This is a genomic window from Cyanobium sp. BA5m-21 (genome assembly GCF_024346235.1).
Taxonomy (GTDB): Bacteria; Cyanobacteriota; Cyanobacteriia; order PCC-6307; family Cyanobiaceae; genus Cyanobium_A; species Cyanobium_A usitatum.
In genome coordinates this window covers 1-53,582 of the sequence record NZ_JAGQCO010000013.1, presented here as the reverse complement: position 1 = coordinate 53,582, position 53,582 = coordinate 1, and the positions used below count along the sequence as shown (strand labels likewise).

At 64.1% G+C, this 53,582-nt stretch carries 59 protein-coding genes; 18 read left to right on the top strand and 41 right to left on the bottom strand.

Features of this window, described 5'->3' with window-relative positions:
- Window positions 1–377: 377 nt before the first annotated feature.
- The 5 genes from argS to nadC are packed head-to-tail and all read right to left on the bottom strand — an operon-like array spanning window position 378 to window position 5,735.
- Entirely contained in the window at window positions 378–2,153 is a 1,776-nt protein-coding gene (argS, locus tag KBY72_RS06055) for an arginine--tRNA ligase (RefSeq protein ID WP_254993253.1), read from the bottom strand.
- Window positions 2,154–2,193: 40 nt separating this feature from the next.
- Window positions 2,194–3,348 carry a cyclophane-forming radical SAM/SPASM peptide maturase GrrM/OscB gene (gene grrM, locus KBY72_RS06050; RefSeq protein WP_254993252.1) on the bottom strand — a complete coding sequence of 385 codons (1,155 nt, stop codon included), beginning with the start codon at window positions 3,346–3,348 and terminating at the stop codon, window positions 2,194–2,196.
- A gap of 20 nt (window positions 3,349–3,368) precedes the next feature.
- Window positions 3,369–3,782, bottom strand: a complete 414-nt coding sequence (gene grrA / locus KBY72_RS06045; protein WP_254960795.1) for a GrrA/OscA1 family cyclophane-containing rSAM-modified RiPP — start codon at window positions 3,780–3,782, stop codon at window positions 3,369–3,371.
- 31 nt (window positions 3,783–3,813) lie between these two features.
- On the bottom strand, window positions 3,814–4,818 hold the full coding sequence (gene grrP, locus KBY72_RS06040) for an extracellular substrate binding-like orphan protein GrrP (protein WP_254993251.1): 1,005 nt from the start codon (window positions 4,816–4,818) through the stop codon (window positions 3,814–3,816).
- A 59-nt stretch (window positions 4,819–4,877) separates the two neighbouring features.
- On the bottom strand, window positions 4,878–5,735 hold the full coding sequence (gene nadC / locus KBY72_RS06035; RefSeq protein WP_254960793.1) for a carboxylating nicotinate-nucleotide diphosphorylase: 858 nt from the start codon (window positions 5,733–5,735) through the stop codon (window positions 4,878–4,880).
- 117 nt (window positions 5,736–5,852) lie between these two features.
- Between nadC and KBY72_RS06030 the strand changes: the two genes are divergently transcribed.
- From KBY72_RS06030 to KBY72_RS06020, 3 genes are read left to right on the top strand one after another with little or no spacing between them, the layout of a single operon-like run.
- Complete coding sequence (locus KBY72_RS06030; protein ID WP_254960792.1) at window positions 5,853–6,098, top strand: hypothetical protein; 246 nt, start codon at window positions 5,853–5,855, stop codon at window positions 6,096–6,098.
- A 15-nt stretch (window positions 6,099–6,113) separates the two neighbouring features.
- Window positions 6,114–6,467 (top strand): hypothetical protein, encoded by a 354-nt coding sequence (locus KBY72_RS06025; RefSeq protein ID WP_254960791.1) that lies wholly within the window; start codon window positions 6,114–6,116, stop codon window positions 6,465–6,467.
- 26 nt (window positions 6,468–6,493) lie between these two features.
- Window positions 6,494–8,065, top strand: a complete 1,572-nt coding sequence (locus tag KBY72_RS06020) for an NCS2 family permease (protein ID WP_254993250.1) — start codon at window positions 6,494–6,496, stop codon at window positions 8,063–8,065.
- Here KBY72_RS06020 and KBY72_RS06015 read toward each other — a convergent pair.
- Genes KBY72_RS06015 through KBY72_RS06005 form a run of 3 tightly spaced genes read right to left on the bottom strand, consistent with a single transcriptional unit; the run spans window position 8,056 to window position 10,505 of the window.
- Complete coding sequence (locus KBY72_RS06015) at window positions 8,056–8,832, bottom strand: hypothetical protein (RefSeq protein ID WP_254993248.1); 777 nt, start codon at window positions 8,830–8,832, stop codon at window positions 8,056–8,058. The two genes, KBY72_RS06020 and KBY72_RS06015, sit on opposite strands and share 10 nt — an antisense overlap.
- Before the next feature lie 54 nt (window positions 8,833–8,886).
- Window positions 8,887–10,272, bottom strand: coding sequence for a tRNA uridine-5-carboxymethylaminomethyl(34) synthesis GTPase MnmE (mnmE, locus tag KBY72_RS06010; RefSeq protein WP_254960788.1), 1,386 nt, complete (start codon window positions 10,270–10,272; stop codon window positions 8,887–8,889).
- Between the two features lie 44 nt (window positions 10,273–10,316).
- Entirely contained in the window at window positions 10,317–10,505 is a 189-nt protein-coding gene (locus tag KBY72_RS06005) for a hypothetical protein (protein WP_254931775.1), read from the bottom strand.
- Window positions 10,506–10,656: 151 nt separating this feature from the next.
- Between KBY72_RS06005 and KBY72_RS06000 the strand changes: the two genes are divergently transcribed.
- Complete coding sequence (locus tag KBY72_RS06000) at window positions 10,657–10,806, top strand: hypothetical protein (RefSeq protein ID WP_254931776.1); 150 nt, start codon at window positions 10,657–10,659, stop codon at window positions 10,804–10,806.
- Here the strand turns inward: KBY72_RS06000 and KBY72_RS05995 are convergent.
- Window positions 10,803–13,133, bottom strand: a complete 2,331-nt coding sequence (locus tag KBY72_RS05995) for a RelA/SpoT family protein (protein ID WP_254993245.1) — start codon at window positions 13,131–13,133, stop codon at window positions 10,803–10,805. The two genes, KBY72_RS06000 and KBY72_RS05995, sit on opposite strands and share 4 nt — an antisense overlap.
- A 52-nt stretch (window positions 13,134–13,185) precedes the next feature.
- Between KBY72_RS05995 and KBY72_RS05990 the strand changes: the two genes are divergently transcribed.
- Complete coding sequence (locus KBY72_RS05990; protein WP_254993244.1) at window positions 13,186–14,787, top strand: ABC transporter ATP-binding protein; 1,602 nt, start codon at window positions 13,186–13,188, stop codon at window positions 14,785–14,787.
- Between the two features lie 6 nt (window positions 14,788–14,793).
- Here KBY72_RS05990 and KBY72_RS05985 read toward each other — a convergent pair whose 3' ends face one another.
- The 3 genes from KBY72_RS05985 to KBY72_RS05975 are packed head-to-tail and all read right to left on the bottom strand — an operon-like array spanning window position 14,794 to window position 17,020.
- Window positions 14,794–15,738 carry an RluA family pseudouridine synthase gene (locus KBY72_RS05985; RefSeq protein WP_254960784.1) on the bottom strand — a complete coding sequence of 315 codons (945 nt, stop codon included), beginning with the start codon at window positions 15,736–15,738 and terminating at the stop codon, window positions 14,794–14,796.
- On the bottom strand, window positions 15,735–16,646 hold the full coding sequence (ylqF, locus tag KBY72_RS05980; RefSeq protein ID WP_254960783.1) for a ribosome biogenesis GTPase YlqF: 912 nt from the start codon (window positions 16,644–16,646) through the stop codon (window positions 15,735–15,737). The genes KBY72_RS05985 and ylqF overlap by 4 nt, the downstream gene beginning before the upstream one ends.
- Window positions 16,646–17,020, bottom strand: coding sequence for a universal stress protein (locus KBY72_RS05975; protein ID WP_254960781.1), 375 nt, complete (start codon window positions 17,018–17,020; stop codon window positions 16,646–16,648). The genes ylqF and KBY72_RS05975 overlap by 1 nt, the downstream gene beginning before the upstream one ends.
- 158 nt (window positions 17,021–17,178) lie before the next feature.
- Here KBY72_RS05975 and KBY72_RS05970 point away from each other — a divergent pair, with 158 nt between their 5' ends.
- The gene (locus KBY72_RS05970) at window positions 17,179–18,384 is read left to right on the top strand and encodes a phosphoglycerate kinase (RefSeq protein ID WP_254960780.1); all 1,206 of its coding nucleotides are present in this window, start codon (window positions 17,179–17,181) and stop codon (window positions 18,382–18,384) included.
- Between the two features lie 40 nt (window positions 18,385–18,424).
- Here KBY72_RS05970 and KBY72_RS05965 read toward each other — a convergent pair whose 3' ends face one another.
- From KBY72_RS05965 to KBY72_RS05945, 5 genes are all read right to left on the bottom strand, one after another.
- On the bottom strand, window positions 18,425–18,937 hold the full coding sequence (locus tag KBY72_RS05965; protein WP_254993237.1) for a hypothetical protein: 513 nt from the start codon (window positions 18,935–18,937) through the stop codon (window positions 18,425–18,427).
- Window positions 18,938–19,050: 113 nt separating this feature from the next.
- Window positions 19,051–19,446, bottom strand: a complete 396-nt coding sequence (locus KBY72_RS05960) for a glycine zipper 2TM domain-containing protein (protein WP_254960778.1) — start codon at window positions 19,444–19,446, stop codon at window positions 19,051–19,053.
- Window positions 19,447–19,526: 80 nt separating this feature from the next.
- Window positions 19,527–19,913 (bottom strand): hypothetical protein, encoded by a 387-nt coding sequence (locus KBY72_RS05955; protein ID WP_254960777.1) that lies wholly within the window; start codon window positions 19,911–19,913, stop codon window positions 19,527–19,529.
- 135 nt (window positions 19,914–20,048) lie between these two features.
- Complete coding sequence (locus KBY72_RS05950) at window positions 20,049–21,377, bottom strand: ATP-binding protein (RefSeq protein ID WP_254960776.1); 1,329 nt, start codon at window positions 21,375–21,377, stop codon at window positions 20,049–20,051.
- Window positions 21,355–22,080, bottom strand: coding sequence for a response regulator (locus KBY72_RS05945; protein WP_254942233.1), 726 nt, complete (start codon window positions 22,078–22,080; stop codon window positions 21,355–21,357). The genes KBY72_RS05950 and KBY72_RS05945 overlap by 23 nt, the downstream gene beginning before the upstream one ends.
- Window positions 22,081–22,180: 100 nt before the next feature.
- Here KBY72_RS05945 and KBY72_RS05940 point away from each other — a divergent pair, with 100 nt between their 5' ends.
- On the top strand, window positions 22,181–22,474 hold the full coding sequence (locus KBY72_RS05940; RefSeq protein ID WP_254960775.1) for an EF-hand domain-containing protein: 294 nt from the start codon (window positions 22,181–22,183) through the stop codon (window positions 22,472–22,474).
- Here the strand turns inward: KBY72_RS05940 and KBY72_RS05935 are convergent.
- Window positions 22,471–23,241: a hypothetical protein gene (locus tag KBY72_RS05935; RefSeq protein ID WP_254932094.1), complete on the bottom strand. Its 771-nt coding sequence runs from the start codon at window positions 23,239–23,241 to the stop codon at window positions 22,471–22,473. The genes KBY72_RS05940 and KBY72_RS05935 overlap by 4 nt on opposite strands.
- Window positions 23,242–23,291: 50 nt before the next feature.
- On the opposite strand from KBY72_RS05935, the gene KBY72_RS05930 reads away from it, so the two are divergent.
- Window positions 23,292–24,368, top strand: a complete 1,077-nt coding sequence (locus KBY72_RS05930) for a UDP-N-acetylglucosamine--N-acetylmuramyl-(pentapeptide) pyrophosphoryl-undecaprenol N-acetylglucosamine transferase (protein ID WP_254932093.1) — start codon at window positions 23,292–23,294, stop codon at window positions 24,366–24,368.
- Here KBY72_RS05930 and KBY72_RS05925 read toward each other — a convergent pair.
- The 3 genes from KBY72_RS05925 to KBY72_RS05915 are packed head-to-tail and all read right to left on the bottom strand — an operon-like array spanning window position 24,349 to window position 26,152.
- Window positions 24,349–24,768, bottom strand: coding sequence for a type II toxin-antitoxin system VapC family toxin (locus KBY72_RS05925; RefSeq protein ID WP_254932092.1), 420 nt, complete (start codon window positions 24,766–24,768; stop codon window positions 24,349–24,351). The two genes, KBY72_RS05930 and KBY72_RS05925, sit on opposite strands and share 20 nt — an antisense overlap.
- On the bottom strand, window positions 24,765–25,028 hold the full coding sequence (locus KBY72_RS05920; protein ID WP_106632889.1) for a FitA-like ribbon-helix-helix domain-containing protein: 264 nt from the start codon (window positions 25,026–25,028) through the stop codon (window positions 24,765–24,767). Before KBY72_RS05920 ends, KBY72_RS05925 begins: the two co-directional genes overlap by 4 nt.
- 26 nt (window positions 25,029–25,054) lie before the next feature.
- Window positions 25,055–26,152, bottom strand: coding sequence for a pyridoxal phosphate-dependent aminotransferase (locus KBY72_RS05915; protein WP_254932091.1), 1,098 nt, complete (start codon window positions 26,150–26,152; stop codon window positions 25,055–25,057).
- A 59-nt stretch (window positions 26,153–26,211) separates the two neighbouring features.
- Here KBY72_RS05915 and KBY72_RS05910 point away from each other — a divergent pair, with 59 nt between their 5' ends.
- The 4 genes from KBY72_RS05910 to KBY72_RS05895 are packed head-to-tail and all read left to right on the top strand — an operon-like array spanning window position 26,212 to window position 30,674.
- Entirely contained in the window at window positions 26,212–27,096 is an 885-nt protein-coding gene (locus tag KBY72_RS05910; protein ID WP_254932090.1) for an AAA family ATPase, read from the top strand.
- A complete protein-coding gene (locus KBY72_RS05905; protein WP_254932089.1) occupies window positions 27,083–28,021 on the top strand; it encodes a hypothetical protein in 939 nt (312 codons plus the stop codon). Before KBY72_RS05910 ends, KBY72_RS05905 begins: the two co-directional genes overlap by 14 nt.
- A complete protein-coding gene (locus KBY72_RS05900; RefSeq protein ID WP_254993235.1) occupies window positions 28,018–29,820 on the top strand; it encodes a DUF3488 and DUF4129 domain-containing transglutaminase family protein in 1,803 nt (600 codons plus the stop codon). Before KBY72_RS05905 ends, KBY72_RS05900 begins: the two co-directional genes overlap by 4 nt.
- Before the next feature lie 59 nt (window positions 29,821–29,879).
- Window positions 29,880–30,674 carry a pentapeptide repeat-containing protein gene (locus KBY72_RS05895; protein ID WP_254960800.1) on the top strand — a complete coding sequence of 265 codons (795 nt, stop codon included), beginning with the start codon at window positions 29,880–29,882 and terminating at the stop codon, window positions 30,672–30,674.
- A gap of 236 nt (window positions 30,675–30,910) precedes the next feature.
- Here the strand turns inward: KBY72_RS05895 and KBY72_RS05890 are convergent, their stop codons facing one another.
- The 7 genes from KBY72_RS05890 to KBY72_RS05860 form a co-directional block, all read right to left on the bottom strand.
- Entirely contained in the window at window positions 30,911–31,432 is a 522-nt protein-coding gene (locus tag KBY72_RS05890; protein WP_254960772.1) for a hypothetical protein, read from the bottom strand.
- 47 nt (window positions 31,433–31,479) lie between these two features.
- Window positions 31,480–33,663 carry a general secretion pathway protein GspD gene (locus KBY72_RS05885; protein WP_254993234.1) on the bottom strand — a complete coding sequence of 728 codons (2,184 nt, stop codon included), beginning with the start codon at window positions 33,661–33,663 and terminating at the stop codon, window positions 31,480–31,482.
- Between the two features lie 82 nt (window positions 33,664–33,745).
- Window positions 33,746–34,477, bottom strand: coding sequence for a hypothetical protein (locus tag KBY72_RS05880; RefSeq protein WP_254993232.1), 732 nt, complete (start codon window positions 34,475–34,477; stop codon window positions 33,746–33,748).
- Complete coding sequence (locus KBY72_RS05875; protein WP_254993230.1) at window positions 34,477–35,178, bottom strand: PilN domain-containing protein; 702 nt, start codon at window positions 35,176–35,178, stop codon at window positions 34,477–34,479. Before KBY72_RS05875 ends, KBY72_RS05880 begins: the two co-directional genes overlap by 1 nt.
- Window positions 35,179–35,189: 11 nt before the next feature.
- Window positions 35,190–36,005, bottom strand: a complete 816-nt coding sequence (locus KBY72_RS05870) for a hypothetical protein (RefSeq protein WP_254960768.1) — start codon at window positions 36,003–36,005, stop codon at window positions 35,190–35,192.
- A 103-nt stretch (window positions 36,006–36,108) separates the two neighbouring features.
- Window positions 36,109–37,308, bottom strand: a complete 1,200-nt coding sequence (locus tag KBY72_RS05865; RefSeq protein WP_254960767.1) for a quinone-dependent dihydroorotate dehydrogenase — start codon at window positions 37,306–37,308, stop codon at window positions 36,109–36,111.
- Between the two features lie 10 nt (window positions 37,309–37,318).
- Complete coding sequence (locus tag KBY72_RS05860) at window positions 37,319–38,116, bottom strand: ribonuclease H (protein ID WP_254960766.1); 798 nt, start codon at window positions 38,114–38,116, stop codon at window positions 37,319–37,321.
- A 57-nt stretch (window positions 38,117–38,173) separates the two neighbouring features.
- Between KBY72_RS05860 and KBY72_RS05855 the strand changes: the two genes are divergently transcribed.
- Window positions 38,174–38,914: a DUF3747 domain-containing protein gene (locus tag KBY72_RS05855; RefSeq protein ID WP_254960764.1), complete on the top strand. Its 741-nt coding sequence runs from the start codon at window positions 38,174–38,176 to the stop codon at window positions 38,912–38,914.
- 282 nt (window positions 38,915–39,196) lie between these two features.
- Here the strand turns inward: KBY72_RS05855 and rplL are convergent, their stop codons facing one another.
- Together rplL and rplJ are read right to left on the bottom strand one after the other, a co-directional pair.
- Window positions 39,197–39,580, bottom strand: a complete 384-nt coding sequence (rplL, locus tag KBY72_RS05850; protein ID WP_254960763.1) for a 50S ribosomal protein L7/L12 — start codon at window positions 39,578–39,580, stop codon at window positions 39,197–39,199.
- Window positions 39,581–39,630: 50 nt separating this feature from the next.
- Window positions 39,631–40,155, bottom strand: coding sequence for a 50S ribosomal protein L10 (gene rplJ / locus KBY72_RS05845; protein ID WP_106632875.1), 525 nt, complete (start codon window positions 40,153–40,155; stop codon window positions 39,631–39,633).
- 254 nt (window positions 40,156–40,409) lie between these two features.
- On the opposite strand from rplJ, the gene KBY72_RS05840 reads away from it, so the two are divergent.
- A complete protein-coding gene (locus tag KBY72_RS05840; protein WP_254960761.1) occupies window positions 40,410–41,882 on the top strand; it encodes an ABC transporter permease subunit in 1,473 nt (490 codons plus the stop codon).
- Here KBY72_RS05840 and rplA read toward each other — a convergent pair.
- The 6 genes from rplA to gloA form a co-directional block, all read right to left on the bottom strand.
- Complete coding sequence (gene rplA, locus KBY72_RS05835) at window positions 41,866–42,573, bottom strand: 50S ribosomal protein L1 (protein WP_254960759.1); 708 nt, start codon at window positions 42,571–42,573, stop codon at window positions 41,866–41,868. The two genes, KBY72_RS05840 and rplA, sit on opposite strands and share 17 nt — an antisense overlap.
- A gap of 92 nt (window positions 42,574–42,665) precedes the next feature.
- Window positions 42,666–43,091: a 50S ribosomal protein L11 gene (gene rplK / locus KBY72_RS05830; protein ID WP_106632872.1), complete on the bottom strand. Its 426-nt coding sequence runs from the start codon at window positions 43,089–43,091 to the stop codon at window positions 42,666–42,668.
- Window positions 43,092–43,195: 104 nt separating this feature from the next.
- Window positions 43,196–43,762, bottom strand: a complete 567-nt coding sequence (gene nusG, locus KBY72_RS05825) for a transcription termination/antitermination protein NusG (protein ID WP_396093237.1) — start codon at window positions 43,760–43,762, stop codon at window positions 43,196–43,198.
- A gap of 221 nt (window positions 43,763–43,983) precedes the next feature.
- Entirely contained in the window at window positions 43,984–44,244 is a 261-nt protein-coding gene (secE, locus tag KBY72_RS05820) for a preprotein translocase subunit SecE (RefSeq protein ID WP_161956167.1), read from the bottom strand.
- 47 nt (window positions 44,245–44,291) lie between these two features.
- Window positions 44,292–47,033 (bottom strand): ATP-dependent Clp protease ATP-binding subunit, encoded by a 2,742-nt coding sequence (locus tag KBY72_RS05815; RefSeq protein ID WP_254993228.1) that lies wholly within the window; start codon window positions 47,031–47,033, stop codon window positions 44,292–44,294.
- An 11-nt stretch (window positions 47,034–47,044) separates the two neighbouring features.
- The gene (gloA, locus tag KBY72_RS05810; protein ID WP_254941896.1) at window positions 47,045–47,437 is read right to left on the bottom strand and encodes a lactoylglutathione lyase; all 393 of its coding nucleotides are present in this window, start codon (window positions 47,435–47,437) and stop codon (window positions 47,045–47,047) included.
- A 141-nt stretch (window positions 47,438–47,578) separates the two neighbouring features.
- Between gloA and eno the strand changes: the two genes are divergently transcribed.
- The 3 genes from eno (at window position 47,579) to KBY72_RS05795 (ending at window position 50,414) form a co-directional block, all read left to right on the top strand.
- Entirely contained in the window at window positions 47,579–48,874 is a 1,296-nt protein-coding gene (eno, locus tag KBY72_RS05805; protein ID WP_254932368.1) for a phosphopyruvate hydratase, read from the top strand.
- 90 nt (window positions 48,875–48,964) lie between these two features.
- A complete protein-coding gene (locus KBY72_RS05800; RefSeq protein ID WP_254960754.1) occupies window positions 48,965–49,699 on the top strand; it encodes a hypothetical protein in 735 nt (244 codons plus the stop codon).
- Window positions 49,700–49,739: 40 nt separating this feature from the next.
- Window positions 49,740–50,414 (top strand): GGDEF domain-containing protein, encoded by a 675-nt coding sequence (locus tag KBY72_RS05795; RefSeq protein ID WP_254960753.1) that lies wholly within the window; start codon window positions 49,740–49,742, stop codon window positions 50,412–50,414.
- Here the strand turns inward: KBY72_RS05795 and KBY72_RS05790 are convergent.
- Genes KBY72_RS05790 through KBY72_RS05780 form a run of 3 tightly spaced genes read right to left on the bottom strand, consistent with a single transcriptional unit; the run spans window position 50,371 to window position 52,777 of the window.
- Entirely contained in the window at window positions 50,371–52,035 is a 1,665-nt protein-coding gene (locus KBY72_RS05790) for an ABC1 kinase family protein (RefSeq protein WP_254960799.1), read from the bottom strand. The genes KBY72_RS05795 and KBY72_RS05790 overlap by 44 nt on opposite strands.
- Window positions 52,035–52,331: a hypothetical protein gene (locus KBY72_RS05785; protein ID WP_254960752.1), complete on the bottom strand. Its 297-nt coding sequence runs from the start codon at window positions 52,329–52,331 to the stop codon at window positions 52,035–52,037. The genes KBY72_RS05790 and KBY72_RS05785 overlap by 1 nt, the downstream gene beginning before the upstream one ends.
- Window positions 52,328–52,777: a hypothetical protein gene (locus KBY72_RS05780; protein ID WP_254960750.1), complete on the bottom strand. Its 450-nt coding sequence runs from the start codon at window positions 52,775–52,777 to the stop codon at window positions 52,328–52,330. Before KBY72_RS05780 ends, KBY72_RS05785 begins: the two co-directional genes overlap by 4 nt.
- Before the next feature lie 56 nt (window positions 52,778–52,833).
- On the opposite strand from KBY72_RS05780, the gene KBY72_RS05775 reads away from it, so the two are divergent.
- The gene (locus tag KBY72_RS05775) at window positions 52,834–53,007 is read left to right on the top strand and encodes a hypothetical protein (RefSeq protein ID WP_254960749.1); all 174 of its coding nucleotides are present in this window, start codon (window positions 52,834–52,836) and stop codon (window positions 53,005–53,007) included.
- A gap of 88 nt (window positions 53,008–53,095) precedes the next feature.
- Here the strand turns inward: KBY72_RS05775 and KBY72_RS05770 are convergent, their stop codons facing one another.
- Window positions 53,096–53,272, bottom strand: coding sequence for a hypothetical protein (locus KBY72_RS05770; protein ID WP_254941892.1), 177 nt, complete (start codon window positions 53,270–53,272; stop codon window positions 53,096–53,098).
- 108 nt (window positions 53,273–53,380) lie between these two features.
- Window positions 53,381–53,582, bottom strand: a 202-nt coding sequence (locus KBY72_RS05765; RefSeq protein ID WP_254993227.1) for a bifunctional ornithine acetyltransferase/N-acetylglutamate synthase, incomplete at its 5' end; no start/stop codon positions are given.

The window sequence follows — 53,582 nt, the reverse complement described above, 5'->3', positions numbered from 1 at the left end:
CACCTCCGCCGTCTGACTGAGCAACGAGCTCAGGCACTCCTGCACATACTTAAATCTTGGCGGAATGGTTGTCAAAGAAATGATGAGTTTCGTCATTACAAATTAGCGGCGATACCACATGCAAAAGGGTTCAAAACCAAAGAATGCTGATCTTTTATGCAACAGAAAAATCCTTCGACTATCCACTTGGCCAAGCCTCATTCCTCATAGAAGCCCAGAGAAAGTCTACAGCTCAACCTAATTCCTCTAGGGGTCAGGCCGACTGAGCAGAGGCGAATTATGATAAGCAGATGAGAAACGAAACCTCCTGAATGGCATCCAATCAGGCTTAGCAAGAATAATCCGGAATTTAGGCTTATTGATCTCTCGGCAGCGTCTCACATCCGCTCCAAGGTGGGGATACCCAGCAGGCCAAGTCCCAGGGCGAGGGTGTCGGTGGTGAGGCGGCAGAGCGCGAGGCGGGAAGAGCGGGCCGGCTCCTCGGCCTTGAGCACCGGCACCTGGTCGTAGAAGCGGTTGAACACCTGGCTGAGCTCAAACAGGTAGTTGCAAAGCCGATTCGGCAACAACTCCTGCTCCACTTCAGCAATCACCCCATCAAACTTGAGCAGCTCCCGCACCAGCGCCCACTCCTGCGCTTCGCTGAAGGTGAGTGAAGCAACGGCGCCAGCCCCCAGATCGCCGCCCTTGCGGGCGATGCCGGCGATACGCACCACCGCATAGAGCAGATAGGGCGCCGTGTTGCCAGTAAGTGCCAACATCCGATCAAAACTGAACTGATAGTTGGTGATCCGATTGGTGCTGAGGTCGGCGTACTTCACCGCCGCCAAGCCCACGGAGGGCGCCACCTGCTGGATGAAGGCCTCGTCTTCGCTGCGCTGCTCATCGGCAAGGCGCTGACGCAGATCAGCCTCTGTGCGCTCCACCGCCTCATCGAGCAGGTCCTTGAGGCGAACCGTGTCGCCGGAGCGGGTCTTGAGCTTTTTGCCATCGTCGCCCTGCACCAAACCGAAGGGCACGTGCTCGACGCCGCAGTGGGAGGGAATCCAGCCCGCCCGCTGGGCCACCTGGAATACGCCAGCAAAATGGCTGGCCTGGCCCGCATCGGTCACATAGATCACTCGGCTGGCTCCATCGCCGGCCGGTCTAGGGGCGAAGCGATAGCGAATCGCCGCCAGGTCGGTGGTGGCGTAGTTGAAGCCGCCATCGCTCTTCTGCACGATCAGCGGCAGGGGCTGGCCGTCCTTGCCACTCACCCCCTCAAGAAACACACAACCTGCGCCGGCATCAACCACCAGCAGCCCGGCAGCCCTGAGGTCGTCAACCACAGCCTGCAGGTAGGGGTTGTAGAAGGATTCGCCGCGCTCGGTGAGACGGATGCCGAGCTGGTCGTAGATCTTCTGAAATTCGCGGCGGCTCTGGTCGCACAGCAATCCCCAGGCCTTAAGCGACACCGGATCGCCCCCTTGCAACTTCACCACCTCCTCCCGGGAGGTGTTTTGGAAGCTTTCGTCGTCGTCGAAGCGGGCCTTGGCCTGGCGATAGAAGGACACCAGATCACCCAGATCCACCGCATCGGCCATGGTGAGAGCCTCTGGCGCCACCTGCTTCAAGTGGGTGATCAGCATCCCAAATTGGGTGCCCCAATCGCCCACATGGTTGAGCCGCAGCACCAGGTGGCCGCGAAACTCCAGCACCCGCGCCAAAGCATCACCAATGATCGTGGAGCGCAGGTGCCCCACATGCATCTCCTTGGCGATGTTGGGGCTGGAGAAGTCCACAATCACCGGGGCTTGCAGCTCCACCTTTGGCACCCCCAGGCGCGGATCGCCAAGGCGGGCCTGCAGCTCCGCCGCCAGCCGCTCGGGCCGCAGGGTGAGGTTGATGAAGCCGGGCCCTGCAATCTGGGGCTCGAGGCAGAGCTCGGCAAAGGCGGGATCGGCCGTAAGTTGCGCCACGATCGCCGTGGCAATAGCCCGGGGCGGCTGGCCCAGAGGTTTGGCCAGGGGCAGGGCCCCATTGGCCTGGAAGTCACCGAATTCCGGCTTAGACGCTGGCGCTAGCTGGGGATCGAGGGGCTGGCCCGCCTCGGGGAAGGCCCGCTGCATCGCTGCCAGGAGCTGGCCCTGCAGGGCGTGGAGAACGGTCAGCATGGCAACGGTGGGCCGCAGTGGCGGCAGGCACTTGCTGTGATCATCCCTCTCCAGCCAGCTGCAGGTCTGCCTCCATTCCCTGCAGCACTACATCGGCCACCAGCTTGATGCGATAGCGGCAGGCCTGGGTTTCGGTGCAGTCGAAACTGCGGTGCTCCCAGTATTTGTTACTGCCCGCACCACCCCCGCACAGCCCGAAGTACTCACACTCCTGGCGGCAGCGTTCCACACCGGAGCGAATTTCCTGCAGCACCCGCTGCAATTTGTCAGTGGCGGCGATGGCTTCCAGGCTGTCGTGCAACACATGACCAAAAGCAAAATCGCCGTATTCGGCGGTGGGCACCGAAAGCAACTCCGGATCAAAGGTCGACACATTGCCGCGGGCGTCCACATTGACGATCGCGAAGGGAGCATTCATGTCGGTTTGGGCCATGCGGGCATTGCTGCAGGCCAAGCTGACGATCCCGTCAAATTCCCGCAGGCGCAGGCTCCCTGGCTGCTCCATGCAGCGCTGCCAAAACCGCTCTAAAAACACCCGATAGCGCTGCTCCGCGCGGGGGGCCTTGAGACTGGAGGCGGCGTTTTCACCTTCGGTTTCCTCCATGTTGAAGCCCACGTCGGTGATGCCGTGCTCGAGGAAGAAATCAAACAGACCATCGGCATGGTCGAGGGCATCGGCGGTGAGCACACAGATCACCTGAAAAGCAATCTGGCGCCGCACCAGCCAGTCGATCCCCCGCATCACCGCCCCATGGGTGGGCAAGCCGGTGCGAGTAACCCGGTGGGCGTCATGCAGGAAGGAAGGGCCATCCATGCTCACCCCCACGTGAATGTCATTGCGCTCGAAGCAGTAGCACCAAGCCCCATTGATCACGGTGGCATTGGTCTGCAGCGACTGGACGATCGTGCTGGCGGGCAGGCCGCGCCGCTCCAGCAGCTGGCGCAAGCACGCACTGGCTTGGTCGTAGAAGGCGATTGGCGCCATTAACGGTTCGCCCGCATGCCAGAGCAGGGTGAATTGCCCCTCGAAATAGGGGCTATCGAGCACCCGCTCCACCGCCACCTCCAGCAGCTCAAGTGAGAGCTGGGTGCGATCACCCCGATCGGGCAGATAGCAGTAGTCGCAATCGAGGTTGCAATAGGGGGTGGGTTGTACCACCAGCAGCCGCACGGGGCCGTAAGACTGACTTTCCACTTCAGCAGCCCGGGGAGCGATCAGCGCCAGTAGGGACCACCATTTAGGAAGCCCCCATTGCGGAAGCCACCATTACGGAAGCCGCCGTTATAGAAGCCCCCATTGCGGAAGCCGCCGTTGTTGAAACCGCCGTTATAGAAGCCGCCGTTGCGAAAGCCGCCGTTGCCCCAGCCCATGCCCCCGCCGTTGACGAACACATAGGACACGGCGTCATCGGGCAAGCCAGAGGCTTCGGCGCCATCGCGCTCCTGCACTGCCGCCGCAATTCGGCTCAGCCGCTCCTCAATGCTGAGGGAGGTTGGTTTAGCTGCGGTTTGGTCCTGGGCTGAAGGCTCATGCTGGGCGCTGGCCAAGGCCAGGGCCGCCGCCCCATCGAGGGGCAGGGAGGCCAGCAGCAACAGGCCGAAGAGATGGGAGCGGTTCAAGAACGCCATAACAACTGCGAAAAGGGTTTCAGCGAGGGGATCAGCGACCGGTCGAAGCAGCCTGACCTTCAAGAACGGGGCGAATCGTCTCAACCCCCAACAGCACAGCCTCAAAGCTGGCGCGGATCGCAGACTCAGGCAATCCCAGCGCACTCGCCGGACCGAGCCAGCGGTTCACGGCGGTCACCGTGTCTGGCTGGCCATCGAGGTAGCCCTGGAGCAGCCGGGCAATCGCCAGATTGACGACGTTGCGGAAGGCCGAGTCGTTTTCGGCGAGCACACAGCTCACCGCATAGGCCTCGTAAGGGAAAGGCGGGCTGAGCTGTAAGCCTGGCAGCCCCTGCTGGCGCACCAGCCCCGCCAGCACGATCGTGTCGCCAATTACGCCTTCCACGGTGCCGGCCTGCATCGCGGCAACGGCAGCCTTGAGGCTGTCGAAGGCAACGGGCGTGGCCTTGGGCTGCATGCCCCGCAGTTCGGTTTCACCCAGCGACTGGCGCACCACCCCAATCCGCCGTCCCGCCAGAGCGGCCGGACTGCCATCAAAACGCCCGTTGGGCGCCAGCAATCTCACGCCGGAAAGGCCGATCGGCAGGGAGAAATCCACCTGCATGTCCACCGCCCAGCTGAACGGCAAGCCACAGGCGAGATCCGCCTTGCCGCTGGTGATGCTGTTCACCAGGCTGGCCGGGTCGCTGATCGGCGCAAAGCGGACACTTACAGGACGGCCCACGGCCTGGCTGAGCTCAGCGGCAATGCGTTCAGCCACCAAGATGCCGTAGCCGGAGGGCTGGCCTTGGGGGCTCAGCATCATTAGGGGTGGAACGTCGGCGAAACCACTCAGCACCAGCTGGCCGCTGCGAGCTGCCCGCTGCACCGCCCCCTCGAGCTGGGGCTTGGCCGGGGGTTTGGTTTGGGATTGGGCCTGGACCGCCGCCGGCATTACGGCCAGCAGCCCGAGAGCTGCCACGCCAGCAGCCAGCCGGCGACCAAGGCCAGCTAAGCGAGAGCTGCGCTTGGAAAAGCTGCGCTTTGGTGCTGCCACCCAACCTCGACGTGAACTAACAGAAGTATGCAGAGGCTCGGCTCCACTGCCAACTCAGCTCAATAATCAAACCGCATGCTGAGATCAAGCCAGGCGCTGCGGGTGATCGGCGCGCTGGTGGAGATCAGGTCGATGCCGCTGCTGGCGTAGTCGCCTAGCTGCTCAGGCTGCACGCCTGAGGCTTCCAGCACAAGCTGCCGGCCGCCAGCCAGGCTGCGCAACTCGGGCACCAGCTGCCGCAACTGGGCCGGCAGGAATTCATCCAGCAGTACCCCATCGGCGCCCGCTTGCACCGCCGCTGCCGCCTCAGCCGCCGTTTCCGCCTCCACAATCACCCGGGCCGGCCAAGGAGCATGGGCCCGCACCGCCGCAATCGCCGCCTCCACCCCACCCGCCCAAGCCAGGTGGTTCTCCTTGAGCATCGCGGCGTCATCGAGGCCCTGGCGGTGGTTGCTGCCGCCCCCGCAGCGCACGGCGTACTTTTCAAGTCGGCGCAGACCCGGCGTGGTTTTGCGGGTGTCGGCAAGGCGCACGCCCGTGCCCTCGAGCTCGGCCACCAGGGCGGCGGTGGCGGTGGCAATGCCGGAAAGACGCATCGCCAAGTTGAGGGCCGTGCGCTCGCCGGCCACCAGGGCAGCGGCCCCACCCTCCAGCTCCAGCAGGCGCTGGCCTGCCACCACCGGCTCACCATCAGCCACCAGCAACTGCAGCCGCAGCGCCGGATCCAGCAAGCGGAACAGCGGCTCCACCAGCACCCCGCCGCAAAACACCCCTGGCGCCTTGGCCAGCCAGTGAGCCCGGCCATGACGACCAGCCAGGGCCGCAGCCGTGAGATCGCCGCGGCCAATATCTTCTGCCAGGCAGGCGCGCAGCTGCGGCTCCAGCTCGGGGGTAAAAGGCAGATGGGCAGCAGGCATTACCCCTCCGGGGCATGACGATCTAATGATGCGAGGTCATAGGCCAGCCGGATACGCCAACGGTTGCCAAATCCGCGCCCACGTATTTTCTAAAGCCAGATCCAACGTGCTCCCCCCTTGATCCGCCCCAACCTGCGCAACCTTGCCCCCCTTACTGCCGTTGCGCTGCTGAGCCTGGCGGGATCCGGCACCACCGCCGCCATGGCCCAAACCAAGGCCGCCCTGACACAACCCACCCCTACCGTCCAAATCCTGGACAACAACATCTCCCTAGCCCAGGTGCTCAAGGCCCAGGAAGGCTGGTGCACGGCCCTGCTACAGATCAGCGCCGACTACGCCAAAGGAGGGATCACCAAGGCATAGGCAACCGCCACAAAGGTGATTGATCAAGCCTATGCCTACCAATACGGACCGGTGGCGTTCAAGCCAACCCTTGCCTCAGGCGAACAAACCTTTCGCACTGATCGAGAAGGTGCCCTCGCCTACTTTGTGGGCCACAATCCCAAATTCCCCCAAGACAAGGGTTTCGCCATCAAGCCCTGGCGCTCTTGCAAGATTGTGAACCAGGTGATTCAGCTGAATGGGGCGTCGGCCACCACCATGGGCAATGTGATCTTCACCGACGCCACTGGCGGCGTCACCAGCGTTGACAAGACCTGGACGTTTGCCAAAGAAAACGATGGCAGCGTGCGCATCGTTCTGCACCATTCATCGCTGAAATACGGCGGCTGAGCCTCACCGCATCTGCAACGATCGCCATGACCAAACCCCGCTGGTGGACCGCCGGTGACCTCGATGGCTTCCTCGGCCTCGGGCTCGACAACCTGATCCAGATCCTGTTGATCGTGGCCCTTTGCCGCGGCGTACTCGGCTATCCCGACAGCCTGATCTTCGGCGCGATCCTGCCTGCCACTGGCATCAGCCTGGTGGTGGGCAACCTGGCTTACGCCCGCCAGGCCTTTCAGCTCGACCAGCGCGAGGGGCGCGACGACCGCACCGCCCTCCCCTACGGGATCAACACGGTGAGCCTGTTCGCCTATGTGTTTCTGGTGATGCTGCCGGTGAAGCTGACGGCCTTGAGCCAGGGCCTGGATCCAGCCGCAGCGGTAACCCTCTCGTGGCGAGCTGGGCTGATCGCCTGCCTGGGTTCGGGGTTGATCGAATGCTCCGGTGCCTTCATCGGCAACAGCCTGCAGCGCTGGCTGCCTCGCGCAGCCCTGCTCTCCACCCTGGCTGGCATTGCCCTGGGCTACATCGCCCTGGGCTTCCTGCTGCGCACCTACGCCCAACCGGTGGTGGGGCTGGCAGTGCTGGCAGTGATCCTGGTGGGCTACTACGCGCCGGTGCGCTGGCCGGTGCCCGCCGGCCTGGTGGCCGTGCTGCTGGGCATAGCCCTGGCCTGGGCCAATGGTTTGATCGACCTCGATCCAGTGCGCTGGCAGAGCAGCACGGCCCTGATTGGGCTCCACATACCCAAGCTGCAGCTGGCAGACCTGTGGCAGGCGCGCGGCCAGCTAGTGCCCTGGTTGGGGGTGATCGTGCCGATGGGACTTTTCAATGTGATCGGCTCGCTGCAAAACCTGGAGAGCGCCGAGGCCGCCGGCGATCGCTATCCGGTGCCCAGCTCGATGCTGATCAATGGCATTGGCACCCTGGCCGCTGCCACCTTGGGCTCCTGCTTTCCCACCACCATCTACATCGGCCACCCGGGCTGGAAGGCCATGGGCGCCCGCATTGGCTACTCCTGGCTCAATGGCGTGGTGATGGGCGCCGCCTGCCTGCTGGGCCTGTTTGGCGTGGTCGGCCAACTGGTGCCGATTGAAGCCGGTATGGCGATCGTGCTTTACATCGGCCTGGTGATCGCTGCCCAGGCCTTCCAGGCCACGCCGCCTCGCCATGCTCCGGCCGTGGCCTTGGGGCTGTTGCCCGGGCTGGCCGGCTGGGGCGCCCTGATGCTGAAAGCGGGGCTGCGGGCCGGTGGCAGCGGCACGGCCGCCAGCCCCTTTGGACCAGCAATGCTGGCGCCCCTGGCCCAGGCCGATGTGTGGGCCGCCGGGGCCTTCGCCCTTGAGCAAGGCCAGATCATCACGGCGATGCTGCTGGCGGGCATGCTCGTTTACGTGATCGAGGCCCGCCTGCTGGCGGCGGCGGCCTGCGCAGCCATCGCAGCCGTGCTGTCCTGGTTTGGTGTGATCCACGCCTGGCAATTCACCAGCTCCGACACCGTGCTGCAGCTGGGCTGGGGCGTGGGCCAGAGCTGGGCCCTCGGCTATGGGTTGATGGCCCTGGTGTTCCTCGCCGCCCGTTGGGGCCTCCGGCCTCAGCGCTGATGCTGCAGCAAACCGAGGGTGAGATTGTCTGGGTCGGTCTGCAGGTAGACGTAGCCACCACCATTGGCGAGCAGCACCACTTTGTAGTTGTAGGAGGCGCCCGCAGAGTCTCTCTGGGTCATCGAACCCAGGCAGCTGGCAGCCAGCTTGAGATTGCCGCTGTAGGTGCCCCGGTCCTGGCGGCCGGCGTAGCTGGACACCGCCAGACCTTGCACTGCCCCTGCCTGCCACCACTCCCGCTGCACCACCGCATTGGGCTGCCAGCTGCCAGCCAGCCAGCTCTGGCCCTGCTGCTGGCTGGTGACCAGGCCATCGAGCTGCTCGGGCCGGCAAGCGCCCGGAGCCTGGGCCACATAGCGCAACGACAACACCTCACTGGGTGCCACCACCAGGGAAGTGCGCGGCCGGCCTAGGCGATCCAGGGCTACCGCATCAGCCATGGCACCGGCCGAACCCTGGCGCTCAACTAATGCCCAGCAGTTGGCATCGGCTTTCACCTGACCGCTGTAGCGATCTTCCGTAAAACGGCGCCCCGCCCGCAGGTAGCGAACCCCTTCGATGCGGCCATCAGCAAACCAGCGCTCCTGCATCAGCAGGGCCGTGGGTTCGCCCCGCTGCTGACCGCTCCCGAGCACCACAAAGGTGCCAGCCGCTGGTGCTTTGCACTGGGCCAGGGCCGCCGCAGCCGACTTTTCAGCAGCTCCTGCCCCTGGCACCAGGCCAGCGCCAATAGCCACGACAGCGAGCAGGGCGCGGGGGTTGGCCAACAACGCACACCATCAAGTGGTTGCAGTTTGGCAAGAGGCAGTTTGGCAAGAGCCCTACTTACCAATACAGAAACGCGAAAACACCCGATCCAGCACCGCCTCGCTCACCGCCTCGCCGGTGATCTCGCCGAGGGCACGCACGGCGGCGCGCAGGTCAATCGTCCAGAAGTCCCAGGGCAGCTGCTGCGCCGCAGCTTCAAGGGCAGCCCCCAGGCTCAGGGCTGCCGCCGCGGCCAGATCCCGTTGGCGGGCATTGAGTGCCACCTGCACCCCTTCAAGGCAGCCAGCTCCACAGCGGCGCAGCAGCTCGGCCACCAGCTCGTCGCGGCCGGCGCCAGTGAGGGCACTGAAGCGCACATCTGCCGGCTCCCCATCCCCCGGGGGCACCAGACCCACCGGCAGGCCAGCCCCATCGGCCTTGTTGCCCGCCACCAGCAGCACGACGCCCTCGGGCACCAGCTCCCGCAGGGCCTGATCCTCCAGGCTCCAGCCCGCCTCCAGATCAAATAGCAACAGCACCGCATCAGCGGCGGCCAGGGCCTGGCGGGAGCGCTCGATGCCCAGCTGCTCAACCCGGTCGCTGGTGGGGCGAATGCCGGCGGTGTCGAGCAGGGTGAGCGGCACGCCGTCGAGCACCAGCTCGCTTTCCAGCAGGTCGCGGGTGGTGCCCGGTAGGTCGGTCACGATCGCCCGCTCTCGCTGGCTGAGCAGGTTGAGCAGGCTGGATTTGCCCACGTTGGGCCGTCCCACGATCGCCACCCGCAGGCCCCGGCGCAGCAGCTCCCCCTGGCGCGCCTCAGCCACCAGCTGCTCCAGCTCAAGCCGCACCGCCTCCAGTTCCGCCGTCACCGCCGCGCCATCGAGGGGGGGCAGGTCCTCCTCGAAGTCCACCCGCGCCTCCAGCTCCGCCAGCTGATCCAGCAGCCGCTCGCGCAGGGCGCCGATGCGCAGCTGCAGGCCGCCATCGAGGCCAGCCATGGCCAGCTGGGCCGCCCGGCGGCTGCGGGCCGTGATCATTTCGCTGATCGCTTCGGCGCGGGTGAGGTCGAGCCGGCCGTTTAAAAAGGCCCGCTGGCTGAATTCCCCTGGCAGGGCCCGCCGCGCCCCAGCCGCCAGCACCAGCTCCAGCACCCGCTGCACCGCCATCAGGCCGCCATGGCAGTGCAGTTCCACCACGTCTTCCCGGGTGAAGCTGCGGGGGGCCCGCATCAACAACAGCAGGGCTTCGTCGAGCCGCTCGCCACTAGCAGGATCCACCACATGGCCGTAAAGCACCCGGTGGCTGTCCCAGCTCTGCTGTCCTGGGGCCACAAACAATTGATGGCCGATCGGCTCGGCCTCGGGGCCAGAAATCCGCACGATCGCCACACTGCCCTCGCCTGGAGCCACGGCGGTGGCCACGGCGGCGATGGTGTCAGCAAATCCGGCGGGGTCTGGCATGACCCCATTTCAGCGCCAAAGCGCCCGCAGATCGAGCACCCGGCTCAGGGATTGGCCAGGCCGGGAAACACCATCAAATCGATATGGCCGCCAACGGGATGGCGCCATTCGCGGAATTCCTCGGCCAAGGCGTGCTGCTCGCGGGGCAGGGCTTGAGCCTGCAGGTCCTGGAGCCGCTGGTGCACCAGGTCCAAGGTGTCGTCTATCAGCTGGGCCGCCTGCTCGGAGGTCATGGTGGGGAAGCCGGGGAATGGGCAGGTTGTAACTGGGCCTTCAACGGCACGCTGTAGCGGACATCACGACCGCGCCAGCCGCACCTCCAGCTCACCGCTAGCAGGCAAACGCCCCATCAGTGAGAGAATCAGCTTCTATTCAGGGGCACTCGTGACGAACGGCAAGGGATCTCCGCGCTCAGCACTGTCGACCCTGCTGCTTGGCTTCGGCGCCGTCGGCGGCTTGGCCCTGCTGGTGTGGCTGACGCTGGTGATGCTCGACCTCAAGCACCTCAACACCTCGGGCTTCACCCTGCCCTAGCCGATGCCCGTGCGGGCGATGTCGAGCACATCGGCCATGGAGCGGATCTGATTAATGGTGCTGGCTAGCTGGCTGGAACTCTCAAGCTCCACCCGCAGATCGATGCGGGCTGGCTTGCCGGGATTGGTGCGCACCCGGGCATCGCAGACGTTGATGCGGTGATCGGAAAGGCGAGTGAGGATGTCTTTAAGCACCCCAACGCGATCGAGCACCTCGATGCGAAGTTGCACCGGGTAGCGGCGCGGGCGCGTCTCGGAGGCGGAATTCCAGCGCACCGGCAGCCGCCTTTCGGCCGGCACCTGGGCCACGTTGGAGCAGTCCTGGCGGTGGATGGTGATGCCGTGGTTACCGAGAGCCACCGCCCCAAGAATCTGCTCGCCAGGCAGGGGACTGCAGCAGCCCCCGAGCCTGTAATCGAGGCCCTCAAGGCCGAGGATTGAGCTGGTGCCACCCCCACCCACCGGCGCTTGATGCGCCACCTGGGCAGCGTGGGCCGCCACCTTGGCCGCGACCTGCTCATTGCTGACCACGGGGGTGGAGGCTTCGCTGGCCAGGCGCATTTCCTCACGCAGCCTGTTGAGCACCTGATGCAGGGTGACCCCACCAAAGCCGAGGGAGGCCAGCAGGTCTTCGGTGCAGGTGAGATTGCAACGGCGGGCCACCTTGGCCATCGCCTCACCATTGAGCAGGGCATCGAAGCCATCGCGGCCGAGCTCGCGCTCGAGCATCTCGGTGCCGCGCTGGAGGTTGTCTTCGCGGTGGCTGGTTTTGTACCAGTGGCGAATGCGATTACGGGCCGTGGGGGTAGCCACGAAATTGAGCCAGTCGAGGCTTGGGTGGGCCGTCTTGGCGGTAACCACCTGCACGAAGTCACCATTCCGCAGAGGTGTGGCGAGCGGGCATAGCCGATCATTAATGCGCACGCCCTGGCAATGATTGCCGATTTCCGAGTGGATGCGATAGGCGAAATCTACGGCCGTAGAACCCTTACGCAAACCCACCACATCGCCATTGGGAGTAAATACAAACACCTCCTCATCAAAGAGATCTTCTTTGATCGAGCGCAGGAAGTCGTTGCTGTCGGTGCCACCGTCATCCTTCTGCCAATCAACCAGCTGCCGCAGCCAGTTGAACCGCTCGGCATCTGCTCCAGAGGCGGCCGGCGAACCGCCCTCCTTGTATTTCCAATGGGCAGCAATGCCGTATTCGGCCACCTGGTGCATGTCGGTGGTGCGAATCTGCACTTCAATCGGCCGGTGCCGGCCGATCACCGCCGTATGCAGGGATTGGTAGCCATTGGGCTTAGGCAAGCCGATGTAATCCTTGAAGCGCCCCGGGATCGGCCGGAAGGTGTCGTGCACCACCGCAAGAGCCCGATAACAACTCTCGAAGTTGGGGCAAAGAATCCGCAGAGCCGCCACGTCGTAGATCTCGTGGAACGCCTTCTGCTGGCGCTGCATCTTGCTCCAGATGCCATAGAGGTGCTTGGGCCGGCCGCTTACTTCGCAATTGGCCAAGCCCACGGCGGCTAGCCGGTCTCGCAGCAATTGCACCGTGACCGCCAGGCGCTCCTCGCGCTCGCTGCGCTTGGTGGCCACCTGCTGCTGCACATCCCGGTAGGCCTCGGGCTCGAGGATCTTGAAGGCCAGATCTTCCAGCTCCCACTTCAGCCGGCCAATGCCGAGGCGATTGGCCAGGGGGGCATAGATCTCCCGGGTTTCCCGGGCGATGCGCAACTGCTTTTCGGGCTTGAGCGCCGCGATGGTGCGCATGTTGTGCAACCGATCGGCCAGCTTCACCAGCACCACCCGGATGTCGCTGGCCATGGCCAGGAACATGCGGCGCAGGTTTTCAGCCTGGGCTTCGGTGTGGTTGGTGAAGTGAATGCCGCCGAGCTTGGTAACCCCCTCCACTAGGGCCCGCACCTCGGCGCCGAAGTGCTGTTCGATCTCCTCAGCGGTGACCTCGGTGTCCTCCACCACGTCGTGCAGGAAGCCCGCAGCGATCACGCCGGCGCTGGCACCGATATCGCGTAGCAGGTCGGCAACGGCAACCGGATGAATGATGTAAGGCTCGCCACTGGCCCGAAACTGGCCCTCGTGCAGCTGGTAGGCGAAGTCGAAAGCGGAGGCCAGCAGAGCCTCGGCATCGCTGGAACAGTTCACCTCCTGCCCCGGCGGCACATGCTCGATGCAGCGCTGCAACCACTCCGGCAGGGGCACGCCGTAGTCGGCAGGAATGCGGATTGGCTTGCGCACCAGAGCTGGAGCGGCCGCCACTCGAGTGGCTATGGCCGATGCATCCAGATTTGGGGCCGCCCTGAGCATTTAAGCCTGCGGGTTCCCCTCATCGTAGGCAAGTGGGGCCAAGCTGGTGGCCATGACCAGCCCCGTGCTCGCAATTGAGAACCTGGTGGTGAGCTATCCCGACGCGGAGCGCCCCACCCTCGACGGCCTGAACCTGACCCTGGCGGCCGGCGATCGCCTGGCCCTGGTGGGTCCTTCCGGCTGCGGCAAGAGCACCGTGGCCCGGGCAGTGCTGCAACTACTGCCCCCGGGCAGCCAGTGCAGTGGCTCCCTGCTGCTAGCGGGTCAGAACCCCAGCCAAATGGCCCGTCCGGCCCTGCGCCAACTGCGCGGTGAAGCGGTGGGGCTGGTGTTCCAGGACCCGATGACCCGCCTCAACCCACTGCTGACGATCGGCGATCACCTGGCCGACACCCTGGCGGCCCACCGGCCCCGCTGGCAGAGGCGCCAGGTGCGGCAACGGGCGGAAACCCTTCTGATCCGGGTGGGCATCGGCCCGGAGCGCTACGGCAGCTATCCCCATGAATTCAGTGGCGGCATGCGCCAGCGCTTAGCGATCGCCCTGGCGATGGCCCTGGAGCCGCCGCTGGTGATCGCCGATGAACCCACCACCAGCCTGGATGTGGCCGTAGCCGGCCAGGTGATGGCGGAGCTCAGCAACCTCTGCCGCGAAGCGGGCAGCGCCCTGCTGCTGATCAGCCACGACCTGGCCATGGCGGGCCGCTGGTGCGACCAGATCGCCGTACTTGATCAGGGACGCCTGGTGGAACAGGCGCCAGCCCGGCAGTTGCTGATGGCCCCCGCCTCCGCCCTAGCCCAACGGCTGGTGGCCAAGGCACGGGAGCGGGAGGGCGCCGAAAGTTTGCCGCCACCGCCAGCACCGCTACTGCTGGAAATCGAGCAGCTGCGCAGCTGGCATCCACTGCCATCCCTGCCCTGGCAAGCCCGCTGGCTTAAGGCGGTGGATGGCGTCAGCCTGCGCCTGCAGCAGGGCGAAACCATCGGCTTGGTGGGAGCCTCCGGCTGCGGCAAAAGCACCCTCTGCCGCGCCCTGATGGGGCTGGCGCCGGTGCGGGGTGGCACGGTGCGGCTGCAGGGCACAAACCTGCTAAGCCTGCGGGGCCGAGCCCTGCGCCAGGCCAGGCGCGGCATTCAGATGGTGTTTCAGGACCCGCTGGCCTGCCTCAACCCCCAGATGGTGGTTGGTGAGGCGATTGCCGATCCCCTGCTGATCCACGGCCTGGCCAACCGCTCCCAGGCCCGTCAACGCGCCCGCGAACTGCTGACAGCGGTGGGGCTCACCCCCCCGGAAAGCTTTGAAAACCGCCTGCCCCGCACACTCTCTGGTGGTCAGCAGCAACGGGTAGCGATTGCCCGGGCCCTGATCCTGCAGCCCCAGGTGCTGCTCTGCGATGAGAGTGTCAGCATGCTGGATGCCGAGGTGCAGGCAGATGTGCTGGCCCTGTTGCGGGAGCTGCAGGAGCGCCTGGGGTTGGGGATGCTGTTTGTCACCCACGACCTGTCGGTGGCCAGTGGCTTCTGCCACAGGGTGCTGGTGCTGGAGGGGGGGAAGATCGTGGAGGAGGGCCCCGGCTCCCGGCTGCTGAGCGATCCCCAGACCGCCATCACCCGAACCCTGGTGGAAGCCTGCCCGCGACTTCCCATAGCTGCATGACCCTGCCTAGCGCCGCCTGAGCACCGCCAGCAAACGCTCGAACATCTCCGGCAGCGGCGCTTCGCACACCAGCCGCTGCTTGGTGATCGGGTGATCAAGTCCCAGCTGCACGGCGTGCAAAGCCTGGCCAGGCAGCTCAAGCGGCAGCTTGCGGCAGCGGGAGTAAGTGGGGTCGCCCACGATCGGGTGACCGACGTGGGCGCAGTGCACCCGGATCTGGTGGGTGCGACCAGTGTCGAGCTTGAAACGCAGCAGGCTGTAATCCCCCAGGCTCTCTACCAGGCGCCAGTGGGTGCAGGCATGACGCCCCGAATCGTCGTGAACCACGGCATATTTTTTGCGGTCGACGGGGTGGCGGCCGATCGCCCCGACAATCGTGCCGAAGTCGCCAGCCGGTTGGCCGTGCACCACCGCCAGGTACTGGCGAGAAGCGATGCGCTTCTGGATCTGCACCTGCAGCTTCACCAAGGCCTCCTGACTCTTGGCCACCACGATGCAGCCCGTGGTGTCCTTATCGAGCCGATGCACGATGCCGGGCCGCAGTTCGCCGCCGATGCCGGGCAGATCTGGGCAGTGGTGCAACAGGCCATTGACCAGGGTGCCATCCCTGTTGCCAGGCGCCGGGTGCACCGTGAGCCCGGCGGGCTTGTTGAGCACGATCAGGTGGGCGTCTTCAAACAGCACATCAAGCGGCATCGCCTGGGGCACCAGGTAGGGAAGGGGCTCGGGCGGCGGCATCCACAGCGCCACGCTATCGCCTTGGCGCAGGGGAGTCTTGGCCCGCCCCGTAACGCCGTTGACCCGCACATAACCCGCCTCAATGAACTTCTGGATCCGGGCGCGGCTCTGCTCCGGCCGCTGGGCCACCAGCCAGCGATCCAGCCGCATCGGCAGCGGCTTGGGATAGGTGAGCGTCAGCAGCTCACCTTCGCCCTCGCCAAATTCGCTCATAGAGGCGTCAGAACAGGCAGCTCAAGCGCAATGGCACCCAAGCGAGCGCAGCGAAAATCATCGAGCAGCTTGGTGGCCATGCGCAGGCTGTCGCCACTGGTGTGGCGCTCCGCAGCGGTCACCAACCAGCCCTCCACATCCGGGCCGCCGCCGGGCAGCACACCCAGGGGGATGCCATAGCGCTTGCCCACCAACCCAGGCGGCACGCCAGCCGCTGGCTCGGCTTCCAGCAGGGTGAGCAGCTGCAGGAAGGCCCGGGCGGCGGCTTCGTTGTCGTAGGCCGCCTGGCCGATGTCGTCGCACAAGGCCAAGCGCAGGGCTGCCTGCTGGTCGTCGAGGCGGGGCGGCAGCACGCCGGGGGCGTCGAGCAGGTCGAGGTCCTGGCCCAGCCGCACCCAGCGCAGGCTGCGAGTCACACCGGCACGGCGGGCGCTGTCTACGACTTTCTGACGCACCAGCCGATTGATCAGGGCCGATTTACCCACATTGGGGAAGCCCAGCATCAGCGCCCGCACCGGCCGTGGCTTCATGCCCCGCCCCGCCCGGCGAACATTGAGGGCCACGCCGGCTCGGATCGCCGCCTGCTGCAGCTGCTTAACGCCGGTGCCAACCTTGGCGTCACACCACCAGCAGGTCTGCTCCTGGGCTCGAAACCAGGCGGTCCAGGCCTGGCGCACCGGCGGCGGGATCATGTCGACCCGGTTGAGCACCAGCAGGTGTTGCTTATTGCCGATCCAGCGCTGCAGCCGCGGGTGGGAGGTGGCCATGGGTATGCGGGCATCGCGTACCTCAATCACCAGGTCCACCTTGGCCAGATTGGCGCTGAGAGCTTTCTCCGCCTTAGCGATGTGGCCTGGGTACCACTGAATCGCAGGAGCGTTGACGCTGAGCGGAAGCGTCTGGGGCATCAGGGCACCACCAGCACCGGACAGGGAGCCAGCTGGATCACCCGGGCGGCGGTGCTCTGCTGATCGCTCTCGATCGCAATGCCGCGGGTGCCCATCACGATCACGTCAGCATTGATCTCATCTGCCACATCGCCGATCACGAAGGCGGGCTTGCCCTCCCGCTCGATCACCTGGCAGCTCACGCCGGCCTCTTCAAAGCGAGCGCGGGCTTGCTGCAGCAGGTCAGCAACCGCAGCTGGGTCGTCCTGCTCGGGCTCCACTACCGACAGCAACACCAGGGTGCTGGAGTGCTGCTGGGCCAGTTTCAAGGCCACCGCAGCCGTTTCCATCGCCTGACGGCTCCGGTCGATGGGAAAGAGAACGGTGTCAAACATGGGGCGTAGTGCGGCTGGGCAGATGCAAGCCCGTGGCTTCAGTCTGGGGGTCGATTCGTCGCCCGGCCAGGGCGGATGGCAGGGGGGAATCCGAAGCCTGGCCTGGCTGGGGCACGCGGGGGCTAATCTCCCCCGGCAATTCAGTTATTCCATAACCCATGGCGAAGCGATCCCTGGCCAGCCTTTCGGCCGATGAGCTCCGCGGCAAGCGCGTGCTGGTGCGGGTTGACTTCAACGTACCGCTAGATGACGCCGGTGCCATCACCGACGACACCCGCATCCGGGCCGCCCTGCCCACGATCAATGACCTGAGCAGCAAGGGCGCCAAGGTGATCCTGGCGGCCCACTTCGGCCGTCCCAAGGGCCAGGTGAACGAAGCCATGCGCCTCACCCCCGTGGCTGCCCGCCTCAGCGAGCTGCTCGGCAAACCCGTAGTCAAAACCGACAGCTGCATCGGCCCCGACGCCGAAGCCAAGGTGGCAGCCATGGCCGAAGGCGATGTGGTGCTGCTCGAAAACGTGCGCTTCTTCGCTGAAGAAGAGAAGAACGACGCCGGTTTCGCTGCCCAGCTGGCCGCCCTTGCCGATATTTACGTGAACGACGCCTTCGGCGCCGCCCACCGGGCCCACGCCTCCACCGAGGGCGTCACCAAGGCGCTCAGCCCCAGCGTGGCCGGCTACCTGATGGAGAAGGAGCTGCAGTACCTGCAGGGCGCCATCGACGAGCCCAAGCGCCCCCTGGCGGCGATCGTGGGCGGCTCCAAGGTGAGCTCCAAAATCGGCGTGCTCGAGGCCCTGATTGACAAGTGCGACAAGGTGCTGATCGGCGGCGGCATGATTTTCACCTTCTACAAAGCCCGTGGCCTAGCGGTGGGCAAGAGCCTGGTGGAAGAGGACAAGCTTGAGCTGGCCAAGGAGCTCGAGGCCAAGGCGGCCGCCAAGGGCGTGCAGCTACTGCTGCCCACCGATGTGGTGCTGGCCGACAACTTCGCCCCCGACGCCAACAGCCAGACCGTGTCGATCGACGCCATCCCCAATGGCTGGATGGGCCTTGACATCGGCCCCGACTCGCTCAAAGCCTTCCAGGAAGCCCTGGCCGACTGCAAAACCGTGATCTGGAACGGCCCCATGGGCGTGTTCGAGTTCGACAAGTTTGCCGCCGGCACCAACGGCATCGCCCACACCCTGGCCGACCTGAGCGGCAAGGGCTGCTGCACGATCATCGGCGGTGGCGACTCCGTGGCAGCCGTGGAAAAGGTGGGCGTAGCCGAGAAGATGTCCCACATCTCCACCGGCGGTGGCGCCAGCCTGGAGCTGCTGGAAGGCAAGGTGCTGCCAGGCGTGGCAGCACTAGATGAAGCCTGATCTGGATGTGGCCTGATCCAGGCTGACCGCGAAAGGGGGCTCAGGCCCCCTTTTTTTGTTGGCGCTGGTCCTTGTCCAAGCCCGGCAAGCCAAAGCGGCGCTGAAGCTCGGCCCGTTCGGTCATCCAGCGGCGACGCTGCTCCATCGCCTGGTCCTGCAGGTTGCGCTGGCAGGTCTGCAAGGCATCGACGCCACGGGCCGGCACCATGCAGCGCTCGGCCTGGCTCAGTTGGTCCAAGCGTTCGACGGAAACCCGCTGCTCCAGCTGTCGGCGGGCAGCGAAATAAGCCTGGCGCTCCTGGCTGCTCAATTTGGCCATCGCCTCGGCCTGCTGGCGTTGCATCGCTTCGCGGCGCTCAGGGTTGGGGCGCCTTCCGTAACCGGTGCCTTCGGCGAAGGCCGCAGCACCGGCCCCACTCACCCCCATGGTTAACAAGGCGCCTGCCAGGAGCAGGGAGGCAGGGCGCTGTCCGGCTCTAGGCAAAAAGGTGTGCAAGAGGTTCATGGCTGTAGGTGGGGTGAGGTGGGGTGAGGAGGGGAGGAGCCGCTCCAAGCGGCTCCTCCCCTGAATCCTGGACGCTCCTTTTCACTGAAATGTGACTAGACCGGCGGAAAGTTGTGACCGGATCTGACTGTGCACAACCGCAGCGCCGGCTGAAGCCGGCTTCAGCAACCGGAGATCACACCACCCAAGATGCCGCCCATCGCGGCCCCCATTGGCAGGCTCCAGAGGCGATTGCGGGAGTTGCTGGCCAACATCGCTCCCAATCCGCCACCGATGGCAGCCCCGGTCAGCACGGTGCCCCTATTGCAGCGATTCACGGGAGGAGGGCTATAGAGCTCAGGCTCAGAGGCAATGGGGTAGTCATAGGAACTCACGGGCAGGGGGGCATAGGTTCGGCCTCGGGGCGGACCGTAGTTGTCGTAGGCGTAGCGCTGACCGCCGTAGCGCTGATCCCCGTAGCGCTGATCGCCGTAGGGATAGGCCTGGGAGGCCTCAGGAGCAAGGGCTGCACTGCCGAGCAGGCCGGCCAAAACGAGAGGAAGAGCAGAGAGGCGCATGGTTGATCTTGCGGAAGGTGATCTCGAGGTAGGTGGTGTGGCGGGGAATGGGATTCGGAGAAATAAAAGCGAAAAGGCCGTCAGAGGCTCAGGCCGGGCCGTCCAGGCAGCTGGGCGGTGAAGCCCTGGCGGCCCATCAGAAGCTGCCATTCCTGCTGATCGCGCCGCCTCTGACGCTCCCGAGCCTGCTCATCGCGGCGCAGGCACTGGTCGTTGTCCCAGCGCTCACGGGCGCTGCTGAGGCAGCGATCCAGTTGGTCGAGGCGCCACTGGGTCTGGCGATAGGACTGATCCGCCAAGGCCCGCTGAGCCTGAACCCAGCCGCGCGTGAGGTCCGAATTAGGGCTCCAGGGGCCGAAGGCTCGACCGGGGAACTGGGGATCGGCCATGGCGGAGCCGTCACTAACGACGCCGCTACCCAACAGGCCCAGCACCAGGGCCAGACGGGGAAGGGGAAAGGACTTCATGGGAAGAAGGTGGGTGAAATGGTGCAGCCTTGAGCTGTCACCCCGGAACTTTGCGGCGAACCAACGGGCTAAGTGCAACCGAGTTGCCACCAACCTGTGACCAAATCCGACAGACGCGGGGGTTAACCGGCAGTTTCAGCTCCCCAGCTGGCTTTTGGAGCGCCCCCAAAGGGCGATTCCAAAACGAAATCCAAAGGCGGGGCTAGGGCCATTGCCGGAGCCATCGCTCTCCAGCCGCTCCAGCCCACCGCCGTGGCCGGCCGCCACCCGAGCGGCAATCGCCAGCCCCAGGCCGCAGTGGCCGCTGCCACCTCGGGCGGCATCGAGCCGCTGGAAGGGCATCAAGGCCTGATCCCACTTAGCGGCAGGGATGCCTGAGCCCCCATCCCAAAGCACGATGCGGAAGCCCTCCCCCTCAGGCGGCCCTGACTGCAACACAAGCCTCAGCGGTGGTGCGCCGTAACTGCGGGCGTTATCGATCAAATTGGCCACGGCCCTGGAAAGCGCCACTGGCTGCACCACGCGCAGCAAGGGCTGCAGCTCCAGCGCCAGGGTGTCGGCATCCAGGCCCGCCGCCACCTCGGCCAGCAGCTGGTCAAGCGGCACCGCCACGGCCACCTCGTTGTCGTTACCGCCAGCGAACAGCAAAAACTGTTGAGTGATCCGCTCCAGGGCCGCCAAATCGGCCTCAGCCTGTTGCAGATCCACTCCCGGCAAGCCGGCCAAGCTGAGCCGAAAGCGCAGTCGTGTAATCGGGCTTTTGAGGTCGTGGGCGATGCCACCCAACATCACCGAACGCTCCTGCTCGACGCGCCCCAAGCGCCGCACCATTGCATTGAAGCGGCCGGTGAGCTGGCGCACGGTGGTGGTGCCACGCTCCTCCGGCAGAGCGGGTGGCCGGGCAGCGGTGCCTACCCCGCCCAGGGCCCGCTGCAGCTGATGCAGGGGGCGTTGCACCTCGAGCCAGAAAAACAGCAGCAGCGCCACGCTGCCGCCCAGCCCCAGACCCGCCAGCAGCAGCCAGGGATCGGGCGGCCAGCGGCGGGCCGGCGGAATCGGCGCCAGCAGCCACACCGGCTCCAGCGGCGCCAGCAGTTGCACCCACACACCCCTGTGCGGCAGCGCCGCCGGCAGCACGGTGGGACAGGGCCGCAGCTCACGGCAGAGCTGCTGGCGCAGCAGCCGTCCCTCGGCAGCCAGAGCAGAGTTGGTGGAGGTGGGCGGAAGGGCCCCGACTCGCAGGGACAGGCCACTGAGCCGGGCCAGGGTCGCCGGCGGCAAGCGATCGAGGGCCAGCTCCGCTAAGCGCACCTGAAACAGCACCTCGGGCCCCAACTGGGCAATGCGGGCCCGCTGCAGACGCTCGGCCAGCAGCGCCTGCAACTGGGCCGTACTCAGCAGGGCAACCCCAAGTCCCACCAGGCCGTAGCGCAGGGCGGTCCTAACGGCTGCGAGGTTGACCATCGGGCACGAATACATAGCCATAGCCCCACACCGTCTGCAGGTAGCGGGGTCGAGCGGGATCCGGCTCCACCAATTTGCGTAGCCGCGACACCTGCACATCCATGCTGCGGCTGTCTGTTACTGAATCCGGCCCCCGCGCCAGCTCGACCAGCCGCTCACGCGAAAGAGGTCGGTGCGGATGCTGCACAAAGGCCGCCAGTAAAGCGAATTCGCCTGAGGTGAGCACCGTGATCCTTCCCCCCTGCTCCAGGGTGCGGGCCGCCAGATCCAGCACCTGCTCACCAATCGTCAAGGACTCCCCTTCGGCCAGGGGCGTACCGGCCGGCAGGGCGACGCGGCGACGCAAAACCGCCTCAATGCGGGCGGTGAGCTCCCGCGGCAGGAACGGCTTGGCCAGATAGTCGTCGGCGCCCTGCTCCAGGCCGATGATCCGATCCACCGCATCGCCTTTAGCGGTGAGCATCACCACCGGCAGATCGTCACCGCCGTCGCGCAAGCGCCGCAGCAGGGTGAGGCCGTCGTCTCCCGGCAGCATCAGATCCAGCACCACCAGATCGGGACGCTGGCCTGCCAACCGCGCCATCAGCTGGGCTCCGTCTGCCAGGCAGCGCACGTCATAGCCCTGGTCGATCAGGTAGGTGCCCACCATGCTCCGCAATTCGGGGTCGTCATCAACCACCCAGATGCTTTGACCAGGGGACATCGCGGTGCCATTCCGGAAAGATTTAGTCACAGCTTGGCCGGAATCTGGCAATAGCGGGCAGCACAGGGCTGCATAGCCTGAGTTCATTCCCACCTAAGCCATGCCCACCGCAACCATGGTTCCTGGTGTTCGTCACCCGCTGCGACTGATCGCCAGCCGCCTGGCGGGAGTGCTGCTTTTGGCCACTGTCGTCAGCCCAGAACTGCCGGCACGGGCGGCCGATGAGTTTGAGGTGTACCAACAGCGGCTAGCGCAATTGTTCCGGCAGCTCGATCGCAACGGTGATGGCAGGCTGGAGCTTGATGAAGTGCGCACCAACGCCTACCTTCTGCGCCACTTCGAGCGGCTCGACCGCGGCGGCAAGGGCTACCTAGTGCCCGGCGACCTGCGTTAAGGATCCAGCTGGGTCTTGTCGGCCACCACCAGCACCCGCTTGGTGGCACTGACGATGCCCTTGGGATGGACCAGCAAAATTGCCCAGGTCTGAGATCCCGGTGTGAAGGGAGCCTGCACCGACTTGAACAGGCCACCGCCACCCAATGCTCCCAGCTGGAGCTCTGGGCTCTCCAGAGCGTTCACCTGCTGACCGGTAAGGGCCACCAAACCACCCGCCGCGATCGCCCCCTCCAGGGGCTCGTCAAACAACGCGTCAACGTCATAACGCTGACCTGTGAGCACCGCATCCGGGATCAAAAGACTCACGGGTAGATCGGCCTCACCGCTGCGCATCAGGGTCTGCTCTCTAATCACTATCTGGCCATTGATGCGGCCCCCAGGACCGCCACTGCTGCTGAGCACCAACTGTTGCTGGGCATCGAGCCGGTAGCGAGTAGGGCCTTCCTGCCGGGTGCCGGTCACCTGGAGCTGCACGGTGCTGCGCCCATCACGCAAAGGCTTGCCCGTGGTGAGCTGCCAGCGGGCATCAGGGAACTGCCGCAGCACGCTGCGCCTTCGCAGTTCCACCAGGGTTACGTCGAGCCCAGGACCGTCCTCCATGGCGCCCCTGAGCTCGCCGGTGCCATTGAGGGCCGTTTCCAGGGCCTGGAGCTGAGCCGCACTGGGCCCGGCAGCAGCAATAGCGGGCACCGTGCTGACCAGCAGGACGGCGAGGCCGGCCAGGCTTCGGGGCAGAAATCGGCCAAGTAGCTGGAGACGCGGCATGGGGCGGCGGAAACCGCTTTTAAGTTAGGCATGCTTCAGCCCCAGCACCCATGCCCAGGCTCCTAATTGCTGCCAGCGGCACCGGTGGCCACCTATTTCCTGCTTTAGCAGTGGCCGATGCCATGCCGGCGGATTGGAGCGTGTCGTGGCTGGGGGTGCCAGACCGACTGGAACGCCAGCTGGTGCCGAGCCGCTATCCACTGCACACGGTGCGGGCCGGGGGGCTGCAAGGCCGGGGCCCGCGCAAGCTGCTCAACCTGCTGCAACTGCTGCAAGCGGTTCGGTCAGTGCGGCGGTTGATCCGGCGCGAACGCATCGCAGCGGTTTTTACCAGCGGCGGCTACATCGCGGCGCCTGCAATCCTGGCGGCCCGCTGGGCCGGCGTGCCGGTGGTGCTGCATGAGAGCAACGCTGTGCCCGGCAAGGTGACTCGCCTGCTGGGCCGGCTCTGCAGCCAGGTGGCTGTGGGCCTGCCCCAGGCCGCTGCCCGCCTGCCCCGCTGCCGCCCCCTGGTGACGGGAACGCCGGTGCGGCAAGCCTTTCTGGAGCCCGCCCCCCTGCCCGAATGGGCTCCCAAAGGCTCCGGCCCCCTGCTGCTGGTTATGGGCGGCAGCCAGGGAGCCGTGGGTCTCAACCAGATGGTGCGCCCCCTGCTTGCCAAGCTCACGGCCGCTGGCGTGCGGGTAGTCCACCTCACCGGCAGCAACGACCCCGAGGCAGGCCAGCCCCTGCCAGCCGGGGTGGTGGAGCTTCCCTTCAGCGACGAGATCCCGGGCCTTCTGCAGCACGCCGCCCTGGCGATCAGCCGCAGCGGCGCCGGCGCCCTCAGCGAGCTGGCGGTGTGCGGCACCCCGGCGGTGCTGGTGCCCTACCCCGCCGCCGCCGACCACCACCAAGACGTCAACGCCGCCGCCGCGGCCGAACTTGGGGCGGCCGTGATCGTGTGGCAGCACGGCCCCGCTGAGCCGGCCCTCGAGCGCTGCCTCTGGCGACTGCTGGGCCCGCGCCTGCGGGGTGCACCAGCTGCTTGTGATCCCTTAAAGCAAATGTCTACAGCCATGGGCGAGCTGGCGGTGCGCGATGCCGATCAGCGAGTGGCGGCGATGCTCAGCACGCCCAAGGGTTGATCAAATCCAAACCCAAGTCGGCAAAGTCAGCCAAATCCCGAGTAGCGAGCTGAGCGCCATGGGCCAGGACAGTGGCGGCAATCACCGCATCCGCCGTGGCCATGGGCCGCGCCAACCGTTCACGAGCGCTCAACAGATGGGCGTACCAATGGGCCGCTTCACTGCTGAAGGGCCAAACCCTGCCTGCAAAGATTTCGGCCACCAGTTCATCCCAGCACTGCTGAAGGCTCTGCTTGCGCCGCCCATCCGGAAGCCGGGCGATGCCATGCAGGATCTCCGCTTCATTCATGGCCGTGATCGCCACTCGTGCCGGATCCAATCCATCCACCCAAGCCAGCACCTGGGGATTGGGCTGGGGACGCATCAACTCGGAGATCACGTTGGTGTCGAGCACGATCACTCCAGCCCCTCCCCAAACTCCGCCGGCCTGGGCTGGGAGCGACGAGCGGGGAGCTCAAGCTCAACGCCACCCAGCGAGGCGAAATGGGCATGGATCCGCTGGCCCAGGCCAGGGCCATCAGGCTTGAGGGCTCCCCAAGACAGGGCCTCTCGCAGAATCGTGCGCACTTCTTCCTCCATCGAGCGACCGTGGCGCGCTGCCTGGAGACGCAACTGCGCCTTGGTGGCCTCATCAAGGTTGCGCACCGTCAGCGTCGCCATCAAAAATGCATGCAATGCAAGCAACGCTAGCGCCCTAATTCCTGCCGCAAGGCCCGCAGGATGCGGCGATTGTTGCGGTGGCTCTGATAGCCAATCCGCAGCCAGTTTTCCCCCAGCCCCTCGAAAGAGCGGCAATCGCGCAACAGGATGTGATGGCGCCGCTCCAGGGCTTGGCGCAACGGCACTAGCGAATGCTCAGCGCGGATCAGCAGGAAGTTGGCGACTGAAGGCAGGGTTGTGATGCCAGGCAGCTGGGCCAGCTGACGCTGCAGCCAGGCACCCTCGCGGCCGGTCCAGCGCTGCACCCTGCCGCACCAGCGCCGGTAGGCCGCTGGATCAGCCAGCAGCCGCTCCCCCACGGCGGCAGCCAGGCCATTCACCGGCCAGGGATCTCGCCAGGAAGCCCACTGAGCCAGGCGCTCGGGGTGGCCAAGGGCATAGCCAAGGCGCAGGCCCGCTATGCCATAAAGCTTGGTGAGGCTGCGGATCACCACCAGGTTTGGGTGCATAGGCAGCAGCGGGATCAGGCTCTGGGCCTCGCCACCCGGCACCAGAGACAGGAAAGCCTCATCGGCGATCACCAGGGCAAAGCGCTGCAGCAGGGGCTCCAGGGATACGCGAGTCCAGAGCGCTCCAGTGGGGTTGTGGGGATTGGTGAGCCAAAGCACCTCGCCCGCCGGAGGTGCCGGATAGGCCTGAGCGGCACCAACTGCCGCAGACCCATCCACCTGCATCGGCAGCGGCTGGGGCCGCCAAGCCCCATCCCAGCAGGCCAGGGCCCGCGGATAATCGGCAAAGCCTGGCTGGGCCAACACACTCAGCCCTGCCGCCGCCGCATCCCGGGCCGCCCAGGTGAACAGCTCAGCCGCGCCGTTCCCCGGCAACAGCCAATCGGGCTCCAGGCCATGCAGCCGGGCCAGCCCACGGCGCAAACCTGCATAGGCGCGGTCGGGATAGGCCCGTAGCGGCGCGGTCAACCCGGCCCACATCAAGGAGCGGCGCACAAACCAAGGCGGCCCAAAAGGGACCAGAGAGGCGCTGGCATCAAGCAACTGGGAGGGCCGGCAACCGAGCCGCGCGGCGGTGGCGGCCTGGTTGCCGCCATGGCGCTGAAGCGACCCCATCGGCATCAAGGCAATTTAAGTGGCAGCGCCGTCACAATCGTGTTCTTCGCACCGGCTCCGTGTCCAGCCCCAGGCTGCAACCGCTGATCAGCGCCATTGGCCAGGTGCTGCTGGGCAAGGAGCAGGCGGTGAGGCTGGCCCTGGCCTGCCTGCTAGCCCGCGGCCATCTGCTGATCGAAGACCTGCCCGGCATGGGCAAAACCACCCTGGCCGAAGCCCTCGCCCGCGCCTTCGGCCTCGAGTTCAAGCGGGTGAGCTTCACCAGCGACCTCCTGCCAGCCGATCTCACGGGCATCAACGTCTTCGATGCCGGCAGCGCCCGTTTCCACTTCCAGCCCGGCCCCCTATTCAGCCAGGTGCTGCTGGCCGATGAGATCAACCGGGCCAGCCCCCGCACCCAGAGCGCCCTGCTGGAGGCGATGGCGGCCGGCCGGGCGAGCGTCGATGGGGTGAGCCACCCGCTGCCCGAGCCCTTCCTGGTGATCGCCACCCAGAACGGTCTCGACCAGGTGGGCACCGCCCCCCTACCGGAATCCCAGCTGGATCGCTTCTTGATGCGGCTGAGCCTGGGGTATCCGGATCGACGGGCCGAGCGTGATCTGCTCAGCGGCCAGGCGCTGCCGCCAGCCAGCCTGGAGCCCCTGCTAGATGGCGCCGGCCTACTGGAGCTGCAGCGGCGAGCCGCCGCCCAGCACTGCTCCAGCGCCCTGCTCGACTACGTACTCGACCTGGCCGCTTTCAGCCGGCGAGCAGACCAAGCCGGCACCGGGCTGTCACCGCGGGCCTGCCAGGGGCTGGTGGCCGCCGCCCGGGCCTGGTCGCTGCTGGAGGGGCGGGACCACGTCACCCCCGCCGACGTGCAGGCGGTGCTGCCAGCTGTGGCTGAGCACAGGCTGGCTGGCGATGCCGCAACGCTGCTGGCGGGGGTGGATGGACTTCGCTAGGGCCCGGCAACTGATCAAACCGCACCGAGGCGAGGAGCTAAGGCTGGGGCTGCGCAGCCTCTACATCCTGCCGACCCGCTTCGGCTTGCTCTGGCTGGCGGGCGGGGGCCTGCTGCTGCTCGTGGCGATCCAAAGCCAGCGCAATGGACCGCTGCTGCTGAGCTTCTTGATGCTGGGGCTGTGGCTGCTGGCCCTGCACCTCACCCAGTTCAACCTGCAAGGCCTCGAACTTGAAACTCTGGCCCCCAGCGGCGGCTTCGCGGGCGAAATGGTGGCCTATCCGCTGCTCTGCCGCAGCCGCTGCCAGCGCGATGGGATCCAGCTGGGGCTGGCCGGCAGCGCGGCAACACCCCAGCCCCTGGCGGCTGGTGAATCGGTGCTCTCGGTGCCTTGGCGCGCGGGGCGGCGGGGGTTGCAAACCCCGGGGCGACTGCGGCTGCAAACCACCGCTCCCCTCGGACTTTTTGTGTGCTGGACGCTGTGGGAACCGCCACGGCCCCAGCCCATCTATCCAGCCCGGCGGCCGGGGCCGGTGGCCGAAACCCCCTGGCCCGCCAGCAGCGACACCGCCGCCACCGCCGCTAGCAAGTTCGCCGCAGGCAGCGACGACTGGGACGACCTGCGCCCCCACCGCCCCCAGGACGGCCTAGCCCGACTGGCCTGGAAATCCCTTGCCCAGGGCCGGGGCCGCCAAACCAAAACCTTCGCCGATGCCACCCCTGCGGTGGGGCTGCTGACGCCAGCGCCGGGCCTGCAGCCGGAGCGAACCCTGGAGCACCTCAGCGCCGAAATCTGGCGCCGTAGCCAGGCGGGCGAGGCCTACGGCCTGGCACTGGGCGGCATCCAAGTGGCCCCCAACACTGGCCCCGAACACCGTGACCGCTGCCTACTGGCCCTGGCCCTGGCACCTGGCGCAGCGCCATGAGTGGTAGCGCCCGCTGGCTGCAGATCCTGGGGCTAGGGGCCCTGGCGGCGGGTTTGGCGGGGCTGGATTTCAGCGCACCGCTGAGCTGGCTTTCGGCGGGGCTGCTAGTGCTGGCTGGCCTGAAGCTGGCCGAGGCCCGCAGCCTGCCGGAGCGGCGACTGGTGAGCCTGCTCACCTTGATTGGCGGCGGTGTGCAGGGTGCCCAGCAAGGGGAGTTGCTGCCCAGCCTGCTGCAGCTGCTGGCCACAGCGCTTGGCCTGGCTGGGCTGCTAGCCCTGGAGGTGGGGAGCGGGCTGAGCTGGTGCGCTGTATTGCGACGCAGCCTGGCGGTGCTGCTGGCGGCCCTGCCGGTAGCCCTGGTGCTTTTTCTACTGGTGCCGCGAATCGAGCCGATTTGGCAAACACCAAACCTGCGGGGTGCTGACGCCAGCGCCGTAACCGGCTTGAACAGCGAACTCGATCCAGGCAGCATCTCAAACCTCGCCGACAACACGGGCCCGGCAGCGCGGGTGAGCTTCAGCAGCGGCCAGCTGCCCGAGCCGGCCGAGCGCTACTGGCGGGTGATCGTGCACGAGCAGTTCGACGGGCAGCGCTGGAAGCAGCGCGAGCTGCCAAGCAACCGCCTAGCCACCCCAGCCGGAGCGGCTAGCAACCCAGAGAGCAAGGCCAGCAGCCAGGTGTGGCTGGTGGAACCCAGCCCGGTGAACGCCTTGCCCTGGGATGGCAGCGGCCGGGCCAACCCCAACCAGTTGCGGGTGAATCGCAACGGTGAACTGCAGCCCCTCCAAGCCAACCAGGAGCGCCGGGCCTATTTGGTGAGGGCCACGGGCAGCCCCCAGCCGTGGCAGCAACGGCAGCCGAGCCCGGCCGATCTGGAACTACCCGCCGGCAGTAATCCCCAGCTGGAGGCGCTTGGGGCCAGCTGGCGTGATCTGGCAACGCCCGAGCAACGGCTGGCCGCTGCCAAGCAATGGTTTACGCAGCAGGATTTCCGCTACAGCAGTACTCCTGGTACCCAGCGGGGCCTGGATGTATTCCTGTTTAAAAGGCGGGAAGGCTTCTGCGGCCACTACGCCAGCGCCTTCACGGCCTTCATGCGCGCCGCGGGGGTACCGGCCCGGGTGGTGAGCGGCTACCTAGGCGGCACCTGGGTGCGGCCGCTGGGCGGAGCGCCCTACCTGGATCTGCGCCATAGCAACGCCCACGCCTGGAGCGAGGTGTGGCTGCCGGGCCAGGGTTGGCAACGCATCGACCCAAGCGCTTGGGCAACAGCCCCAGCCAGCCAGGCTGAAGGCAGCGAAGCAGGCGGCAGCACCAACCCCATTGGCTCCTGGCTGCAGTGGCAGTGGTGGGGCCTCGACCTGGCCTGGAGCCGCTGGTGGCTGGGCTTCGATCAGGCTGGCCAGGAAGCATTGCTGCAACGGCTATTTGGCGACCAACGCCAATGGCTGGGCGCCGTGGTGCTTGGGGCAGTGGCTGGCTTGCTGGCGCTGGCGCTGGCCGGGCTGCAGTGGCTGCAGCAACCAGCTAGCCGAGATCAAATAAGCCGTGAGCTTCAAGCTGTGGTGAAACACCTGAAGAGGAGTGGCGTTGAGGTGGAGCCAGGTGAGAGCTTCGAGCAGCTATGCAATCGGGCAAGTCGACTGCTGCCAGCCAGCGCTTCAAGCCTCCAGGAGTTGGCAAGCTGCCACAACCTGCTGCGCTACGCCGCATTAGGCAAGCAAGAGAGGTTGCAGCAGTGGGCCGACTGGCGAACAGCACTGCGAACCATTAATAAAGCCACCAAAAGCACGCTATAAACATGGCAATGGTGGAATTTGCCTTGCAGTACAGCGCAGTTCATCTGAATAAAATATTTTTGCTTGGGGCCTGCAGCCTTCTAGCTACGAGCCACGTCTGGATTGCACCCCCTACTGCTACGGCGGGCTCAGCCGACCTGATTCGACTGCTTGAAAGTAAAAACTGCAGGAGTTGCAAACTTCAGGATGCGGATCTTGTCCATGCAGATCTGCGCGATGCCGACTTGCGCCAGGCACAGCTGCAACGGGCGAATCTGGGTCAAGCGCGGCTTGATGGAGCCCAGCTGAGCGGAGCCAACCTCAGCTTTACAAGTCTCACCGGGGCCTCCCTACGAGGGGCCGATCTCCGCGGTGCCCGACTGGAAGGCACCGACCTTCGCCAGGCAGACCTAAGCGGTGCACTGCTAGATCCAGGCGCCCTTTCGCGCAGTCACTGGCAGCGAGCCACAGGCATCGAATCAGTACAACTGGGCTATGCCGAATTACATAACGCTGGAGCTGAGGCGGCTCAGCAGGGCCGCTATCCGGAGGCTGAACAGTTCTTCGGAGAAGCGATCCGAAAAGAGCCCAGCGCAGCAATCAGCTGGGTAGCCAGAGGTATTTGTCGCATTGAACAGGGGAAAACGGCACTCGCAGCAAGTGACTTCAACTACGCTGCCAGCCTATACAGCCAGGGGGGTGAAGTCGCCCAGGCCGAGCAACTAAAACAGGCCGCCGAGAAACTTACCAAGCCTGAAGTATCGAATAGCGAAGGTGGCAACGGAGCAGGCAGCAAAGCCCTCGGAGGGATCCTGTCTGCCTTCCAGTTCCTGGCTCCACTAGCCATGAAAGGATTAATTCCGCTGGGGCTGTAAAGCCACATTGGAGACCTAAGGGCGAAACTCAAACCAGTCGAGATCGTTCAAAGCGCCCAGGCGCTCAGCCGGGAGCATTCCCACACGTACATACAAAAGATCTGGCCGGCCAGATCGAATTTTCAACCCCGAACCCAGGAGCAGATTCTTACCCTGGCCTGGTTCCAAGGTGGTGTCATACACAATCCCGCCCCTAAGTCGCTCAACCTGCACCCAGCTCTGGCCCCCACGGGCCTCTAGGCGAAGGCTGACAGCCATGGGTAGCGGCGATCGCTCGCGGCCAAGGGGCACCGTAGGGATACACCTAAAGGCAACGATCGCCGATTCAGCAGATAAGGCAAGCCCAGCACCATCAAAACCAGCGCAACACCGGCACCAAATATCACACCCAGCTGGAGCCTATTGGACAGGCCAAATGATGGGTTTGCGGCGTAGGACGACTGAAAGCGAGGCAAGCGCAAGTACGACCAACTTCTGCGGACCTGCGTGAGGGAAACCTCTGCTGCCAGCGGCAATGCCTCAGGAGCCCCGGGCTGCAGCAGGCTTCGAGAGAGTTGCTCCTGCAAGGCCTTGCGCTCATCTAGCAGGTAGCGAATATCCTTAGCGACGGCATGCACCTTATGACGAAACTTATCCTCATAGATTCCAGGCAGCTGCTCCAAAAGGCTTCTATATTCCTCCAGCTCTGATTGAGCAGCATGCAATTCATCTTGAATGCCCTCAAAAAGATCTGGCGACTTTGGGGAAGGATTGCTCATATTTTTAGGAAATAAAATTTATAATGCAAATATTTCCAACTTCATATTCAAGGCTGTGAAGAGCCCATGAATTCTCGAGCATCTACCGAGCCCGGCTTATAGCCATAACCATAGGATCCACCAACCTCATCGTTAATTATACGAGGGCTAACCATAATAACCAATTCATTCTTGGTTCTCTGCCCAGCAGAACTCCTGAAAAACTGACCGATCAAAGGCAAATCTCCAAGCAGAGGCCATTTAGTTGCAACTTGGGTATTTAACTCAGACAGCACACCCGTAAGAATGAGGGTTTGACCATCTCGTACACGCACTTGACCTGTGTCGAGAAGACGCGAATTAATGATATTGATGAGTCCACAGTTTCCGGCTGGCTGGGTTCCAGTTGGCGCAGAGATCTCGGGAGAAAGGGAAAATGTCACGAATCCATTGTCGTCAATTTTGTCAACTCTGGCGCCGAGAGTCAGGCCAGAATTTGCAAATTGAGGTTCACAGAAATTGTTGCCATTTGCATCCTGCTTAACAGAATAAGATGTTACCAATGAAGAGCCGACCTGTACAAATGCTTCATTTGATCTAGACCTACCTACTCTGCCATCCTGAGAGACGCGATTTTTCAACGGATCATCAATCTCTTTAACATCAGTTTGATTACCTCCTTCTTGTAACATAAGAGTAGGTGAAGCCAAAATTTTTGTATTTCTAGAAACAATTTGGGCCTCTAGAAAATCAAAAAATTGCTGATCAGAGCTGCCAATTGCAGCCAACGAAGGAGGCACTGAGCCCGGAGGCAAGCTTTGATTAAATGCCGCAACCAAACGGCCAGAGTCATTCACAATATAGTTGCTTCCAAATCTAAAGGCAAAGCTATTATCGATAGTCGTGTCATTGCCTAGCGACACATCTAAAATCTTAACCGAAAGCGCTACTTGGCGCTGCCTAAGATCAAGACGACTCAAATATTGTTGAGCGATAGCCACCAATGAAGATTCGCCAACAACAGTAATTGTTCCAAGCCTTGAATCTGTAGTAGCTTGAAGCCCAAGAAGAGGACCCCTTTCTCCTCCATATTGCAAAACTTTTGTTTCGGTCGAAGTCCTGGTTGTTTGAGGATTTACGGTGCCTGCACCCGAAAGCGGAACTCCCTCTGTAGCGGTGATTGTCTCTTGAAACGTCTTCGTAACAAGAGCGCCAAGATTAGCCAAATAATCAGCTGCACTATCAGCTGACGCCTGATTCAAGCGGTAGACTTTGGATACTTGAGGACCCAGTATCTGCTGCAATACTGCCGCTCCAACCAAGATTGTCCGACCATCAAGACGGGCTTGCAAGCCAGAAGATGCCAACACAAAATTAAATGCTCTAGAAAAAGATTCATTTTGAAAAGCAACTGATACGGCAGGAAGTGAGACTTTGTTTCGCGAAGGGTCTTGACCACCTTCTTTGCTTTCTGACTGAAGCTCAGTGCCCTGCTTAAGACGAGGAGGCTGAAGATCCGAATATGCAAAACCGTATCCGCCAATCCGAGCCATTACCATAAGCAAATCACGCGGATTAGCTCCACTGGTGGTGAGTGTTACGGGTGGTCCACTTAAGTTGAGGTAACCACGATTTTGCACAGTCATCGTGCCCACAGCCATATCACCCAACGGTGGCGCTACTGCTCTGGCCTGTAGCGGTGGCGCATAGGTAGGCAACGGGACCGCACCGGGCCGACTCAGATCAAGGCGGTTGGTCTGCAGGGAAGCTTGAGGTGCCGTCGGAAAAGCAAGGATCAGGTTTAGTCCGTCTGCGCTCACTACCGGGCGAGCCAATGGGACCCCGGGCATCGGGGTCACCGACAAGATGTAGCTACTGCCAGAGCCATCCAAGCTCACCGACTGAATTCCCAATTCAGGCAAGGAAATGCGCTGCGGGCCAAAACGCAGGCCCGAAGGAGTAGCGGTGAGCAGCTGACCCTGCCAGCCACTGCCCCGAGACGATTGCTGCAACTGGGGGCCTGGACCAGCACCCTCAACCACCAGCTCAACCGAATTACCCAAGCGACGCACCTGGAGCTGCATCGGCCCGGCGGCGGCAGGAGCAGCGCCGGTTTTAGCAACGGAAGAAACTGCCTGACCAGAGAGCGATTGACGAGGAGCCGACTGAGCGGCTACGTCCAGAAGGGCGTATCCGGGAAGTGCTGAAGCCACCGCGGCCGTCGCTATGCGGTGCCAGAAATTCCTGCCCAACGTCAAACTCTATTGGTAATCGGATCTTACCTAAAATATTTCATGATGGCCAGTCGCTGTAGCCAATTAATTGAAGGCTTGGCTAGTTCTTGCCCGCCACTGATGCAGGCGCGAGAGCACCTGCAGATTTATAATAAGTCAGCATCAACTTCAGCTCAGTTTTCACCGCTACTCGGCCACCACCTGGAACAGCAGTCCCGGCCGGAGGGGCAAGCTGAGCCCCAGCTTTAGCTGGATCTACCACAGCCAAAGACAAATTGCTCTGGCTCACAAGCACACTCAGCTTTTCAGTGGCTCTCATAAAGGCCAGCAGGCTTGGATAACTACCGCGAGCAGTGAGCAACACCTTCTGCTCCTTCAGCCCAGCCGCTTCCATAGGAGAAGCTGGCGGTGGCGGAGCCTGTTCACCCTTCTTCGCTTCTGAAGCGGGCACAGGTGCTGGCGCCGCCACTGGCTCATAGAGATCGAGCTGCACTCCGTGGCGCGCAGCTTCCGCATCAAACTGGGCAAGGAAGGTAGAAAATTCACCACTACCCTGAATTAATTGCAGCACCTGGAGCTGCTTACGCTCCGCCGCGCTTTGGGCCTCGGCGGTTTTGGCAATCTGGGATCTCAGCAGGGGGATGCGGCTCTTGAGTTCCTCAAGCTGGGCCAAGCGTTCACTATCGGATTGGAGGCGCATCCATTGAGGTGCTACCCAAAAGCCAACAATCAAAGCAGTAACAACCGCACCAATACCAATCGGCACACCCAACAGCAAGCGCTGCTGTAACTTGGTGGCATTAGGGCTAGCAACATCTTGAAGATTAGTCATCAGAGCAGACCCTCCTTTTGGAGCAGATCGAGGCGTCGCACCAAACCCTCGGAGCCCAGCTGGGTGAGGATTTGTTTTTCCGCTAACGGACTAATCGGTGGGCGGAAGTTTACCTGGATCTCAAAATTGACCGGTGCTACTACTGCTTGAGCCTGAGGTGTGCTGGCTGCACCCGCTTCGCGGGAGGCCTTCACCAAAGTGATCGCATTGGGATCAAGCAAAGGCGAACGCTTCAGCTGCAGCTGCAGGGCATTGATACGTGCAAAAGCCTGGGGATCACGTGACAGCCCCTTGAGGCGATAGCCAGTGCCTTCTTCAGCAGCACTGGTGAGCTGGATTCCCGCAGGCACCCTCATTTGCAGATCGCGCAGCACCGCTGAACCGGATCGCACTGACAGCAAGCCCTTAACCAAATCCTGATTGGCCTTTGCCACCCCATTGAGCTTGGTTCTGCTGGCGCTCAGCTGGGTTTCAAACAACTGCACCTCTGCTTCCACGGTGCCTAGGCCCTCGATCGCCGAGCTCACCATCAAGGCTCTCAAAAACACCAATACCGCCACGCCAAGGGAAACGCCAACCAGGGCCGCACCAATCACCACACCTTGGACAAGCCAGCGGCGCCCCTGGATGGAGGCCTCAGCTGGCTCGGGCAGATTCAGCTCCTGGCGTTTTTCACGCAGCAGATCAAACTGGGAGGCCATCGATGGGGAGCTCATTGGGCCAACTCCAAGCCGGCAAGTCCTTGCAGCACAAGGGATCCAAAGCCGTCACGCTCAAGCAGCTCGGACTCCAGTTCTAGGGCCTGTTCCAAGCCTTCCAGATCCGGCATTGATTCGGCGAGCAGCAGCCTCACGGGTGCTTTGGGTGCATGGTTGCTGCGATAAAAATCCAGGCTCTGCTGCAGGGCCGGTAACAACTCCGGCATAGCCCCAGGCAGCAGCCGCTCAAATTCAGGCACGCCCTGGCGCCAGAGGGTTAGGACGATCTGCTCATCAAGCGGCTGCAACAGGGCTACCAGGGTGGAGGCAGGTGTAGCTGTTAGTTCATCGCTGAGCGCTCCCATCAAGCACACCTGAGCCGGCAGCAGATGTTGCAGGGTGCCGCCAGCTATTGCAAACACCTCCACCCAGGCCTCCACCACCGAGCGAGCTGCGGCCACCACCAGGGAGCTGGCAGTATTTCCAGGTAGGGGCTGCACATCGACGTAAGCGTCATCCAACGCAAACGGCAGCCGCAGATCAGGGTTCAGATCGCGTAGCTCATCGATCGAATCCACGGGATGCTGCGCGCTAGCCCATTCGACCACCCGCCAATGGGCCGCCTGGCGGGGCAGGGACACCACCAGCTGGGAATCAATCCCACCGTGCTCGAGCAGCAGATCACCGATGAAGTCGCCCACCGCATCCGCGAGCTGGGGCACCCCATTACGGCAGGTGCGCGCCGGTATCGGCGCTGACCAGACTGGCTCAACTGGCTGGCCCCGTTTAACGGACTGGCCAAGCACCAAGTGCTCGGACAAATCCACCATCACCAGTTTCGGAAATAGCTGGGCACGGAGGGGCTGCCAAATATTTTGGAGTCCCGCCAGTACCAAGGTGCAAACCCATTCGCTATAACAACTTACCGAACATTCAGCGCCAGGCCAGACTTGTGCCCACGGCTGCGCTGATATGGCTCAGGCCATGGCGATCCAGCTGGGACGCCAGACCTTCCAAAATCTGCGGCACCAGCGCCGGCCCGCCGTAGATCCAGCCGGTATAGAGCTGCACCAGCGAGGCCCCCGCAGTGATCCGCTCCCAGGCGCTCTCGGCCGAATCGATCCCGCCGACGCCAATCAGGGGCAAGGCTGGACCCGCCGTGGCCCGCAGCCGACGCAGCACTTCAAGGGCCCTGCCCCGTAGGGGCACTCCGCTGAGACCGCCGGCCTCCTCGGCCAATGTGCGGCCAGTCTGCACCAGGCGCCGCTGCTCCAGGCCAAGGCGATGCAGGCTGGTGTTCACGGCGATTACGCCGGCCAGCCCCTCCTCATAGGCCATGCGGGCAATGGCATCAATGGCGTCGTCCTCCAGATCCGGCGCGATCTTCACCAGCAGGGGCGGGCAGGCCGGCAAGCGCCGCAGGCGCTCAACCAGGCGCCGCAACAGGGTTTCCTCCTGCAACTCCCGCAGACCCGGCGTGTTGGGCGAGCTCACATTGATCACCGCATAGTCGGCCAGGGGGGCGAGGAGCTCCAGGGAGGAGGCGTAGTCGTCGGGGGCCAGCTCCAGGGAGGTGATCTTGGATTTGCCCAGGTTGATGCCCAGCACCGCCGGGCGCTGGCCCGGTGCCGGCAGCTGCTGACGCTCCAGGGTGCGGCGCAACACCTGGGCGCCGCCGTTGTTGAAGCCCATGCGGTTGAGCGCCGCCCGCTCGGCAGCCAAACGAAACAGCCGCGGCTTGGGATTACCCGGCTGGCCATGCCAGGTGACCGTGCCCAGCTCGGCAAAGCCAAAACCAAACAAATGCCAGATCCCTGCTGCTACACCGTTTTTGTCAAATCCAGCCGCCAGGCCCACCGGGTTAGAGAAGCGGCAGCCAAACAGGGTTTGCTCCAGCCGTGGATCGGGGCGCTGCAGCTCAGCGCCCAGGCCTGCCAGGGCACCACTCACCAAGGGCCACTGGCGCCGCAAAGACGCCTGGGCCAGGGCCGTTAGGGTGAGCTGGCTGAGCTGCTCGGCGTCAGCGCCGTCATCACGGCCCAGCAGCGGACCCACCAGTCGCCCATATAAGGCGTCTGTACTGGTGCGAACCGTCCCTGTGCCAGCCCTGCTCGATGAGCCTGAATCCACCATCAGCCGCCGCCTACTCCCGCGCGCCCAATCCTCCCTCGTCCCGTTGCAAACGCCAGCGCCCTCCCTCCAGGGGTAACACCTGCCAGTCGCGCCAGCGCCAGGGGCCACTGCGGCGCTCCAGTTGCTGCAAGGGCTGCTCCACCAGCTGGGCCAGCTCCACCAAGCTGAGGCCGTAGCCCTGGCCAGCGAAGCGATCGGCCAGCTCACAGCGGCTCAGCAGCTGTTGCATGGCAGCAGGCGCCGGGTCGGCAATCCCTGGGCCAGGGGCGGCGGTTTTAGCGCTGGGAATATCGGCAGGAACATCGGCTTCGATCCGGGCAGTGGCGATCACCTCGCCAGCCGCCATGGCCGGCATCTGACCCTTGGAAAAGGCCACGGCGATCGCATCACAGCGGTCGTTGTCTGGATCACCGCTGTGACCCTTGACGTGCACCAGGGACACCCCCTCAAGCCGGGCCTGGTCCAGCTGCTCCCATAGATCCCGATTGAGCACCGCTCCGCCGGAGGCCGTGCGCCAGCCCTTGCGCTTCCAGCCCTGGATCCACTTGCTGAAACCATCGATCAGGTAGCGGCTATCGGTGCGGATGCTGAGCTGGTCCGGACGGGGCAGCTCCTTGATGGCCTCCAGCAAAGCCAGGGCTGCGGTGAGCTCCATGCGGTTGTTGGTGGTGGCCCGATCGGCGCCGCCCATCTCATGCACCGAGCCATCCTCGAAGCGCAGCAAGGCCCCCCAGCCGCCGGGGCCCGGATTGCCACTGCAAGCACCATCACATGCCGCAGCCACCACTTTCACCGGCTTAGCCGCCACTGGACAACCCCCGAAAATTCGCTAGAGAACCCATCTGCCCGCTTGCTGCGCCCCGCCATGGACCCATCCAAACCGGGCCTGACCAGGAGCCAGGCAGAGCGCCGAACCTACCGTCCCTGGCGCAACGCCCTGCTGACAGGTGCGGCCCTGGCCGCCCTCACCCCCTGGGCAGAGGCCGCCAACCTGTTCAATAGCCGGCCGCTCGATGCCAGCCGCTTCGCCGTGCTGGCGCGGCCCCTGGGGCGTAACGACTGGAACCTGCTGGTGCTTGAGCAGATCCAACCCCAGCCCCGCTGCTGGGAGGAGCGCCCCGACGGCCTGATCGACCCGGCCCTCAACCGCTTCAACTTCACCGGCATCTGCAGCCGCTATCTCGACAGCAACGGCTACTCCCTGCGCATCGGCGATCAGGATCTGGCCAGTCGCTACCGGCTGCAGCTGCGCCAGAGCGGCAACGAACTGCAACTGCAGGCCAGCACCCCCAGCTATCCCACCACCCTGGTGGTTGCCCGCGCCAAGGTGCCCCTGCGGGATCGAGATGGGTTTGTAGCCCTGAAGCTCGAAGCCGGCTGGGACCTGCAACGCCGCAGCTTTGGCGAGCAGACCCTGAATCACCTGTACTTCGCCAACGCCGCACCCCTGCCCCAGCTACTAGCCGCAGCCAGCGGCACCTCCCAACCCCCAGCCAGGCCTGGAGCCCAGCTTGGCCTGCGTCCGCCGGTTGCCCCCCCGAGCCTGCTGGCCCAGGGGACAGGCCAGGGCCCTATTCGCTTGCCAGTGATCCCCTTCCGCGATTGAAGCCCAGGTGCCAGTTGCCGGAGAGTCCCAGTCCAACTAGCCGATCCCAAAGCCTGCCATTAAGTTTCTGGGGTGTGAGGAGTGGGAACGCTCTTCCGGGGTCGAAACGAGGACAGACTCCCAGAATCGTTCCAACTCAGAGCCCTGCCTTCGGCGGGGCTTTTTTATTGGTCAGATCTTTTTGTTTGTTACTGCATCAAAAAACCGGCCCTGGAGGGACCGGTCTGATGGCAACGAAAGACGTTGGCAGAAAGGTGATAGGGCCCCGCAGGGCCCCAGCGATCACTTGATCGAAACCTTGCCGCCAACTTCTTCCACAGCTTTTTTGATGGATTCGGCTTCGCCTTTGGCGATGCCTTCCTTGATGGCGCAGGGAGCGCTTTCCACCAGGGCCTTGGCTTCGCCTAGGCCGAGGCCGGTGACTTCGCGGACGGCCTTGAGGACCTTGATCTTGGCAGCGGCGTCAAAGCTGTCGAGCATGACGTCGAATTCGGTCTGCTCCTCGACGGCTTCAGCGGCAGCAGCGGGAGCTGCGGCCATCATGACGCCCGCGGAAGCGGCGGCGGATACACCAAAAGCCTCTTCAATCTGCTTGACGAGCTCGGAAGCTTCAAGCAGGGAAAGAGTCTTCAGTGACTCGAGAATTTGGTCGGTTGTAGCGGACATGGTTGAGAATCAGCAACAGATCTGTTTGTGAACAGTCGGATCGGGGGAGCTCAGCTTTCGCCTTCGGCGTGCTGTTTGAGCGCCCGGGCAAGACCGGACGGAACCTCGTTGATACCCACGGCCAACTTGGTAGCCACGGCGTTGATCGCACCAGCGATCTGGGCCATGAGCACCTCCTTGGAGGGCAGATCTCCGATGGCCTTGATGTCTTTTTCGGAGAGGAGTTTGCCTTCGAAAAGGCCACCCTTCACCTCAGACTTCTTCGTGTCCTTCTGAAAGGACTGCACGGCCTTCACCGCACCACCCACATCGCCCTTAACAAGGACGAAAGCGTTGGAGCCGGTGAGCAGAGAATCGAGATTCGCCCAGGCGGTATTTCCATCAATGGCGCGGCGCATCAAGGTGTTTTTGGTCACCTTGCACACCCCCTTGCTGGCCTGCAGACGAATCCGCAGATCAGACATCTCCTTGATGGACAAGCCCTTGAAATCAAGGACAAGCGCCATTTCGGCCTCGCCGAGGAGCCCCTTGAGCTCATCGACGATCTGTTGCTTGCTCTCCAGCGTGCGGCCCATAGGAAAGGAACGGATCAGGGGAACAAGCCGGGAACGCAGCCCGGGACGCTGACTTTTCCCAAGGGAAAGGTCAACTCGAGGCCGCTGCACGCTCCACAACCCTTCCGGACGAATCCTTCTTGGTGCCAAACCTGTCGCGATCACCTCGGCAGGACTTACGGACCGAAATCCACCTGCTGTCTGGGGTAGGGCGCGTGCCCTTCTGGACAAAGCCAGTGGCCCACACTACACACCGCCCACACCCGAGCTCAGCCATGCCTGCCTCTCGCCGCCGCGGCGCCAAGCTGCTGCTCAGCTTGGTGATGGCCTTGGTGGTCGGCCTGGCGATTCCAGCTGGAGCGGCCCCCACCTGGACCGTAGGTACCGATCCCACCTATGCCCCCTTCGGCATGACTGATGGGGCCAGCGGCGAGCTGCGGGGCTTCGATATCGAACTGATCGAAGCGATCGCCAAGCGCACTGGCCAGCGGCTCAAGCTCACAGCTCTGCCCTTCGATGGCCTGATACCTGCCCTGCAGGCGGGCAACCTCGACCTGGCCATCAGCGCCATGACGATCACCGCAGAGCGGGCCGAAACCGTCGACTTTTCGCGCCCCTATTTTGCCGCTGGCTTGGGCATAGTTGTGCGGCGAGGCACCCGGGGCATCGCCAACCTCAAAGATCTAGAAGGGCGCACGATCGCCGTTCAGATCGGTTCCACCGGTGCAAAGGCCATGGCAGCCGTGCCGGGAGCCAAGCTCAGCACCTTTGATTCAGGTCCTCTTGCCCTGCAGGAGCTTCTGAACGGCCACGTGGAGGCCTACGTAAATGACCTGCCTGCCACCCTTTACGCGATCGAAACCGCTGGCCTCGATGGCATCGAGATCGCCGGCAAGCCCCTCACTAGCGACTTCTACGGCATCGCCTTCCCCAAGGGCTCTGGCCTGCGCGAAGCAGTAAACAAGGGGCTGGGCCAGGTACTGGCCGATGGCAGCTACGCCCGGATCTATGAGCGTTGGTTTGGGCAGAGCCCGCCAGCTCTACCCCAGCGAGCCCCTGCTCTCGATAGCCGCAGCGATAGCGCCGGACTTGACGGGGTGCAGTTGCTGCGCAATTTGATCCGCGGTGCGGGCGTGACCCTGGCGCTAACCCTCTGCTCCTTCGGCCTAGGCCTGATCGGAGCTGGCCTGGTAGCTGCGGGGCTACTGGGGGCCAACACAGTTTTGCAGCGCTGCTGCCGCATCTACGTCGACTTCTTTCGCGGCACGCCAATTTTGGTGCAGCTGTTCGTGATCTACTTCGGCGTGCCTGCCCTAGCCCGCCAACTGGGACTAGAGCTGCAACTAGATCGCTTCTCTGCCGCAGTGCTCGCCCTAGGGCTAAACGGCGCTGCCTACCTGGCGGAAACCCTACGAGCAGGAATTATTTCCATTGACCGGGGCCAATGGGAGGCCTCAAGGGCCCTGGGGCTCAAGCCCCTAAAGGCGCTGCAGCTAGTGATCTTGCCCCAGGCCCTGCAGCGGGTGCTGCCCTCCTTAGCCAATGAGTTCATCACGCTGATTAAGGACACCAGCCTGGCGGCGGTGATCGGCTTCGACGAACTTTTCCGCCAAGGGCAGCTGGTGGTGGCCACCAGCTACCGGGCGTTTGAGGTTTACCTAGCGGTGGCCTTGGTTTACCTAGTGATGACCACCACGGCCTCGCTGCTGTTCAAGCAGCTGGAGCGGCGACTCAGCCTTCCTGCTTGAGGTCCTGCAGGGCCGAGAAGTCAACTTCCACCGAGGGGCCCATGGTGGAGGTCACATAGAGGCTCCTCCAATAGCGGCCTTTGGCACCGCTGGGCCTATTGCGATCGATGGTCTCCTGCAGGGCCTTGAGGTTCTCGAGCAAGTTGACTGGAGTGAAGCTGGCCTTGCCAAAGCGCACGTGCACGATGCCACTGCGGTCGGCGCGGAACTCAAGTTTGCCGGCCTTGAACTCGTTGATGGCGCCAGCCAGATCGGTGGTGACGGTGCCTGCCTTGGGGTTGGGCATCAGGCCGCGGGGACCGAGCACCCGGCCCAGCTTGGCCACCTTGGGCATCATGTCCGGGGTGGCGATCAGCAGGTCGAAGTTCATCTCGCCTTTGGCGATCTGATCCACCAGATCGTCGTCACCAGCGAGGTCGGCGCCGGCAGCCTTGGCGGCGGCCACGGCTTCACCGCGGGCGATCACGGCAATGCGGATCGCCTGGCCGGTGCCGTGGGGCAGGGCCACGGTGGTGCGCAGCTGCTGGTCGGTGTACTTGGGATCGATCCCGAGACGCACGTGGGCCTCCAGGGTTTCGTCAAACTTGGCGTTGGCGTTGGTCTGAACCAGCTCAATGGCCTCGAGGGGGCTGTAGCTGCGGTCTTCGACCTTGGCGCTGATCGCTAAAAAGCGCTTGGAGATTTTCGGCATGGTGGGAATGGGGTACGGGCGATTCAGGGCGTGGCTGTTGAGCAGATGAACTGATCAAGGCTGCCTGGATCTCCCCCGGATAAGGGATGGAATTAATCGTTAACGGCGACGCCCATGTTGCGGGCGGTGCCTTCGATGATGCGCATGGCCGATTCAACGCTGGTGCAGTTGAGGTCGGGCAGCTTGGTCTTGGCGATCTCCTCGAGCTGGGCGCGGCTGATGGCACCCACCGAACCCTTGGCAGAGGTGGCGGCACCCTTCTCGATACCGGCTGCTTTCGAGATCAGCACGGAAGCGGGAGGGGTCTTGGTGATGAAGGTGAAGCTGCGGTCTTCAAAGACCGAAATTTCAACCGGGATCACATATCCAGCCTTCTCCTGCGTCCGAGCGTTGTACTCCTTGCAGAACGCCATGATGTTGACGCCGTGCTGACCGAGGGCAGGGCCCACCGGCGGCGCGGGGTTGGCTTTGCCGGCCTGGAGGGCCAGCTTGATAACGGCAACGACTTTCTTGGCCATCGTCTAAGGCTACGGGGCGAATCTGCGGATCACCCCCATCGCCGGGGATGTGAACTAAAACGGCCGCCCTCCGCAGGGAGACGGCCGCTGAGCGGGGCCGAAACCTAGCTCTGCTTGCTGATCTGGGAAAACTCGAGCTCCACCGGGGTTTCCCGGCCAAAGATCGAGAGCAGGGCCTTGAGCTTGTTGCGCTCGCCGGAAACCTCGATCACCTCGCCCTGGAAATCCTTGAAAGGACCAGCCGTGACCAGGATCTGATCGCCTTCGGCGAGATCCACCTTGACGACTGCCTTCTTTTCTGCGGCTCGCTTAAAGATGCGATCCACTTCCGTGCGGCTGAGCGGCCGGGGCTTGATGTGGCCGCGGGCCTTGGCCGTTGCGCGCCGCTCCTCTGCCCCCACGAAATTGATCACGTTGGGGGTGCTGCGCACGGCCATCATGGTGTCTTCGTCGAGCACCATTCGCACCAGCACGTAGCCGGGGAACACCTTTTCCTCCGTGCTCTGGCGCGAGCCATCCTTCTTCAGCTTCATCCCCGGGGTCTGGGGGATCTCGATCTCAAGGATCCGGTTGTCGACGCCCAAGGTGACGGCCCGCTGCTCGAGCGTGGCCTTCACCTTCTTCTCGCAGCTGGAGGCCACCTGCACCGCATACCAGCGGGCCACCTGCATCTTTTCAACCGGCGCCGGCGCTTCCAGCACTTGGGGCACCAGCTCGAGCTCTTCTGCCGCAAGCTCGAGCTCTTCTGCCGCAAGCTCGAGCTCTTCTGCCGCAAGCTCGAGCTCTTCTGCCGCAAGCTCAGTGGCTTCGATTTGGCTGTCGGTCAGGGACTCGGACACGGGGCTCAGGAAAGAAACGGGATCAACGGACGGGGGATCGACTACGGATCGGCTCAACGGAACACCTGATTGGCCCCCCAGCCATAAAAACGATCGATGGCGGCGATCGCTGCCGCCGAGAGACTCACCATCAAGATCACGGCCACCGATTCGCTGAACAGCTGCTGACGGCTGGGCCAAACGACTTTGCGTAGTTCCGCCAGGGTGGCGGCAGCAAAGCCATCAGGCACCGCCGAGGCTGCGGCAGGCGAGATGGACGCATCGGGGCTGGGTTCTGCCTCTTTGGAGTCGGGAGTTTGGGGGGTTGGGTCCACTGGCGCTCGCGCACGGGGGCGTCCGCGCGTACCGGCAAACGAACACCCTAGCCGAGGGGCACAAAGGTCAAGGGATTGCCCGGCTCAACACGCACGCCCCGTGCGCCACTGAAGCGCTCGGCCAGCAGCTCGGTGGCCAGGGGATTTTCCAGCTGGCGCCGCAGCACACGCCGCAGGGGCCGGGCGCCGTATTCGGGCTCGTAACCCTGCTCAGCCAGGGCCTGCACCACCGGCTCCGGCACCTCCAGCTCCAGGTGCTGCTCAGCCAGCAGCCGGGCCAGCTCGGCCAGTTGCAGGCGCACGATGCGCTGCAGGTCGGCTGGACCAAGGGGGCGGAAGCGGATCACCTCGTCAATGCGGTTAAGGAATTCCGGCCGAAACTGGCTGGCTAATGCCTGGTCTATTTGCTGGTCGAGCCAGGTCTGCTGATCGCGCCAGGCCTGCTGGTCAGGCTCCACGCCCGCCTCCCGTGCCGCCTTTGCACTGTCGAGGATGGCGCGGCTGGCCAGGTTGCTGGTCATGATCACCACCGTGTGGCGGAAGTCCACAGTGCGGCCCTGGGAATCGGTGAGGCGGCCGTCGTCGAGCACCTGCAGCAGCAAATTGAACACCTCCGGGTGGGCCTTCTCCACCTCATCAAGCAACAGCACCGCGTAGGGCCGGCGCCGCACCGCCTCGGTGAGCTGGCCGCCCTCCTCGTAGCCCACATAGCCAGGGGGTGCCCCCACCAGCCGGGCCACGGCGTTGCGCTCCATGAATTCGCTCATGTCGAGGCGCACCAGGGCGTCGTCCTCGTCGAAAAGCGCCGCCGCCAGAGCCTTGGCGAGCTCGGTTTTGCCCACGCCGGTGGGGCCCAGAAATAAAAACGAACCCACCGGCCGCGTTGGCGACTGCATACCGGCCCTAGCGCGGCGGATCGCCGCGGCCACCGCCGCCACCGCCTCTAGCTGGCCAACCACCCGCTCGCCCAGGAGTTGCTCCAGCTCCAGCAATTTCTGGCGCTCCCCCGCCAGCAGGCTCTGCACCGGAATGCCGGTCCAGCGGGCCACCACATCGGCGATGTCGCCCTCCTCCACCTGTTCACGCAGGATCGTCTCCCCCTTCAGTTCGGCCTCAAGAGTTTCGCGGCGCTGCTGCAAGCCATTGAGCTGGTCGTGCTGCAACCGGGCTGCTTCCTCATAGTCACCCTCCCGCTCGGCCTCGGTGATGGCGTGGCGTAGGTCTTCGTCTTGCTGCAACAGCTCCCGCAGCTCCGCCAGCCGCTCCCGCTCCGCCTGCCAGCGCTGCTGCAGTGCCTGCAAGGTCTCGGTGGCGCGGCGGCGCTGCTCCTGCAACTGCAGCCGCTCCTCCAGCGGCGCCGCCTCAGCCGAGAGCAGGGCCAGCTCCACCCGGCGCAGCTCGGCCTCAGCGGCTTCCACCAGCTGGGGCTTGGAGGTGACCTCCATGCGCAACTGGGCGGCAGCCTCATCCACCAGATCAATGGCCGAATCGGGCAAACAACGATCGGTGATGTAGCGGTCGGCCAAGCGGGTTGCCGCCACCAAAGCCTGGTCGGTGATGGCCACGCCGTGGTGCAACTCGTAGCGCTCCTTTAGGCCCCGCAGAATTTCCACACTGGTGTCGAGACCTGGCTCCTTGATCAGCACCTGCTGGAAGCGGCGCTCCAGGCCCGGATCCTTCTCGATGCTGCGGCGGTAGTCCTCGGCGGTGGTGGCGCCGATGCAGCGCAGGTAGCCCTGGGCCAGGGCTGGCTTGAGCACGCTGCCAGCGTCGGCATTGGAGCGATCGCCGCTCACCACCGTATGCAGCTCGTCGATAAACAGCACTACCCCGGCTGCCCCAGGAACGGCATCGGCGTCGTGCACCTCCTTAAGCACGGCCCGCAGGCGCTCCTCAAACTGGCCGCGAAACTTGGCCCCTGCGATCAAGGCGCCCAAATCCAGGGCCACCAGCCGCAGACCCTGGAGCGAGTCGGGCACTTCGCCGGCCACGATGCGCTGGGCCAGCAGCTCAGCCACGGCGGTCTTGCCGACGCCGGGCTCCCCAATCAGCACCGGGTTGTTCTTGCTGCGGCGTGAGAGCACCTGAATCAGGCGTCGCATCTCCAAGTCGCGGCCGATCACCGGGTCGAGTTCGCCGGCCCGGGCCGCCGCAGTGAGATCCCGGCCGTAGCGCTCCAGGGCGCTGGGCTCGGGCGGCTCCTGCTCCAGTGGGGCGGCAGCCTGTGGGGCGACGGCCAATGGGGCGGCAGCCACCGGCGCTAGCGGAGACGGGCCCGCGTCGATCCAAGCGTCGGGGGGGGGGGCTGGCGCCTGCGGAGGAGCAGGAGCCGGTGGGGCTGGGCTGGCAGGGGAGCCAGGCCGAAACTGGCGTTGCAGCAAGTCTTCGCTGAGCCCCTCAGCCGCCAGCAACGACGCCCCGATCCGGGGATCGCGCACCAAAGCGACCAGCAGGTGGGATACGTCTAAAAGAGAGTCCCCCCAGGCGGCCCGGCTGCGGTCCCCATCCTCGAGCAGATCCTCAAGGGCATCGCCGATGTACAGCTCACCGCCGGCGCTGCCGGGTTGGTCGACGCAGAAACTCTCGAGCTGATCGAGCAGGCGATCGGGCTCAAGCGGCAGGGGATCCAGCCAGCGCCCGAAACGTCTCTCCAGCAGCAGGGTCTGCAGCAGGTGCTCCACATCCATGGCGCCATGGCGCCAACGGCGAGCCGTGTCCTGGGAGGCCAAGAGCAACTCCCAGGCGTCTTCGCTGAAGCGATCTGGTTCGCTGGTGAGGCTTGGGGGCATGGGCTTAGCGGTCAGCCGCGGGAGGAGAGCTGGATTAGTTCCACCTTGTAGCCATCAGGATCTTCCACAAAGGCGATCACCGTGTTGCCGTGCTTCATCGGACCGGGTTCGCGCACCACCTTGCCGCCCTTAGCCCGGATTGCATCGCAAACCGACTGGATGTCCTCCACTCCTAGGGCGATGTGGCCATAGCCCGCACCAAGGTCGTAATGACTGGTGTCCCAGTTGTGAGTTAGCTCCAGCACGGTGGTGTCCCGCTCCTCGCCGTAACCCACAAAGGCGAGGGTGAAACGGCCTGAGGGATAGTCCTTGCGGCGCAGCATCCGCATCCCCAACACTTCCGTATAAAAGGTGAGGGAGCGCTCCAGATCGCCAACCCGGAGCATGGTGTGCAGCATGCGCATCAGCGGATCAGGCCAGGCATCAACCTGGGCACAACAAATTCCATTGTGGCGAGCAACCCCAAGGGCGGTACCCATCAGCACAAATGGATGGGTGGGGGTGACCCATAGGATCTCGACAGAGAGCGCCAATGGCACTTCAACGTGATCGATTCCCTCGACCTTGTTATTGACACCGTGGTGGCACGGGAGGTGTTGGATTCCCGCGGCACACCCACGGTGGAGGCCGAGGTGCTGCTGGAGGGAGGCGCCAGCGGCCGGGCGATTGTGCCGAGTGGCGCTAGCACCGGTGCCCATGAGGCCCATGAGCTGCGAGATGGCGGCAGCCGTTACTTCGGCAAGGGCGTCACCCAAGCCGTCAACAACATCGAAGAGCGAATCGCCCCGGCCCTTTGTGGCCTGAGCGCCCTTGACCAAAGCGCCGTGGACGGTGCCATGGCCGAACTCGACGGCAGTGACAACAAGTCCAGCCTCGGTGCCAACGCCGTGTTGGCCGTGAGCCTGGCCACCGCCCGGGCAGCCGCCAACGGCGTCGGCCTGCCCCTCTACCGCTACCTAGGCGGCCCGCTGGCCAACCTGTTGCCGGTGCCGCTGATGAATGTGATCAACGGCGGCGCCCACGCCTCCAACAACATGGATTTTCAGGAATTCATGTTGGTGCCCCATGGCGCCAGCAGCTTCCGCGAAGCCCTGCGCATGGGCGCGGAGGTGTTCCACACCCTCAAGGGTTTGCTGAGCAGCCAGGGCCTCTCAACCGCCGTTGGCGATGAGGGCGGCTTCGCTCCCGACCTGGCCAGCAATGACGCCGCCGGCGAACTGCTGATGCAAGCAATCGAGAAGGCCGGCTATCGGCCCGGCGACCAGATCTCCCTAGCTCTGGATGTGGCCAGTACCGAGTTTTTCAAAGATGGCCGCTACAACTTCGGCGGCGGCAGCTACAGCAGCGCCGAGATGGTGGACCAGTTAGCCCAGCTGGCCAGCCGGTTCCCGATCGTTTCAATTGAAGACGGCATCGCCGAAGACGACTGGGATGGTTGGGCCCTACTCACCGAGCGCCTTGGCAAAACGGTGCAGCTGGTGGGCGACGACCTGTTTGTGACCAACACCGCCCGGCTACAGCGGGGCATCGATCTTGGTGTCGCCAATTCAATTTTGATCAAAGTGAATCAGATCGGCTCGCTCACCGAAACCCTGCAGGCGATCGATCTAGCCGGCCGGGCTGGCTACACCAGTGTCATCAGCCACCGCTCCGGCGAAACCGAAGACACCACCATCGCCGACCTCGCCGTAGCCACCCGCGCCGGCCAGATCAAAACCGGATCCCTCAGTCGCTCCGATCGGGTGGCTAAATACAACCAACTGCTCCGGATTGAGGACGAACTCGGCAGCCAGGCGATCTACGCCGGCGCTGAAGACCGGGGCCCCCGCGGCAAAGCCTAAGTATTTATACCTCCCCCGTTGGAGGACGATAAATAAAAAGCAAGGGTCAGCCATTAAAGTTTCCTGAACACTTAGGGCCCGGAGGCGCTGTTGGCACCCGCCTCCCAAGACCCTCCCACCAAATTGGTGGCGTCTGAATTCACAGCAAAAAGCCCAGAGTTCAACGCAAAGGGCTTAACGCGCCTCTCCGCCTTGCTCGGCGCTATCGGCATAGTTGTCACAGGTGGAGCGTCCGTATTCACCTACCAGCTCCTGCACGAGCCTTTGGAGTCGGTTGGGGCCTCGGAGGTGAGTCACCTGGCCTCGGCCAAATGCACCGCCATTGCCCGCTCGCTCACAGCCCTTTCCCTGGCTCGCAGCGATGTGCAAAACGGGGAACCAGAGGGTGAGCGCACCGATCCCGATCCCAACGCGACCATCGGCGTAATCAGCCTCGGCAACTGGGATCTTGAGGATTTTCATACCAGCAGCATCTCCCAACAGGAAAGCCTGGCCATCCTGCGCCGTTTACCTCTAGATCCCCGCAACGATCCCCAGGCTCGATCAGTACGCACCGCCCTAAGCGGCGCCTCCCCTGAGCTCAGGGCCGACTTAAATCAGCCCCACTGCAATGGATTGGGCTACAACCTTGCCCCTATGGCGGTGCGGGCCTATCCAATACCGGGCCGCTCCAGTGGTTGGACAGCCTTTATCTACGGTCCATGGAACATACGGGGCAAGCAAAAAGCAGCCTTCTCCCTGGTAAATCTTTCGGCCAGCATGCTGGCGATCAGCGGCCACGATCAGGACCCAAGCCTGCAAGCGCCGGGCACTGCCCAAGCTTGAGCTAGAGCCAGAAGACCAAAAACTGGTAGGGCTGCGCATCGTGCCCTTTGCCAACCAGCTGGTCAGCACCCAGGTGAGCATTGACCACAACCGGCTCAACTGGACCTCCTGGCGCGCCACGGCCCTGGTTTTTCTGATGGGTTCACTGGCCACCATCTCATTGGTGCTGGTGAGTCGCAATTCGGAGATCCGGCTACGCCGGCTCAATGGAGCCCTGCTGCGCGAGAGCCGCACCGATGGGCTCACCCGCATCGCCAACCGCCGCGCCTGGGATGAGAGCCTCAATCTTGAAGAGAGCCGCCGCCAGCGACACGGCTATCAGTACGGGCTGGTGGTGGTTGATCTAAACGGCTTCAAGCAAATCAATGATGAGCAGGGCCATCAGATGGGAGACCAGGTGCAGAAGATCGCAGCCAGCCAGCTGGGCGCCCAAATGCGCGGCACGGATTTACTGGCCCGCGTTGGCGGCGACGAGTTCGCGCTGATGGTGTTCAACCCCAGCGCCTCCGGCTTGGATGAACTGGTGGATCGCCTGCGGGAGGCCCTGCAAGCCTGCGGCGTTCAAGCCTCGATCGGTGCAGCGATGAGTGAACCGCGAACCACTCTGGAGCAAACCTGGGCAAAAGCTGATGAGGCGATGTACACCTACAAGCCCCAAACCAGCAAAAAGCTCAACCCACGCCGGGCAATTGATCAATCCGGCCATCGCGCTTAAGCCGGCCCTGCAGCTTGACCCAGCTGAGCCCCACAGGCAGGCTGGCCAGCAGGGGAATGATTACTAAGGCCGGTCGAGCACTGACCGCCAGCAGGGCCGCTGCAACTGCCAAACCAGCTAGCAGCATCGACTGACCCGCAGCCTGCTGGGCCAGGGCCAAGCGCCGGAGCAGGCGATCCGTTTCGCCGGCGCGAATCTGCACCTGCAGGTCGCCCTGCTCGATGCGCGCCAGGCTGTCGTCTAATCGTTTGGGAATACCCAAGGCGCGGCTGCCCACCTCTGCCGCCTGGCGCGAGATTTCATTGAAGAGGTCGTTTGCACTACCGCCAACACCAGAACCACTGCCACCGCTTGAAGTCATTAGGGGAAGTAGGTAGGGGCGGGCAATCGCCACCAAACTAAAGCCGCTATCGAGGCTGCGGCCGACCCCCTCAAAGGTGGAGAGGGCCCGCATCACAAAGATCAGCTCTGGGGGCAACCTGAAGGGCTGTCCGTAAACCAGGTCGTATAAGTCGCCCGACAGGCGCTCAAGCACATTGGCGGAAAAAGGAGGCGTCAGCGCCTCTTCCAGCATCACCCTCACCAGGCGCCGCACCGGGCCCGGATCAACGCCAGGTGCAATCACACCCGCCTGCTGCAGCTCCTTGACCAAACCAGCTGCGTCTCGGCCAGCTGCTGCACGCACCATGCTGCCCAGGCGGCCCCGCAGGCGGCTGGAGAGCTGTCCCATCATGCCGAAGTCGTAGTAGATGAGGGCCCCATCGGCGGCAACGGCCAGGTTGCCGGGGTGGGGATCGGCGTGGAAAAAGCCAAACCGCACCAGCTGCTGCAGGTAGCTGGCGGCGCCCTTTTCCGCTACGGCGGCGGGCACGATTCCAGCCTCGATCAGGGCCTGGCGATCGGTGATCTTGATGCCGGGCACATAGTCGAGGCAAAGCACCCGGCGGGAACTCAATTCCCACACCACGGCTGGAATGCGGATGCCGGGATCGTCTAGAAACTGCTGGCGGAAGCGGGCCGCGTGCTCGGCCTCCAGCCGGAAGTCGAGCTCTCTGAGCAACACCCGCCGGCACTCCTGGGCAATGCCGATCCAGTCGCGGCCGCGGCCCCAGCGGGGATGGCGCTGCACCGCCGCGGCAACTTGTTGCATCACCTCAAGGTCGAGCCGGAAGGTGCGCTCCAAGCCAGGGCGCTGCACCTTGAACACCACCTGACGGCCGCTGCGCAGGCTGGCGCGGTGCACTTGGGCCAGGCTGGCCGAACCCAGCGGCTCGCTCTCCAGGTCAATGATCTCGGCGCAGCGCTCACCCAACTCCTGCTCCAGCAGGTCTTGCACCACCGCAAAGGGGAAGGCGGGAACCCGGTCCTGCAGGGTGGCTAGCTCCTCCACCAGTTCAGCGGGCAGCACGTCGGGACGGGCCGAAAGCAATTGGCCCAGCTTGATAAAGGCTGAGCCAAGCCCCAGGAATGCCTGGGTGAGCCAGCGGGCCCGGCGCCGCTGACGGCTCCGCTGCCGCTCTGGGGTGACACCACCGACATAGCTCCAGGCCTGGCCGTCCCACCACAGACCGAGCAGCAGGGCCAGGGCCAACCACCAGATGCGCAGCGGCCTACGCAGGATCACGAATCCTGGTCCAGTCGGCGAGCCATGGCCGCCACCCGGGCGCGCAGGGCATCGATTTGATCCTGAATATCCACAGCAGGCGCCGTGATGGCTACCTCCGGCTCGTCGTCCCTCTCGATCCGGGCAGCTTCTGCTTCCACTTCGTCCCAGAAAAGCTGAAACTCCTGACGCAGCCGCTCCGGAGCGTCCTGGGCCAGCAGAGCCAGATTGGCGGCCGCATCAACGAGGCCGCTGCCTAAGCGAGCCCCCAAGCGCTGCAAGGCAGCTTGGACAAGCGATTGCGGCGCACTCATTGGGGCCTGGCAGCAGGGGTGGACTGTGGCAGATCAGCGCCAGGCAAATCTGGAGGCGGCGGGGCATCCAGGCTTGGCGCGTCAGCGGGGACAGCCTGGGCTTCCGGTTCAGCCGCGGGCGAGGGCAACTCCTGGGGCGGCTCAGCTTCGCTGGCGGCGGGAGCCGCTGTATCGGGTTGCTGCTCTAACTGCAAAAGATCCGCGTCACCGCGGATGTCCTGGTTTTCAGCGCCAAACCGCAGCCGCAGGCTCTCCAGCGAGGTGCCCGGGAAGGGCCGCACCTCAAAGGCCTGACCAAGGCGCACCAAGGAAGGCAGCTGCAGAGCAAGCAGCCGCTGGGTGACGCCATAACCGAGGCCAAAGCAAAAGCCCACCAGCAATGGCACCTGCCAGCGGGGGCGTGGCTGGGATGGCGGAGCTGCTGAAACCGAAGCCACTTGAGCCATAGGTGCCAAATCTAGGGGGAGGGGCTTTGCTGGGGCGAGTCCCCGCCTAAGAACAGATGGCCCTGATTCCCCGCTGGCGCTTCATGAGCGACGAGGCGAAGGATTTGACAAAGCGCACTGCGGTGTCGTTGCTGGTGGTGTTGCTGGTGGCGGTTGTATTTAGAGCGCTGCTGCCATGGGCGCTACTGGGGCTGGTTATTTGGTGGATTTGGAGAGCTATCAACAAATAAAAGCCAATAAAAAAGCGGACCCGTCCAGGACCGCTCGATGACCAAACCCAAATATATCACAATTTGTAACGGCCCAGGCGGAGCTCTGTCAGGCGGCCTGCTGGTCCTTAGCCCAGGCTCTCTCAAGGGAGCTCCTGAACTGCTCGGTGCCGGACGGGGCGCCGATTAGGTGCCTGCGAAACAGGCTGGTCAAGCGCCAAAACTTGATTCCTGCCGCGATTGCAAAAACCGCCCAGGGCACAAGCATCCATAGGGGGTTGCTCATCGCTGCTGCTCTCCTCGACCAAGACCTTTAATCACATTTGGAATTCTAATCACTGTAGGAATTCCAACGGCGATGGGCTGAAGACTCGTTTGGTTTGCCTTCAGATAATTAGGTCGTGTAATCGGCGTTGATGCGGACATATTGAGCCGAAAGGTCGCAGCCCCAGGCGACACCTGTGCCGGGGCCATCGCCCACCACCAGGCGAATAATCACCGTGTCGCTCTGCAGATAGGTGCTGGCGGCGGCGCGATCGAAAGCCAGGGGCTGGCCAGCGGCCATCAGCTGGTGCTCGCCCAGCCACAGGGCCACC

Coding starts and splice junctions, on each gene's coding strand:
- KBY72_RS05780 (WP_254960750.1), bottom strand. CDS start 52,777: ATGGCTCAAGTGGCTTCGGTTTCAGCAGCTCCGCCATCCCAGCCACGC.
- KBY72_RS05865 (WP_254960767.1), bottom strand. CDS start 37,308: ATGGTGGATTCAGGCTCATCGAGCAGGGCTGGCACAGGGACGGTTCGC.
- KBY72_RS05770 (WP_254941892.1), bottom strand. CDS start 53,272: ATGAGCAACCCCCTATGGATGCTTGTGCCCTGGGCGGTTTTTGCAATC.
- gloA (WP_254941896.1), bottom strand. CDS start 47,437: ATGCGCATGCTGCACACCATGCTCCGGGTTGGCGATCTGGAGCGCTCC.
- KBY72_RS05990 (WP_254993244.1), top strand. CDS start 13,186: ATGACCAGCCCCGTGCTCGCAATTGAGAACCTGGTGGTGAGCTATCCC.
- KBY72_RS05930 (WP_254932093.1), top strand. CDS start 23,292: ATGCCCAGGCTCCTAATTGCTGCCAGCGGCACCGGTGGCCACCTATTT.
- KBY72_RS05840 (WP_254960761.1), top strand. CDS start 40,410: ATGCCTGCCTCTCGCCGCCGCGGCGCCAAGCTGCTGCTCAGCTTGGTG.
- KBY72_RS05955 (WP_254960777.1), bottom strand. CDS start 19,913: ATGAAGTCCTTTCCCCTTCCCCGTCTGGCCCTGGTGCTGGGCCTGTTG.
- nadC (WP_254960793.1), bottom strand. CDS start 5,735: ATGCCTGCTGCCCATCTGCCTTTTACCCCCGAGCTGGAGCCGCAGCTG.
- nusG (WP_396093237.1), bottom strand. CDS start 43,762: ATGCAGGTGGCCCGCTGGTATGCGGTGCAGGTGGCCTCCAGCTGCGAG.
- KBY72_RS06020 (WP_254993250.1), top strand. CDS start 6,494: ATGACCAAACCCCGCTGGTGGACCGCCGGTGACCTCGATGGCTTCCTC.
- mnmE (WP_254960788.1), bottom strand. CDS start 10,272: ATGCCAGACCCCGCCGGATTTGCTGACACCATCGCCGCCGTGGCCACC.
- KBY72_RS05950 (WP_254960776.1), bottom strand. CDS start 21,377: ATGGTCAACCTCGCAGCCGTTAGGACCGCCCTGCGCTACGGCCTGGTG.
- KBY72_RS05960 (WP_254960778.1), bottom strand. CDS start 19,446: ATGCGCCTCTCTGCTCTTCCTCTCGTTTTGGCCGGCCTGCTCGGCAGT.
- rplL (WP_254960763.1), bottom strand. CDS start 39,580: ATGTCCGCTACAACCGACCAAATTCTCGAGTCACTGAAGACTCTTTCC.
- rplJ (WP_106632875.1), bottom strand. CDS start 40,155: ATGGGCCGCACGCTGGAGAGCAAGCAACAGATCGTCGATGAGCTCAAG.
- KBY72_RS05855 (WP_254960764.1), top strand. CDS start 38,174: ATGGACCCATCCAAACCGGGCCTGACCAGGAGCCAGGCAGAGCGCCGA.
- KBY72_RS05890 (WP_254960772.1), bottom strand. CDS start 31,432: ATGAGCAATCCTTCCCCAAAGTCGCCAGATCTTTTTGAGGGCATTCAA.
- KBY72_RS05905 (WP_254932089.1), top strand. CDS start 27,083: ATGGACTTCGCTAGGGCCCGGCAACTGATCAAACCGCACCGAGGCGAG.
- KBY72_RS05975 (WP_254960781.1), bottom strand. CDS start 17,020: ATGTTTGACACCGTTCTCTTTCCCATCGACCGGAGCCGTCAGGCGATG.
- KBY72_RS05775 (WP_254960749.1), top strand. CDS start 52,834: ATGGCCCTGATTCCCCGCTGGCGCTTCATGAGCGACGAGGCGAAGGAT.
- KBY72_RS05940 (WP_254960775.1), top strand. CDS start 22,181: ATGCCCACCGCAACCATGGTTCCTGGTGTTCGTCACCCGCTGCGACTG.
- KBY72_RS05915 (WP_254932091.1), bottom strand. CDS start 26,152: ATGGGGTCGCTTCAGCGCCATGGCGGCAACCAGGCCGCCACCGCCGCG.
- KBY72_RS05875 (WP_254993230.1), bottom strand. CDS start 35,178: ATGGCCTCCCAGTTTGATCTGCTGCGTGAAAAACGCCAGGAGCTGAAT.
- KBY72_RS05880 (WP_254993232.1), bottom strand. CDS start 34,477: ATGACTAATCTTCAAGATGTTGCTAGCCCTAATGCCACCAAGTTACAG.
- KBY72_RS05995 (WP_254993245.1), bottom strand. CDS start 13,133: ATGCTCAGGGCGGCCCCAAATCTGGATGCATCGGCCATAGCCACTCGA.
- KBY72_RS05900 (WP_254993235.1), top strand. CDS start 28,018: ATGAGTGGTAGCGCCCGCTGGCTGCAGATCCTGGGGCTAGGGGCCCTG.
- KBY72_RS05920 (WP_106632889.1), bottom strand. CDS start 25,028: ATGGCGACGCTGACGGTGCGCAACCTTGATGAGGCCACCAAGGCGCAG.
- KBY72_RS05870 (WP_254960768.1), bottom strand. CDS start 36,005: ATGGTGGATTTGTCCGAGCACTTGGTGCTTGGCCAGTCCGTTAAACGG.
- KBY72_RS05970 (WP_254960780.1), top strand. CDS start 17,179: ATGGCGAAGCGATCCCTGGCCAGCCTTTCGGCCGATGAGCTCCGCGGC.
- ylqF (WP_254960783.1), bottom strand. CDS start 16,646: ATGCCCCAGACGCTTCCGCTCAGCGTCAACGCTCCTGCGATTCAGTGG.
- KBY72_RS05935 (WP_254932094.1), bottom strand. CDS start 23,241: ATGCCGCGTCTCCAGCTACTTGGCCGATTTCTGCCCCGAAGCCTGGCC.
- argS (WP_254993253.1), bottom strand. CDS start 2,153: ATGCTGACCGTTCTCCACGCCCTGCAGGGCCAGCTCCTGGCAGCGATG.
- KBY72_RS05945 (WP_254942233.1), bottom strand. CDS start 22,080: ATGTCCCCTGGTCAAAGCATCTGGGTGGTTGATGACGACCCCGAATTG.
- KBY72_RS05985 (WP_254960784.1), bottom strand. CDS start 15,738: ATGAGCGAATTTGGCGAGGGCGAAGGTGAGCTGCTGACGCTCACCTAT.
- KBY72_RS05815 (WP_254993228.1), bottom strand. CDS start 47,033: ATGCCCCCAAGCCTCACCAGCGAACCAGATCGCTTCAGCGAAGACGCC.
- KBY72_RS06005 (WP_254931775.1), bottom strand. CDS start 10,505: ATGACCTCCGAGCAGGCGGCCCAGCTGATAGACGACACCTTGGACCTG.
- grrA (WP_254960795.1), bottom strand. CDS start 3,782: ATGGCGTTCTTGAACCGCTCCCATCTCTTCGGCCTGTTGCTGCTGGCC.
- rplA (WP_254960759.1), bottom strand. CDS start 42,573: ATGCCGAAAATCTCCAAGCGCTTTTTAGCGATCAGCGCCAAGGTCGAA.
- rplK (WP_106632872.1), bottom strand. CDS start 43,091: ATGGCCAAGAAAGTCGTTGCCGTTATCAAGCTGGCCCTCCAGGCCGGC.
- KBY72_RS05785 (WP_254960752.1), bottom strand. CDS start 52,331: ATGAGTGCGCCGCAATCGCTTGTCCAAGCTGCCTTGCAGCGCTTGGGG.